Annotated in this window: 61 protein-coding genes (1 of these 61 only partly in view); 4 read left to right on the plus strand and 57 right to left on the minus strand. The window is 62.0% G+C overall.

All coding sequences use genetic code 11. From position 1 onward, the window contains the following. The 12 genes from Y707_RS23110 to Y707_RS23125 form a co-directional block, all read right to left on the minus strand. Positions 1–622: LacI family DNA-binding transcriptional regulator (locus Y707_RS23110; RefSeq protein WP_035780126.1), on the minus strand; the 622-nt coding region annotated here is incomplete at its 3' end. A 654-nt stretch (positions 623–1,276) separates the two neighbouring features. Beyond that, on the minus strand, positions 1,277–1,657 hold the full coding sequence (locus tag Y707_RS28755; RefSeq protein WP_155852659.1) for an Hpt domain-containing protein: 381 nt from the start codon (positions 1,655–1,657) through the stop codon (positions 1,277–1,279). Continuing rightward, positions 1,641–2,162: a signal peptidase I gene (locus Y707_RS0103255; protein ID WP_253905039.1), complete on the minus strand. Its 522-nt coding sequence runs from the start codon at positions 2,160–2,162 to the stop codon at positions 1,641–1,643. Before Y707_RS0103255 ends, Y707_RS28755 begins: the two co-directional genes overlap by 17 nt. A 77-nt stretch (positions 2,163–2,239) precedes the next feature. After that, on the minus strand, positions 2,240–2,821 hold the full coding sequence (locus Y707_RS0103260; protein ID WP_162150165.1) for a TasA family protein: 582 nt from the start codon (positions 2,819–2,821) through the stop codon (positions 2,240–2,242). A gap of 194 nt (positions 2,822–3,015) precedes the next feature. Further along, positions 3,016–3,960 carry a tRNA pseudouridine synthase A gene (locus tag Y707_RS0103265; RefSeq protein WP_026534016.1) on the minus strand — a complete coding sequence of 315 codons (945 nt, stop codon included), beginning with the start codon at positions 3,958–3,960 and terminating at the stop codon, positions 3,016–3,018. Positions 3,961–3,974: 14 nt separating this feature from the next. Continuing rightward, on the minus strand, positions 3,975–4,631 hold the full coding sequence (gene rplQ, locus Y707_RS0103270; RefSeq protein ID WP_026534017.1) for a 50S ribosomal protein L17: 657 nt from the start codon (positions 4,629–4,631) through the stop codon (positions 3,975–3,977). A 61-nt stretch (positions 4,632–4,692) separates the two neighbouring features. Next, entirely contained in the window at positions 4,693–5,706 is a 1,014-nt protein-coding gene (locus Y707_RS0103275) for a DNA-directed RNA polymerase subunit alpha (protein ID WP_026534018.1), read from the minus strand. 185 nt (positions 5,707–5,891) lie between these two features. Continuing rightward, complete coding sequence (gene rpsK, locus Y707_RS0103280; protein WP_026534019.1) at positions 5,892–6,293, minus strand: 30S ribosomal protein S11; 402 nt, start codon at positions 6,291–6,293, stop codon at positions 5,892–5,894. Positions 6,294–6,348: 55 nt separating this feature from the next. Further along, positions 6,349–6,717, minus strand: coding sequence for a 30S ribosomal protein S13 (gene rpsM / locus Y707_RS0103285; protein WP_026534020.1), 369 nt, complete (start codon positions 6,715–6,717; stop codon positions 6,349–6,351). A 170-nt stretch (positions 6,718–6,887) separates the two neighbouring features. Then, on the minus strand, positions 6,888–7,001 hold the full coding sequence (gene rpmJ, locus Y707_RS23120) for a 50S ribosomal protein L36 (RefSeq protein ID WP_035780128.1): 114 nt from the start codon (positions 6,999–7,001) through the stop codon (positions 6,888–6,890). Between the two features lie 41 nt (positions 7,002–7,042). Continuing rightward, positions 7,043–7,264, minus strand: a complete 222-nt coding sequence (gene infA / locus Y707_RS0103290) for a translation initiation factor IF-1 (RefSeq protein ID WP_026534021.1) — start codon at positions 7,262–7,264, stop codon at positions 7,043–7,045. Positions 7,265–7,487: 223 nt separating this feature from the next. After that, the gene (locus Y707_RS23125) at positions 7,488–8,429 is read right to left on the minus strand and encodes a P1 family peptidase (protein ID WP_051441601.1); all 942 of its coding nucleotides are present in this window, start codon (positions 8,427–8,429) and stop codon (positions 7,488–7,490) included. 161 nt (positions 8,430–8,590) lie between these two features. Between Y707_RS23125 and Y707_RS0103300 the strand changes: the two genes are divergently transcribed. Together Y707_RS0103300 and Y707_RS0103305 are read left to right on the plus strand one after the other, a co-directional pair. Continuing rightward, a complete protein-coding gene (locus Y707_RS0103300) occupies positions 8,591–8,827 on the plus strand; it encodes a hypothetical protein (RefSeq protein ID WP_026534022.1) in 237 nt (78 codons plus the stop codon). Beyond that, complete coding sequence (locus tag Y707_RS0103305; protein WP_026534023.1) at positions 8,824–9,153, plus strand: type II toxin-antitoxin system PemK/MazF family toxin; 330 nt, start codon at positions 8,824–8,826, stop codon at positions 9,151–9,153. The genes Y707_RS0103300 and Y707_RS0103305 overlap by 4 nt, the downstream gene beginning before the upstream one ends. Positions 9,154–9,230: 77 nt before the next feature. On the opposite strand, the gene Y707_RS30440 is transcribed toward Y707_RS0103305, so the two are convergent. The 33 genes from Y707_RS30440 to Y707_RS0103470 all read right to left on the minus strand — a co-directional run bounded on the left by Y707_RS30440 (position 9,231) and on the right by Y707_RS0103470 (position 34,068). Further along, positions 9,231–9,374 (minus strand): hypothetical protein, encoded by a 144-nt coding sequence (locus Y707_RS30440; RefSeq protein WP_155852660.1) that lies wholly within the window; start codon positions 9,372–9,374, stop codon positions 9,231–9,233. Continuing rightward, positions 9,368–9,823, minus strand: a complete 456-nt coding sequence (locus Y707_RS0103315; protein ID WP_155852663.1) for a hypothetical protein — start codon at positions 9,821–9,823, stop codon at positions 9,368–9,370. Before Y707_RS0103315 ends, Y707_RS30440 begins: the two co-directional genes overlap by 7 nt. Positions 9,824–9,836: 13 nt before the next feature. Next, a complete protein-coding gene (locus Y707_RS0103320; protein ID WP_026534025.1) occupies positions 9,837–10,430 on the minus strand; it encodes an RNA polymerase sigma factor in 594 nt (197 codons plus the stop codon). Further along, a complete protein-coding gene (locus tag Y707_RS0103325; RefSeq protein ID WP_026534026.1) occupies positions 10,430–11,026 on the minus strand; it encodes a beta/gamma crystallin family protein in 597 nt (198 codons plus the stop codon). Before Y707_RS0103325 ends, Y707_RS0103320 begins: the two co-directional genes overlap by 1 nt. A gap of 361 nt (positions 11,027–11,387) precedes the next feature. After that, entirely contained in the window at positions 11,388–12,212 is an 825-nt protein-coding gene (map, locus tag Y707_RS0103330) for a type I methionyl aminopeptidase (protein ID WP_026534027.1), read from the minus strand. Positions 12,213–12,278: 66 nt separating this feature from the next. Next, on the minus strand, positions 12,279–12,851 hold the full coding sequence (locus Y707_RS0103335) for an adenylate kinase (protein WP_026534028.1): 573 nt from the start codon (positions 12,849–12,851) through the stop codon (positions 12,279–12,281). Further along, entirely contained in the window at positions 12,848–14,161 is a 1,314-nt protein-coding gene (secY, locus tag Y707_RS0103340) for a preprotein translocase subunit SecY (protein WP_026534029.1), read from the minus strand. The genes Y707_RS0103335 and secY overlap by 4 nt, the downstream gene beginning before the upstream one ends. A 178-nt stretch (positions 14,162–14,339) precedes the next feature. Continuing rightward, entirely contained in the window at positions 14,340–14,801 is a 462-nt protein-coding gene (rplO, locus tag Y707_RS0103345; RefSeq protein ID WP_026534030.1) for a 50S ribosomal protein L15, read from the minus strand. Positions 14,802–14,803: 2 nt separating this feature from the next. Beyond that, positions 14,804–14,998, minus strand: coding sequence for a 50S ribosomal protein L30 (gene rpmD, locus Y707_RS0103350; protein WP_026534031.1), 195 nt, complete (start codon positions 14,996–14,998; stop codon positions 14,804–14,806). After that, positions 14,998–15,756 (minus strand): 30S ribosomal protein S5, encoded by a 759-nt coding sequence (rpsE, locus tag Y707_RS0103355; RefSeq protein ID WP_051441602.1) that lies wholly within the window; start codon positions 15,754–15,756, stop codon positions 14,998–15,000. Before rpsE ends, rpmD begins: the two co-directional genes overlap by 1 nt. Positions 15,757–15,785: 29 nt before the next feature. Further along, on the minus strand, positions 15,786–16,157 hold the full coding sequence (gene rplR / locus Y707_RS0103360; protein WP_026534033.1) for a 50S ribosomal protein L18: 372 nt from the start codon (positions 16,155–16,157) through the stop codon (positions 15,786–15,788). A gap of 2 nt (positions 16,158–16,159) precedes the next feature. Beyond that, on the minus strand, positions 16,160–16,696 hold the full coding sequence (rplF, locus tag Y707_RS0103365; protein WP_026534034.1) for a 50S ribosomal protein L6: 537 nt from the start codon (positions 16,694–16,696) through the stop codon (positions 16,160–16,162). 18 nt (positions 16,697–16,714) lie between these two features. Next, positions 16,715–17,113: a 30S ribosomal protein S8 gene (rpsH, locus tag Y707_RS0103370; protein ID WP_026534035.1), complete on the minus strand. Its 399-nt coding sequence runs from the start codon at positions 17,111–17,113 to the stop codon at positions 16,715–16,717. A gap of 71 nt (positions 17,114–17,184) precedes the next feature. Next, a complete protein-coding gene (gene rplE / locus Y707_RS0103375; RefSeq protein WP_035780132.1) occupies positions 17,185–17,760 on the minus strand; it encodes a 50S ribosomal protein L5 in 576 nt (191 codons plus the stop codon). Beyond that, positions 17,760–18,119, minus strand: a complete 360-nt coding sequence (gene rplX / locus Y707_RS0103380) for a 50S ribosomal protein L24 (protein WP_026534037.1) — start codon at positions 18,117–18,119, stop codon at positions 17,760–17,762. Before rplX ends, rplE begins: the two co-directional genes overlap by 1 nt. A 3-nt stretch (positions 18,120–18,122) precedes the next feature. Then, positions 18,123–18,491 carry a 50S ribosomal protein L14 gene (gene rplN, locus Y707_RS0103385; RefSeq protein ID WP_026534038.1) on the minus strand — a complete coding sequence of 123 codons (369 nt, stop codon included), beginning with the start codon at positions 18,489–18,491 and terminating at the stop codon, positions 18,123–18,125. 127 nt (positions 18,492–18,618) lie between these two features. Beyond that, positions 18,619–18,924 carry a 30S ribosomal protein S17 gene (gene rpsQ, locus Y707_RS0103390; RefSeq protein ID WP_035780135.1) on the minus strand — a complete coding sequence of 102 codons (306 nt, stop codon included), beginning with the start codon at positions 18,922–18,924 and terminating at the stop codon, positions 18,619–18,621. After that, a complete protein-coding gene (gene rpmC, locus Y707_RS0103395) occupies positions 18,921–19,283 on the minus strand; it encodes a 50S ribosomal protein L29 (RefSeq protein ID WP_026534040.1) in 363 nt (120 codons plus the stop codon). Before rpmC ends, rpsQ begins: the two co-directional genes overlap by 4 nt. Before the next feature lie 2 nt (positions 19,284–19,285). After that, positions 19,286–19,702, minus strand: coding sequence for a 50S ribosomal protein L16 (gene rplP / locus Y707_RS0103400; RefSeq protein ID WP_026534041.1), 417 nt, complete (start codon positions 19,700–19,702; stop codon positions 19,286–19,288). Then, a complete protein-coding gene (rpsC, locus tag Y707_RS0103405; protein WP_026534042.1) occupies positions 19,703–20,590 on the minus strand; it encodes a 30S ribosomal protein S3 in 888 nt (295 codons plus the stop codon). Next, positions 20,590–20,991 (minus strand): 50S ribosomal protein L22, encoded by a 402-nt coding sequence (gene rplV, locus Y707_RS0103410; protein WP_026534043.1) that lies wholly within the window; start codon positions 20,989–20,991, stop codon positions 20,590–20,592. The genes rpsC and rplV overlap by 1 nt, the downstream gene beginning before the upstream one ends. A gap of 56 nt (positions 20,992–21,047) precedes the next feature. Further along, positions 21,048–21,335: a 30S ribosomal protein S19 gene (gene rpsS / locus Y707_RS0103415; RefSeq protein ID WP_026534044.1), complete on the minus strand. Its 288-nt coding sequence runs from the start codon at positions 21,333–21,335 to the stop codon at positions 21,048–21,050. Positions 21,336–21,347: 12 nt separating this feature from the next. Further along, positions 21,348–22,187, minus strand: coding sequence for a 50S ribosomal protein L2 (rplB, locus tag Y707_RS0103420; protein ID WP_026534045.1), 840 nt, complete (start codon positions 22,185–22,187; stop codon positions 21,348–21,350). Between the two features lie 31 nt (positions 22,188–22,218). Continuing rightward, entirely contained in the window at positions 22,219–22,524 is a 306-nt protein-coding gene (gene rplW / locus Y707_RS0103425) for a 50S ribosomal protein L23 (RefSeq protein ID WP_026534046.1), read from the minus strand. Next, complete coding sequence (gene rplD, locus Y707_RS0103430; protein ID WP_026534047.1) at positions 22,521–23,189, minus strand: 50S ribosomal protein L4; 669 nt, start codon at positions 23,187–23,189, stop codon at positions 22,521–22,523. Before rplD ends, rplW begins: the two co-directional genes overlap by 4 nt. A 4-nt stretch (positions 23,190–23,193) precedes the next feature. Beyond that, the gene (gene rplC / locus Y707_RS0103435; RefSeq protein ID WP_026534048.1) at positions 23,194–23,850 is read right to left on the minus strand and encodes a 50S ribosomal protein L3; all 657 of its coding nucleotides are present in this window, start codon (positions 23,848–23,850) and stop codon (positions 23,194–23,196) included. 15 nt (positions 23,851–23,865) lie between these two features. Next, on the minus strand, positions 23,866–24,174 hold the full coding sequence (gene rpsJ, locus Y707_RS0103440) for a 30S ribosomal protein S10 (RefSeq protein WP_024366135.1): 309 nt from the start codon (positions 24,172–24,174) through the stop codon (positions 23,866–23,868). A gap of 426 nt (positions 24,175–24,600) precedes the next feature. Further along, positions 24,601–28,542: a hypothetical protein gene (locus tag Y707_RS0103445; protein WP_026534049.1), complete on the minus strand. Its 3,942-nt coding sequence runs from the start codon at positions 28,540–28,542 to the stop codon at positions 24,601–24,603. A gap of 236 nt (positions 28,543–28,778) precedes the next feature. After that, complete coding sequence (gene tuf, locus Y707_RS0103450; protein WP_026534050.1) at positions 28,779–29,969, minus strand: elongation factor Tu; 1,191 nt, start codon at positions 29,967–29,969, stop codon at positions 28,779–28,781. A gap of 191 nt (positions 29,970–30,160) precedes the next feature. Then, entirely contained in the window at positions 30,161–32,275 is a 2,115-nt protein-coding gene (gene fusA, locus Y707_RS0103455) for an elongation factor G (protein WP_026534051.1), read from the minus strand. Between the two features lie 99 nt (positions 32,276–32,374). After that, positions 32,375–32,845: a 30S ribosomal protein S7 gene (gene rpsG, locus Y707_RS0103460; protein ID WP_026534052.1), complete on the minus strand. Its 471-nt coding sequence runs from the start codon at positions 32,843–32,845 to the stop codon at positions 32,375–32,377. Further along, positions 32,845–33,219, minus strand: coding sequence for a 30S ribosomal protein S12 (rpsL, locus tag Y707_RS0103465; RefSeq protein ID WP_026534053.1), 375 nt, complete (start codon positions 33,217–33,219; stop codon positions 32,845–32,847). Before rpsL ends, rpsG begins: the two co-directional genes overlap by 1 nt. A 414-nt stretch (positions 33,220–33,633) precedes the next feature. Further along, a complete protein-coding gene (locus Y707_RS0103470; RefSeq protein ID WP_026534054.1) occupies positions 33,634–34,068 on the minus strand; it encodes a DoxX family protein in 435 nt (144 codons plus the stop codon). Between the two features lie 171 nt (positions 34,069–34,239). Here Y707_RS0103470 and Y707_RS23130 point away from each other — a divergent pair, with 171 nt between their 5' ends. Continuing rightward, on the plus strand, positions 34,240–35,709 hold the full coding sequence (locus Y707_RS23130) for an AAA family ATPase (protein WP_081744582.1): 1,470 nt from the start codon (positions 34,240–34,242) through the stop codon (positions 35,707–35,709). Between the two features lie 40 nt (positions 35,710–35,749). Here Y707_RS23130 and Y707_RS0103480 read toward each other — a convergent pair whose 3' ends face one another. The 9 genes from Y707_RS0103480 to rpoB all read right to left on the minus strand — a co-directional run bounded on the left by Y707_RS0103480 (position 35,750) and on the right by rpoB (position 51,435). Beyond that, a complete protein-coding gene (locus Y707_RS0103480) occupies positions 35,750–37,255 on the minus strand; it encodes a tripartite tricarboxylate transporter permease (RefSeq protein WP_051441603.1) in 1,506 nt (501 codons plus the stop codon). Then, the gene (locus Y707_RS0103485) at positions 37,252–37,707 is read right to left on the minus strand and encodes a tripartite tricarboxylate transporter TctB family protein (protein WP_026534056.1); all 456 of its coding nucleotides are present in this window, start codon (positions 37,705–37,707) and stop codon (positions 37,252–37,254) included. The genes Y707_RS0103480 and Y707_RS0103485 overlap by 4 nt, the downstream gene beginning before the upstream one ends. Positions 37,708–37,713: 6 nt before the next feature. Further along, a complete protein-coding gene (locus Y707_RS0103490) occupies positions 37,714–38,754 on the minus strand; it encodes a tripartite tricarboxylate transporter substrate binding protein (RefSeq protein ID WP_051441604.1) in 1,041 nt (346 codons plus the stop codon). Positions 38,755–38,998: 244 nt separating this feature from the next. Next, on the minus strand, positions 38,999–40,762 hold the full coding sequence (locus tag Y707_RS0103495; protein WP_035780161.1) for an FAD-dependent oxidoreductase: 1,764 nt from the start codon (positions 40,760–40,762) through the stop codon (positions 38,999–39,001). Next, positions 40,759–41,616 (minus strand): sugar phosphate isomerase/epimerase family protein, encoded by an 858-nt coding sequence (locus tag Y707_RS0103500; protein ID WP_026534059.1) that lies wholly within the window; start codon positions 41,614–41,616, stop codon positions 40,759–40,761. Before Y707_RS0103500 ends, Y707_RS0103495 begins: the two co-directional genes overlap by 4 nt. Then, positions 41,609–42,676 carry a Gfo/Idh/MocA family protein gene (locus tag Y707_RS23135; protein WP_051441605.1) on the minus strand — a complete coding sequence of 356 codons (1,068 nt, stop codon included), beginning with the start codon at positions 42,674–42,676 and terminating at the stop codon, positions 41,609–41,611. Before Y707_RS23135 ends, Y707_RS0103500 begins: the two co-directional genes overlap by 8 nt. Before the next feature lie 306 nt (positions 42,677–42,982). Further along, positions 42,983–43,801 carry a LysR family transcriptional regulator gene (locus Y707_RS23140; RefSeq protein ID WP_253905040.1) on the minus strand — a complete coding sequence of 273 codons (819 nt, stop codon included), beginning with the start codon at positions 43,799–43,801 and terminating at the stop codon, positions 42,983–42,985. Between the two features lie 152 nt (positions 43,802–43,953). Next, a complete protein-coding gene (locus Y707_RS0103515) occupies positions 43,954–47,853 on the minus strand; it encodes a DNA-directed RNA polymerase subunit beta' (protein WP_026534060.1) in 3,900 nt (1,299 codons plus the stop codon). A gap of 60 nt (positions 47,854–47,913) precedes the next feature. Next, entirely contained in the window at positions 47,914–51,435 is a 3,522-nt protein-coding gene (gene rpoB / locus Y707_RS0103520) for a DNA-directed RNA polymerase subunit beta (RefSeq protein ID WP_026534061.1), read from the minus strand. A gap of 440 nt (positions 51,436–51,875) precedes the next feature. On the opposite strand from rpoB, the gene Y707_RS0103525 reads away from it, so the two are divergent. Beyond that, complete coding sequence (locus tag Y707_RS0103525) at positions 51,876–53,069, plus strand: acetyl-CoA C-acetyltransferase (RefSeq protein WP_035780138.1); 1,194 nt, start codon at positions 51,876–51,878, stop codon at positions 53,067–53,069. Positions 53,070–53,362: 293 nt separating this feature from the next. Here Y707_RS0103525 and rplL read toward each other — a convergent pair whose 3' ends face one another. The 3 genes from rplL to Y707_RS0103540 all read right to left on the minus strand — a co-directional run. Then, positions 53,363–53,737 (minus strand): 50S ribosomal protein L7/L12, encoded by a 375-nt coding sequence (gene rplL, locus Y707_RS0103530; RefSeq protein ID WP_026534063.1) that lies wholly within the window; start codon positions 53,735–53,737, stop codon positions 53,363–53,365. Between the two features lie 93 nt (positions 53,738–53,830). Then, positions 53,831–54,460, minus strand: coding sequence for a 50S ribosomal protein L10 (rplJ, locus tag Y707_RS0103535; protein ID WP_026534064.1), 630 nt, complete (start codon positions 54,458–54,460; stop codon positions 53,831–53,833). Between the two features lie 348 nt (positions 54,461–54,808). Beyond that, positions 54,809–55,763, minus strand: partial view of a GNAT family N-acetyltransferase gene (locus tag Y707_RS0103540; protein ID WP_026534065.1) — the 3' portion only. Its footprint extends 209 nt past the window's final position; 955 of the gene's 1,164 nt are visible here — the last part of the coding sequence; its start codon lies off the right edge, out of view; it ends in the stop codon at positions 54,809–54,811.

Consider the following 55,763-nt stretch of genomic DNA (forward strand, 5'->3'; position numbering starts at 1 on the left):
GGCCCGCCTGCTCCAGCCCCTGCCGGTAACCTTCGGTCCGGACCTGGGCTGACGCCGAGTTACGGTGGTCCGTGGTACCGAGAACCGCGATCCGGCGCCTTCCGTCAGCGGCCAAGGTGAGGGTCATGTCCCGCGCCGCGGCCAGGTTGTCGACCCATACTCGGTCCGTGATGTGCTGGTTGACTTCGCCCAGCAGGACCACAGGAGGCAGGGCCACGCCCAACTTAACCGCGCTCTCGTCCAGCACAACAGGATTGAGAATCAAGCCGTCGATGATGTTGGTGCGGGCTTTGGACATCAGCTCAAATTCGCGCTGCGGATCGAAGCCGGTTTCTTCGATCTGTACTCCCCAGCCGCGTTCGTGCGCGACTTCGACCACGTGGTGGGCAAGCTCCGCCGAGTATGGGGTGCTGAGATCCGGCAGCGCCAACCCGATCAGGCCCGAACGGCCATTTCGCAGACTCCGGGCCGAGTGGTTCGGCACGTAATTGAGTTCCTGCAGCGCTTTTTCCACCCTGGCGCGCGTACCGGGGCTGACCGTGATGATCCCCGTGACCACATTGGATACTGTCTTCGGAGAAACTCCCGCTCGCTGGGCCACGTCCTTGACCGTTGGTCGCACTTGCCCACCCTCCCCTCAAGCGTCAGCGTTGGCTGCACCCGCTCTTCTGTCCAGTCAACCTGTATGTAATGCTACAAGAGTCAACCAGCTGAGCCCGCGTCCGGGCGTCCCTGAAGGTGGAACTGGAGACCGAATCCGAGTAGAAGTTTCTTTGTCAGGCGCAAGTGACCGTCCGGCTGAGGGACGACCCATTCCACACATTGTTTGACCCGGGGACCGCGTAAGAACCATGAATTCCATATGTCCACGTTCCGGTCATTAAACGCGAATTCATGCGGACTACATGCTGCGTCTGACCGGTTCCTGCAAGAACCTTGGTTGGGGCAGGTGTGCCCGCCGGAGAGATGGCTGTTATTACGTGTCTGTTAGCGCCGGGAACCTTTGCATGTGAGTCGACGGTAATCGTCAGCACGGACTCACCCTGGGTGCTTCTCTCGCAGGTTGCAGACCATACAGTTTGTGTGGCATTGGGCGCTGTGAGCCGGGCCGTGGTGGCCGACATGGCCTGGCTGGTTGAGCCGGAGAAAACGGCCTCCGCAACGGTGGGAGTCAGAAGCATGGATATCAGCACAATTACACCCATGGCAGAGCGCCACGCTCCGCTCTTAATCCTCCCCCGCCGCCTCGTGTAGGGAACGGGACAGGGCTTCCGCTTCAACACAGCTGGTCGTCGGGTTGGGAATCGGGCGGCACGAATCCGAAGGACCTAGTGGCATTGGTTAGTTCGGCTGCTGCCTGACTCTTGTCGACCGGGTTACCGTTCTTGATGGCTGCTTCCAGTCGCACACACACGTCTGCCATGGTGTGCGCACCGGCCATGACCGAAGTTACCTTCAGGCTCAGTACAGCCTCCATGGCCCCCAGGTCGTTATTGCTCCGAATCGCTTGGAGGATCCGTGCGACCCGCCGAGGCAATAGTTCCAAAAATGTCGATATGAAATGCACGGCACCGGAGATGTTGTCCAAATCATCGGCCAACCTGCAGAAGGTTGCCGGAGAGAGGGCTCCCAGAGCCACATTAGGTGGCGGAAACATTGGCTGCCCTCGCCGCTTGCGTGCCGTCGCCGTCAGTCGTCTCAGGACTCTTGCGCCAGATAGCCGTAAGCATGCCGGCAACCAATATCGTCGGTGCGCCATATAACAGAGTCTTCATCAAGACAGGCTGCTGGAAGGTCCGGATTGCTGTCCCCAGGTAGGGAATTGTCAGTGCATGCCGGTCGACCTGGTCGCCCTCGAGAACCGCCGTCCAAGGATCCGCGCTATCGTTCGCATCGCCCTTGGTCCGTACGGCCGTCGAACCATCAGGTTTCTCGATGACCTCGACGATGCGGTGGGTCTCGACCCGGTGATCGTCAATAGGGATGTGGTAAGTGATGATGTCTCCAACTTCAACGTCTCTGACGTCGGTTGGGACGCTTACGACGACGTCGCCGGAGTTGATCAGCGGCGCCATCGAACCGGTAAGCATGGTGTAGGTCTGATACCCGAATACCCTCGGCCCGATGGCCAGGAGCAGGAATGCGAGGACCGCTAAGGTCAAGAGGCCCCATCCGAGGAAAGTGGCTGAGTATCGCAACACTGTCCGCATGATTCCGTCCCTCCCCCGGCCGGCCGTGCTTACTTGGTCTTCGCTGCCCGCTGGACCGCGTCGAACGTGAATGCTAGGTTGCTCTTGGCGCCCTGGTACTCGTTGCCTGCGTCCTTGGAGAGGGTGGCGGCAATTCTCAATTGGTCGGATTTGCCGGAATCAACGGCGGTCAGTTTGGTGAGCGCCTGCTTGGTGACGGCGAGCGTCGGACTGGTCAACACGGGTGTAATGGTTCCGCTGCAGGAATCCGCAGCGCCCGTGACGGGTGCCCAGGTTCCGGAGCAGGAGTCGATGGCGAAGCTGACAACGCTGCTGAGATCCAGTCCGGTCGCGGCTGTGCTGGTCGTGGTGAGGCTGATGGATGCCAGGTCGGAGCCGCCCTCATTGGATAGGGTAACCAGACGCTCGATCGTGTCACCGGGGAGCACATCTGCAAAAGCGACGCTTACACCCTCGTCGGCCCCCAAAGTGATGTCTACAGTCCCAGTGGAAACCTCGGCGTTTGCAGCCGTAGTGTCAGTGAAGGTTCCGTAGGTTCCAAGTCCTGCTACGGCCGCGGCGGTGCCGAGAAGTGCTGCCGATGCAAGGAGCTTGCCGGATGTGGTCTTCATGCTGATGCCCATTAGAGTCTCGTTTCAGTAAGCGGTTCCACCCCATCCCCCAACGGGGTGGAACCGGGAACCGATTCTCTTCAGCCTCTTTAGCTGACATCTGCAACATTGCCTGAGGATGCTCAAGGAACGTTTGTTTACAGATAAAGAAGCGCTCAGGATTCAGGAAATTTCATCCAAAGCTCAAGATTCCATCAAGGCAGGAAGCGGCGGGCACGAGTGGACTCCGCACGGGACAGCATCTCCTGTTCGCCCGGGTAGCCGACTTCTTCGAAGACCAGGGGATGCGCCGGGGACATTTTCGCCTGGGCGTCACGTTTCCTGGCGAGCAGACGTTCGGTCAGCCATTCGGCCGACCTATCGCCGGAACCGACAAGCAGGGCTGCACCGACCAGACAGCGCACCATGTTGTGGCAGAAGGCGTCGGCCTGGACCGTTGCGACGATAACGCCGTCGTCGTTCCGGACAAATTCGAAGCGCTGCAGTTCCCGTATGGTCGTACGGCCCTCGCGCGGTTTACAGAAAGCCTTGAAGTCCTGCAGCCCCAGCAACGCCTTGGCGGCCTCGTTCATCCCATCGACGCCGAGAGCGCCCTTGTGCCAGAGCGTCAGGTGGCGGGTCAGCGGATCCCAGCTGCCGGCGTCGTCGGCAATGCGGTAGCTGTAGCGGCGCCAGAGCGCGGAGAACCTGGCGTCGAAGCCCTCCGGTGCCAGAACGGCGTCGTGTACTTGGATGGCATTGACGCTGCTGTTGGCCCCGTGCCTATCGGTTCGGACAGCGGCGCCGGAGAAACCGATATGCAGGATCTTGTTCATGACACCGCGGAGCCGGCGCTGTAGCGCCTCCCCCGGTTCGAGGTCCTTGCCGCGGCTGAGTCCGTACCACTCATCGGGCGACAGATCGAAATGGACCACCTGGCCGCGGGCGTGGACTCCGGCGTCGGTCCGGCCGGCGACGGTGGCCCGGACGGGTCGGCGGATCAACGTGGCGAGCCCCTCTTCCAGGACGCCCTGCACTGTGATGCGGCCGGGCTGGATTGCCCAACCGGAGAAGGGACCGCCGTCGTACGCTACCCGCATTTTGACACGCAAAAGCCCGCTGTCCCCGGCATGGGGTACAGCGGGCTCTGGCGTTGTCATATCAACAGGTGAAGCTAAGCCTTCTTTTCCGGCTCATCTTCTTCGTTGCCTTTTTCGACGTCGACGGCGGGTGCTTCCGCGGCCGGAGCGTCGGCGTCCACGGCAGGAGCCTCGGCGGGTGCTTCCGCGGCTGCCGTCTCGTCCTTGGCCGGTGCCTCGTCAGCCGAATCGGCGGACGTTGCGCTGTCTGCGGATTCCGGGGAATCAGCGGACTCGGCTGAATCGCCGCTGTCTGCGGACTCGGCAACGGGGGCCGGGGCTGCGGACTTGGTGGCGGTCTCGGCTTCAGCAACAGTTGCCTGCTTGGCGCTGACCGGGTCCAGAATCAGTTCGATGACGGCCATGGGGGCGTTGTCGCCCTTGCGGTTGCCGATCTTGGTGATCCGGGTGTAACCGCCGTCGCGGCCTTCAACTGCGGACGCGATGTCGGTGAACAGCTCGTGCACAATCGACTTGTCGCGGATCTGGGCCAGCACGCGGCGGCGGCTGGTCAGGTCCCCGCGCTTGGCGAAGGTCACCATGCGCTCAGCGAAAGGACGCAGGCGCTTGGCTTTGGTAACTGTGGTGGTGATGCGCTTGTGCTCGAACAGAGCAGCGGAGAGGTTCGCGAGCATCAAACGCTCGTGTGAGGCTCCGCCTCCCAGGCGCTTACCCTTTGTGGGCGTAGGCATTGTAGTTTCTCCTCAAATGGTGCTCTGCGAGGGAATATTCTCTCAGAGCGTCTGTCGCGATTTAGAGTTGGTCGTCTTCGTCGCTGTAGTCGGCCTCGTCGTCTTTTTCTTCGGCGGCGCGTGCCAGGTCGAACCCTGGGGGCGAATCCTTGAGCGAAAGCCCAAGCTCGACCAGCTTTGCCTTGACCTCATCGATGGACTTCGCACCGAAGTTACGGATATCCATGAGGTCTGCCTCGGAGCGGGCAACGAGCTCACCCACGGAGTGGATGCCCTCGCGCTTGAGGCAGTTGTAGGAACGGACGGTGAGGTCCAGATCCTCGATCGGCAGTGCCATGTCCGCTGCCAGTGCGGCGTCGGTCGGCGACGGACCAATCTCAATACCCTCGGCCGTGGTGTTCAGCTCACGGGCAAGACCAAACAACTCAACCAAGGTGGTGCCGGCGGAGGCGACGGCGTCGCGCGGTGCCATGGCTTCCTTGGTTTCGACGTCGACCACCAGGCGGTCGAAGTCGGTGCGCTGCTCAACACGGGTGGCTTCCACGCGGAAGGTCACCTTCAGGACCGGGGAGTAGATGGAGTCAACCGGAATACGGCCGATCTCTGCATCCGCGGACTTGTTCTGAGCAGCCGAAACGTAGCCGCGGCCGCGCTCGATGGTCAGCTCGACCTCGAACTTGCCGTTCTCGTTCAACGTGGCGATGTGCTGTTCCGGGTTGTGGAACTCCACACCGGCCGGCGGAGCGATGTCGGCGGCCGTAACGACGCCGGGTCCCTGCTTGCGCAGGTAGGCGACCACGGGCTCGTCGTGCTCGGAGGACACAGCCAGGTTTTTGATGTTCAGGATGATCTCGGTGACATCTTCCTTCACACCTGGAACGGTGGTGAACTCATGCAGTACGCCATCGATCCGGATGCTGGTGACAGCAGCTCCGGGGATGGAGGACAGCAGGGTTCGGCGAAGCGAGTTTCCCAGCGTGTAGCCGAAGCCGGGCTCCAGTGGTTCGATAACGAACCTGGACCGGTTATCTGCGACTACTTCTTCGGATAGGGTGGGGCGCTGTGCAATGAGCACTTAGGTTTCCTTTCGGCGAGCATCCGCTATATGACGCAACACAGGGTTTGAAACAATCGTCTGGACTGACCGGCCAATAGCCCGGCCGTTAGCCAGCGCAGGCCGCCTGATCGGTACGGTGGTTCACGCTCATCTTTCGACGGCGGAACCGGCCCGTCATCAGGCGGCTGCGGCGGTTAGGTCAGTTAGACGCGACGGCGCTTGGGAGGACGGCAACCGTTGTGGGCACTGGGGGTAACATCCGAAATGGATCCCACCTCGATACCAGTGGCCTGCAGCGAACGGATTGCGGTCTCGCGTCCCGACCCCGGACCCTTCACAAAAACGTCAACCTTCTTGACGCCATGCTCCTGGGCACGCTTGGCAGCAGCCTCGGCGGCCATCTGCGCAGCATACGGGGTGGACTTGCGTGAGCCCTTGAACCCAACCTCACCGGCCGAAGCCCATGCGATGACAGCACCGGACGGGTCCGTGATGGACACGATGGTGTTGTTAAAGGTGCTCTTAATGTGGGCCTGTCCGACCGCTACATTCTTTTTATCCTTGCGACGCGGCTTACGAACCGCTCCACGAGTCTTTGGGGGCATTACATCTCCTACAAAAGGTCATCGGATCCCGTTGGGAATAACGGGTTCACGGGATCTACTTCTTCCGGCCAGCGACCGTACGCTTGGGGCCCTTGCGGGTGCGGGCATTGGTTTTGGTGCGCTGACCACGTACCGGCAGTCCGCGGCGGTGGCGGATACCCTGGTAGCTGCCAATTTCCACCTTGCGGCGGATATCGGCTGCCACCTCGCGGCGGAGGTCACCCTCAACCTGGAAGGTAGCTTCAATGTAGTCACGCAGCTGAACGAGCTGATCGTCAGAGAGATCCTTGACGCGGACGTCGGCGCTGATGCCGGTGTCTGCAAGAGTCTTCAGTGCACGGGTTTTGCCCACGCCGTAAATGTATGTAAGCGCTACTTCCAACCGCTTTTCGCGGGGAAGGTCTACGCCAGCGAGACGAGCCATTATGGCCTCACTCCTTGGATAAACCGGAGGTCGTAAGCAATCACATCCCTGCGTTCAGCAGGGCCCCGGCCTCCGACCGGGGGTTTCCAACTCTGGTCCTTGCGGGCCGGCTGGTGCGTTGCCTTCTATTTAGTTACTACTGCACAAACTGTGCGTGGGCTAAGAAAAAATCAGCCCTGGCGTTGTTTGTGACGCACGTTGTCGCAGATCACCATGACGCGCCCGTTGCGGCGAATCACCTTGCACTTTTCGCAGATCGGCTTAACGCTCGGCTGTACCTTCATGGGGTTCCTTTGCGTTCTTGCAGGTGTGCTTGGTTAGAGCATTACTTGTAGCGGTATACGATCCGGCCACGGGTCAGGTCGTACGGGCTCAACTCGACAACCACCCGGTCCTCGGGAAGGATTCGGATGTAGTGTTGCCGCATCTTGCCTGAGATATGAGCGAGCACAATGTGTCCGTTGCTCAGCTCAACACGAAACATCGCATTGGGCAGCGCCTCGTTGACCGTGCCTTCAATCTCGATGACCCCGTCTTTCTTGGCCATATCCTCCGCTAACTTTTTGTTGCCTCCGCTGACGCGAAGAGCGTATTTACTACTGATTTGGTGTAATACTTGCCTGTTTCGCGCCGCCAGAATGGGCGCAAGAGCATAGACAACCAACAGACAACTCTACGTTAAGCACCGGGATAAGTGAAATCGGTGTACACTGGCGGACCTTCCAATCCGCTGCGCCCCCGCTGCCGCGGCGGGTCACACGGCTGCAACGTTATCCCGGCCACCGCGGCAAATCGATCACGCCATTATTGACAGCCTCGGCATGTTCGACGGCGTCACGCACCGCTAGTTCGACGGCGTCGGCGGCCGCCGCCTGCAGCTGCATGACTGATTGCACGACGGCGGCACCGTCGCCTGACAGCGCCCGCTCCCCTGTCGCGAGAGTGAAGATGGTGTCCCCATCGGCAAGCGTATGGACGGGGTTGAGCGATCTGGCCAGGCCGGCGTGTGCGGCCGTGGCTGTGCGTTTGCACTGGGCAGGATCCAGGACGGCGTTGGTGGCCACGACGACCAGGGTGGTGTTGAGCGACCCGCCGGTTCCGGCGCCATCCGCTTCCAGCGGGCTGCTACCGATTGGGGAACCGACGGCATTGACGACCGCGATGGCTCCGATGACTATCCCGGTGTTATTGCCGTCGAGGCGAACGGATGCCGTTCCGGTTCCGCCCTTGTACTTACCCTGCGCCAGTACCGCGCCGGTGCCGCCGCCCACATTGCCGCGGTCGACGTCGTGTCTGTCCTTTTCGGCAGCCGCCGCGACCACAGCCGCATAGCCCATACCGGCGTCGGGCCTGTTTCCAAACTCCCCGCCGCGGCCCAGGTCGAAGATGGCCGCGGCTGGAACAATCGGCACGACGCCGCCGGGAACCGGAAAACCCTTGCCTTGTTCTTCGCACCAGCGCTGGACGCCCTGAGCGGTGGCGAGCCCGTAGGCACTGCCGCCGGTGAGTACGACGGCGTCGACGGTCGGGACGAGGGTGGTGGGATCGAGGGCGTCGGTCTCATGCGTTCCGGGGCCTCCCCCGCGCACGTCCACGGAGCCGACCGTTCCCGGTGGCGGCAGCACGACGGTCACGCCAGTAAGCCAGCCTGGATCAGTTCGTTGGGCGTGGCCGACGCGGATGCCTGGGACGTCGGTGATTGAGGAGACCATCCTCCGATTGTCCTCCTACCCCATGCCGTCGGATCGAAATGACCCAGTATGCTTCCCGTCTTTTCTATCAGGCATTTGCCGCGTGTACGGAGCCTGTCAGGGAGCCATGCAAGGACGTAAGTTCATTGCCAGCGTTGTGACAGGGGTGGCATGATTGTGGCATGGCTCGCACACGGCTCAGCACGACCGTAGACACGGAGCTCCTTGAAGGGGCGCGGCGCATAAGTTCAGGTATTACCGACGCCGCTCTCATCGATGCAGCCCTCGAAGCATTGCTGGTCCGCCATCGCGCAGCGGAAGTGGACGCGAGCTACGCCGCCTACGACGAGCACCCGCTCGGTGAGCCGGATGAGTGGGGCGACCTGGCCTCGTTTCGACAAGCCGCCGCAGCATCGTGAGCGCGCTGCCGGCTCGGGGAGAGCTGTGGTGGTGTGAGCTGGCCGGGGTCGGCCGGCGCCCCGTCGTCGTTTTGTCCCGTGACGTGGCGATCCCCAGACTTGGACGGACACTTGTCGCTCCGTGCACGACGACGATACGAGGGCTTCCCATTGAAGTCGTTCTTGAACCTGGAGACGACCCGGTGCCACGCCGCTCAGCCGTGAACCTCGACTCCGTCGAGAGCGTCTCGGTCTCCGTGCTCGTCATGAGGCTCGGTCGGCTGGCTGATTCCCGCATGCGCGAGATTTGCGCTGCTCTCGGGATCGCGGTCGACTGTCGAGGTTGACGATGTGAGCGCGCTTCAGGCGGTCCCCGTCATATCGAGGTCATGCCGCTCACCGCAGACGCCGCTTTTCCAACTGCTTACTGGCGCTCCAGGAGCTCCGCGACGTCGATCGTATTGGGCCGCATGTCGACGGTGGGGCAGAATTCCCTGCTGCTGACCGGTTCATCGCCCGGGGCGCGGAAGATAGCGTAGCGCCAGTCGTCCCGGATGCAGGTCACCATTGGCGGGGCCGGATTGACCGGAGGCAGGTCACCATTGGCGGGGCCGGATTGACCGGAGGCAGGAACTCGCCCGGATTGGTTGGATCGTCAAAACCGGCTTCCCAGACGGTTGCACAGCGCTCCTGCGGGTCGATGGAGTCAATGGCTCCGGAGTCGTCGAGAACCGGATTGCCCTGGTCGTCCCGGCCCGTCATTTCGCCCTCGTGCAGGACGTAAACCTCTGCCTGCGGGGCGTCGGGAGTGGAGCCGGCGTAGCAAATGGCCGAGAAGTTTGCCTGTTCCTCGGTCATATTCAGCAGCGCGAATCCGGCTGTAGCAGTGACGGCCGCCAGGGGCGCGGCCACAAACACACCAAGTTGCTTGCGGCGCTTCCGCCGTCGTTTGTCTTCGCCGATGCGGGTCCGCAGCCGGTTCCGCACGCGGTCCTTGGCGGAAGAAATCTCGTCCATGTCCATCACCCCCTCAGCTGGTCGTCATATCGGTAAAAGTAGATTGAAGTTTCGCCCTCAGGCGGAAGATGCGGCTCTTGGCCGCGGACCGGCTGATGCCCAAGTCCTTGGCAATCCGGGCATGCGAAGCACCTTCGATGAAGTGGATGACGAAGATGTGGTGGTCCTCGGCGGGCATCGTCCGGACTGTTTCAAGTACGCGCTGGACGGCGTCCCTGGACGCCACCGTTTCCTCCACATGGCTGTGCGAAAGGTAGCGCTCGACGTCGTGCTCATGGATGTCGAGCATTGCCTGATTGCCCATCTTGCGATTGTGGTTGTAGATCAGGAACTTTGCCGTGGTGAACAACCAGGGCCAAGCCGTTCCGTCCGCAATCGTGACCTTTTTGGCCTTCGACCATAGAGTGAAGAATGCTTCCTGCGCGATGTCTTCGGCCGCCGACATATCTCCGGACATTCGGCGGCAGACCCGGAGCAGGTTGCCCGCGTACCGTTCGTACAGGACGTCGAACGCGGCGTCGTCACGTTTCGCGCACCGATGGAGCAACTCCTCGTCGGTCCTCGGGTCGGCCCCGGCACCATCCGTCCGGCGGCCGTCCTCCGGCATCAGCCAGCGATGAACCGGGCCGACGATGCCCGGTCATTGAGGTTTCCGACGTAACTCGAGCTCCGGAAGTGTCCGTAGAAGGATCCGCTGAGGTCCGAGTCGTCATAGAGCCCGATGCGGCATCCCGATCCTGCTATGAATGACGAGACGGTGTCATTCCAGCCTGGGTAACCGCTCAGGTCCGCAATATGTGTTCCGCTGCTGCAACCTCCGCTGCGCGAAATGATCAGGTATCCGCCTTCGTACCCGGCGTCGCGGTAAAAACGGCCGACGACCCGCTGGTCTGAAGTGGCACTTCCCGTCTGCAGTTGTGGTGTGGGTTCCGACCCGGAGCCTGCGGCTTTGAGCTGCGGTTCCTGCGTGGCCTCCAGTGCAGGTTGCTGCATCGCGGTGTTCATTTCCGCTTCCGAGGTGAAGCACTGCATGGAGCCGGAATCGCCATTGAGCCAGCAGTACTCCTGACCTGCACTTGGCTGGTCTCCCGGAGTCGGCTGGGCCCCGGGCGCCGGCACTGCGCCGGCAGTCAGCACCGCCGAAAGCATCAGGGCGGAGGCGAATGTACTTCCCAGCTTCCATGTTCTGAAATTACGCACCATTCCTCCACCATAACCAACTCCTTATCCAACAGAAGAAAAAAGACGTGCAACGCGGCGGCCTGCAAGGCGATTGACCGCGACCGGCCAGTATCCAGTCAGCGACGCCTTGCAGCCCACCCCATCCGGGTCGGGGGACCGCCCGGCGGCCAGCCGAACCTGCAGCTCCCAACAAACCTTGGTTCAGCAGCGTTGACGATGGCCGGCCACGCAATACTTTTGTGGAAGCGGAAGCCGTTCGCTCCCCCGCTTTCACCATTGCCGCGGTGGCCATCTACTTGGTTAATGTCGCCGGATGCGGAAAGGTTGCGCCGGTTTTCAAAGTTTTTTCGACTTTTTTAGATTCAGCCGGAAATCGCCGTTCTCAGCCGGCGATTGGAGCGGGGGTAATGCCTAAGGGAGCCAGTTCGGCTGCGCCGCCGTCGGGGGCAGTCAGTACCCAGATTCCGCCGCTGTGCACGGCTACGGAATGTTCCCAGTGTGCCGCGCGGGCGCCGTCGGCCGTGACAACGGTCCAGTCGTCGTCGAGCACCTCTGTTTCGAGGCGTCCGCGCACGAGCATCGGCTCGATCGCCAGGCACATGCCGGGCTTGACCTTGGGGCCGAGGTTGCGGCTGCGGAAGTTGACCACGTCCGGTGCCTGATGCATCTCTGATCCGATGCCGTGGCCGACGTATTCCTCGAGGATGCCGTACTTGTGCCCAACGGTGGTGTTCACATAGTCGTCGATGGCGCAGCCGATCTCGCCGACGCGGCTGGCCTTGGCCAACGCGGCGATGCCATGCCACAGCGAGGCGCGGGTGACGTCGGACAGCGCTTGGTCCTCCGGGTCCGCCTCCCCGACGATGACGGTGCGGGCCGAGTCGCCATGCCAGCCGTTGACGATGGCGCCACCGTCGATCGAGACCATGTCGCCGTCCTTGAGGACGTAGCTGCCCGGGATGCCGTGCACGACCTGCTCGTTCACCGAGGTGCAGATCGTCGCGGGGAAACCGTAATAGCCGAGGAAGTTCGAGGTTGCTCCGGCTTCCTTGAGGACACTGGCTGCAGCGTCGTTCAGGTCAGCCGTGGTGGCACCGCCGCCGGCGGCCGCGACGGCAGCGTCGAGCGCATCGCTGGTGACCTTGCCGGCGTCGACCATATGGCGCATCTGCGCTGCCGATTTGTACTCGATGGAGCGACCAAACATGTTCAAACCTTCCAAAATACGAATGGCCCTCCTGCTATGGGTGCAGGAGGGCCATTCGGTAAGTAATTACTGCACGTCTTTGAGAGCGGTCATGACGCGGTCGGTGACTTCGTCGATTCCGCCGATGCCGTCCACCTTCGCCACAATCCCGCGGTCAGCGTACTTGGACACCACCTCTTCGGTTTTCTCGTGATAGAGGTCCAACCGGTGCCGGACGACCTCTTCGGTGTCATCCGTGCGGCCATCCTGCGCCGCCCGGCCGAGCAGCCGCTTGACGAGTTCCTCGTCGTCGGCCGTCAACTGCAGGACTGCGTCGAGCTGCTGATCAATGCTGGCCAGGATGTCATCCAGCTCATCGACCTGGGCCGTGGTCCGCGGGTAGCCATCAAGCAGGAAGCCGTCCTCGACGTCCGCCTCCTTGAGCCGGTCGCGCACCATCTTGTTGGTGACGCTGTCTTGAACATAGTCGCCGGCGTCCATGTAGCTCTTGGCCTCAACGCCCAGCGGAGTCATTTCCTTGACGTTGGCACGGAAGATGTCGCCAGTGGAGATCGCCACGATGCCGAGACGGTCCGAGATGCGTGCCGCCTGGGTACCTTTTCCGGATCCCGGAGGACCAATGATCAGCATTCTCGTCATCGCAATAACCCTTCGTAGTGCCGTTGTTGTAGCTGAGCGTCGATCTGCTTGACGGTCTCAAGACCGACACCCACGATAATCAGTATCGCCGCACCTCCGAAGGGGAAGTTGGCGTTGGCGCCGATCAGCACCAGCGCAATGAGCGGAATCAGTGCGATCAGACCCAGGTAGAGGGCACCGGCGGCCGTGATCCGGCTGATGACGTACTGCAGGTACTCCGCCGTCGGACGCCCGGCACGGATGCCCGGGATGAATCCGCCGTACTTCTTCATGTTCTCCGATACCTCGTCGGGGTTGAACGTGATCGAAACGTAGAAATACGTGAAGAAGATGATCAAAAGGAAGTACATCAACATGTAGAGCGGGGAGTCACCGCTGACCAGGTTGTTCTGGATCCACTGCGCCCATTCCGGCGGCGGGGTGGTGCCGTCCGTGGGGGTATTGAACTGCACCAGCAGACCCGGCAGGTAGAGCATGGAGGACGCAAAGATCACAGGGATCACGCCGGCCATGTTGACCTTGATGGGGATATAGGTGGTGGTGCCGCCCATGGTGCGGCGGCCGACCATACGCTTCGCGTACTGGACCGGAATGCGGCGCTGGGACTGCTCCACGAAGACCACCAGGGCCACGATGACGAGGCCGATGGCGAGCACACTGAGGAATACCGTCCAGCCCTGAGTGTTCAGGATTGCGCCCAGGGAGGTGGGGAAGCCCGCTGCGATGGAGATGAAGATCAGCAGCGACATGCCGTTGCCGACGCCCTTTTCGGTGATCAGCTCGCCCATCCACATGATCAGGCCGGTACCGGCCGTCATAGTGAGAATGATCAGAATGATCGTGACCAGGGTGTCGTTCGGGATGATCGGAACGGGACACTGGCCCAGCAGGCTGCCAGAGCGGGCCAATGACACCAGCGTCGTTGCCTGCAGCAAGCCGAGGGCAATCGTGAGGTAACGCGTGTACTGCGTCAGCTTCGCCTGCCCCTGCTGCCCTTCCTTGTGCAGTTCCTCAAACCGGGGAATGACCACCCGGAGAAGTTGGGTAATAATGCTGGCCGTAATGTACGGCATGATTCCGAGGGCGAAAATCGACACCTGGAGCAAGGCTCCGCCGCTGAAAAGGTTCACCAGGTCATAAACGCCGCCCTGGGTGTTGCCCAAGGCGAGACACTGCTGCACGTTTCCGTAATCGACGCCCGGGGAAGGAATGAACGTCCCGAGACGGTAGATGATGATAATTCCCAGCGTGAACAACAACTTGCGTCGTAGATCAGGCGTGCGGAAGGCCCGGCCAAATGCGCTAAGCAATTGTCCTCCTGAAGGTCCTGAGTCGATGATGGGCACCGACGATTCTCAACAACCGAGTCTAGCTGGTCACTATGCCAGGTTTGGACCGTTGACGTGCCCCGAGTCTTAACTGAATGAAACTCTTGGTGGGCCGGAAGCTTTCCGACCCACCAAGAGTTCAATCATTTCCTGCGAAAAATCACAGTGCAGTGGCGCTTCCGCCTGCTGCTGCGATCTTTTCTGCGGCACTGGCCGAGAAGGCATCTACCTTGACATCAACCTTGACGGCGATGTCGCCACTGCCAAGGACCTTCACGGGCTGGTTCTTGCGAACCGCGCCCTTGGCCACCAGGGATTCCACGGTGACTTCGCCGCCGTCGGGGTACAGCTCGGAGAGCTTGTCCAGGTTCACGACCTGGAACTCCACCCGGAACGGGTTCTTGAAGCCGCGGAGCTTCGGCAGGCGCATATGCAGTGGCAGCTGGCCACCGGCAAATCCTGCCGACACCTGGTACCGGGCCTTTGTTCCCTTGGTACCGCGGCCTGCAGTCTTACCCTTGGATGCCTCGCCTCGACCTACGCGGGTCTTGGCAGTCTTGGCACCAGGGGCAGGACGCAGGTGGTGAACCTTGAGCGCGTGCTCTTTTTTCTCTTCCGCCATGATTACTTCGCCTCCTCAACCTTCACGAGGTGAGAAACAGTGTTGATCATCCCGCGGGTGGAGTCTGTCGCATCCCGGACCACGGTGTGGCCGATCCGCTTCAAACCCAGTGACCGCAGGGTGTCTCGCTGGTTCTGCTTGCCGCCAATGGCGGACTTCGTCTGAGTGATCTTCAACTGCGTCGTGGTCTCAGCCATTACGCACCTGCCTTCTGCATGTTGCGCAGCAGTGCCGGCGGAACAACTTCATCCAACGGCAGACCACGGCGGGCCGCTACTGCTGCCGGCTCTTCCAGCCTGCGCAGAGCGTCAACGGTGGCGTGCACGATGTTGATGGCGTTGGCCGACCCGAGCGATTTGGACAGTACGTCGTGAACGCCGGCGCAGTCGAGTACGGCGCGGACCGGGCCACCGGCGATAACACCGGTACCGGGGGAAGCCGGACGCAGCAGGACAACGCCTGCTGCCGCCTCACCCTGGACCTGGTGCGGAATGGTGCCCTGGACCCGCGGGACCTTGAAGAAGGACTTCTTGGCCTCCTCGACGCCCTTGGAGATGGCCGAGGGAACTTCCTTGGCCTTTCCGTAACCGACGCCGACCATGCCGTTGCCGTCGCCGACAACCACCAGTGCGGTGAAGCTGAAGCGGCGGCCGCCCTTGACGACCTTCGCTACGCGGTTAATAGCAACCACGCGCTCAACGAACTTTTCCTTCTCAGCGTCACGGCCGCCGTCGCGTCCGCCACGGCCACCGCCACGGCCACTATCGCGGCCACCGCGTTCTCCACGGCCACCACCACGCTCGCCACGGCCACCGCCGCGCTCGCCCCGACGACCGGCGTTGCGGTCCTCGGTGCTGCCGGTTGCAGTCTCGGTGCTCTTGTCGGCGTCAGAGGCGGTCCCGGTTGCTTCAGCAGCGCTACCTTCGGCCGCAGTCTGTTCAGGCTCCTGCTTCAAATCAGCTTCCTTTGCATTATTAGCTTCAGTCACAGCGACAACCCACCTTCACGAGCGCCGTCTGCGATCGCTGCGACGCGGCCGTGGTACTTGTTACCACCGCGGTCGAAGACAACCGACTCGATGCCGGCAGCCTTGGCACGCTCTGCAACGAGCTCGCCAACGCGCTTTGATTTAGCCGTCTTGTCGCCGTCGAACGCGCGCAGGTCCGCTTCCATGGTCGAAGCCGACGCCACGGTCTTACCCTGGCTGTCATCGACGACCTGAACGAACACGTGGCGCGCCGAGCGGTTGACCACCAGACGCGGACGGACCGCGGAACCGGTGATGCGCTTGCGTACACGGAGGTGACGGCGTCCGCGCGAAGCGGACTTGCTCTTACCCTTGATTGCGAGAGCCATAATTACTTACCAGCCTTTCCGACCTTGCGGCGGAGCTGCTCGCCTGCATAGCGGATACCCTTGCCCTTATAGGGATCGGGACGACGCAGCTTGCGGATGTTGGCAGCAACCTCACCTACACGCTGCTTGGAGATACCTGAGACCGTGACCTTGGTAGGGCTTTCCACAGTCAAGGTGATGCCGTCCGGCGCCGCGACGGGCACTGGATGGCTGTAGCCGAGAGCGAACTCGAGGTCCGCGCCCTTGGCCACCACGCGGTAACCGGTACCGACGATTTCCAGGTCCTTCTTGTAGCCCTCGGTCACACCGGTGATCAGGTTGGAGATCAGGGTGCGGCTCAGACCGTGCAATGACCGTGATTCGCGCTCGTCGTTGGGACGGGCGACGGTGATGACACCGTCGTCGAGCGTGGCGGTAATCGGACTGGGAACGGTAAGGCTCAATTCGCCCTTGGGGCCCTTGACGGAGACATCGGCTCCATCAATGTTGACCTCAACGCCGGAAGGTACCGAGATAGGATGACGTCCAATACGTGACATGTCTTCTCTTCCTTCCTTCTACCAGACGTAGGCGAGGACTTCCCCACCCACGCCTTTCTTTGCGGCTTGGCGGTCGGTCAGCAGACCTGACGACGTCGACAAGATGGCGATGCCCAAACCACCCAGCACATGCGGCAGGTTGGTCGACTTGGCGTAAACGCGCAGTCCGGGCTTGGAGATACGACGGACGCCGGCGATGGAACGCTCGCGGTTCGGACCGAATTTCAGCTCAATCATCAGCTTTTTGCTGACACCTTCGTCTTCAGCCTTCCAGGAGGCGATGTACCCCTCGGCTTTCAGGATGTCGGCGATGTGTGCCTTGAGCTTGCTGTAAGGCATGCCCACGGATTCGTGGTATGCCGAGTTTGCATTGCGCAGACGCGTAAGCATGTCTGCGACAGGGTCTGTCATTGTCATTGGGCTTCAGCCCCTCCTCGTAACGGTTTCCGCGGCCGCATTTGATGCGGTCCGGACCTGCAACGTAGTAATTAGTCGGTCTTGAACGGGAAGCCGAGCGCCTTGAGCAGCGCGCGTCCCTCGTCGTCGGTCTTGGCTGTGGTCACTACCGTGATGTCCATACCGCGGACGCGGTCGATCTTGTCCTGATCGATTTCATGGAACATCGACTGCTCGGTCAGACCGAACGTGTAGTTGCCATTGCCATCGAACTGGCGGGGGCTGAGCCCACGGAAGTCACGGATACGCGGCAGTGCCAGGGAGACCAGGCGGTCCACGAATTCCCACATCCGGTTGTTACGCAGCGTGGTGTGCGCACCAATCGGCATACCTTCACGCAGCTTGAACTGAGCGATGGATTTGCGTGCCTTGGTCACCTGCGGCTTCTGCCCGGTGATCAGGGTCAGATCCTTGACGGCGCCGTCGATGAGCTTGGAGTCCTTGGCGGCATCTCCAACACCCATGTTCACAACAACCTTGACCAGGCCGGGGACCTGGTTCACGTTAGTGTAATTGAATTCGCTCTGCAGCGAGGACTTGATCTCCTCGTTGTAACGGGTCTTCAGGCGCGGAGCGATCTTGGCTGAGGTTTCTACTGTTTCAGTCATTAGATGTCCTTCCCGGAGCCCTTGGCGATGCGGACGCGAACGTTGCGCTCACGGCCATCGCGCTCGACAGTCTCCGTGCGGTAGCCGACGCGGGTCGGCTTTTTGGTCTCAGGGTCGACGACGGCGATGTTGCTGATGTGTATCGAGGCCTCAATGGTCTCGATACCACCTGTCTTCGCGCCGCTCTGCGACTGGCCCGCCCGGGTATGCTTGGTCACCCGGTTGATGCCCTCAACCAACACGCGGTCGGACTCGGGGAAGACCCGCAGAACTTTGCCCTGCTTGCCGCGGTCTCCGCCGCGGTCCTGCGTGGCGCCGGTGATGACCTGAACGAGGTCACCCTTCTTAATCTTTGCCATGGGCTACAGCACCTCCGGAGCCAGCGAGATGATCTTCATGAACTTCTTGTCACGAAGTTCGCGGCCGACGGGGCCGAAGATACGGGTACCGCGGGGGTCGCCGTCGGTCTTCAAGATCACCGCTGCGTTCTCGTCGAACTTAATGTAGGAACCGTCTGAACGACGGCGTTCCTTCTTCGTGCGGACGATGACGGCTTTAACGACGTCGCCCTTCTTGACGTTGCCGCCGGGGATTGCATCCTTGACGGTGGCAACAATGGTGTCGCCGATGCCTGCGTAGCGACGGCCAGAGCCACCGAGAACACGAATGGTGAGAATTTCCTTCGCACCCGTGTTGTCGGCGATCTTCAGTCGCGACTCCTGCTGAATCACTTATTTCTCCTGTCGTCGCGCCGGTTCTCCTGGTGGAGCCTTGCGGAACGGATATGGTGGGCCCGTTGTCCAGGCGGCTGAGGTGGATAGTCTCCCCCGCCCGGACGGGCATGATATTGAACAGGCCTTACTTGGCCTTCTCCAAAATTTCGACCAGACGCCACCGCTTGGTAGCGGACAGCGGGCGGGTCTCACTAATGACGACCAGGTCGCCGATACCGGCGCTGTTCTGCTCATCGTGGACCTTCACGCGGGATGAACGGCGCAGCACCTTGCCGTAGAGCGCGTGCTTGACGCGGTCCTCGACCTTGACCACTACGGTCTTGTCCATCTTGTCCGAGACGACGTAGCCGCGCCGCGTCTTGCGGTAGTGGCGGGCGTCCTCGGCACTGGTATCTGAACTCACAGTTTCTTCCTTGATGTTTTCGCTCATTTGGCATCATCCTCAGAAACTTCCGATTTTTCCGTTTCGGCCTTGTCGGCGTCGCCGGAATCATTTTTGGCAGTCTTCTTCTTGGACTTCTTCGTGTCCGCCTTGGCGCCCTTGGCCTCTTCAACCGGAGCAACGACGTCGGGACGGATGCCCAGCTCGCGCTCACGAAGGACCGTGTAAATACGGGCGATGTCACGCTTGACGGACTTCAGCCGTCCATGGCTCTCCAGCTGCCCGGTGGCGGACTGGAAACGGAGGTTGAACAGTTCCTCCTTGGCCTTGCGCAGCTCTTCGACCAGACGGTCCTTATCGAACCCGTCCAGCTGGCTGGAAGTCAGTTCTTTAGATCCAACAGCCATCTCTATTCACCACCTTCGCGTCGCACAATGCGAGCCTTCAACGGGAGCTTGTGGACAGCCAGGCGGAGCGCTTCTTTCGCGATCTCGTCGGAGACACCGGACAGTTCGAAGAGAACGCGTCCGGGCTTGACGTTGGCTACCCACCACTCGGGGGAACCCTTACCGGAACCCATACGGGTTTCAGCGGGCTTTTTGGTCAACGGGCGGTCCGGGTAAATGTTGATCCAGACCTTACCGCCACGCTTGATGTGGCGGGTCATGGCGATACGTGCAGCCTCAATCTGACGGTTGGTCACGTATGCCGGAGTCAGCGCCTGGATTCCCCATTCACCGAAGCTGACCGTGGTGCCGCCTGTTGCCTGCCCCGAACGCTTCGGGTGGTGCTGCTTGCGGAACTTAACTCGACGTGGGATAAGCATCTACTTGTCTCCACCTTCTGCTGAAGCACCAGTTGCTGCCGCGGGCGTTGCGTCTGCGGCCGGAGCCTCAGGTGCGGTCTGAGCTGCATTGCCCCTCGGAGCTGCAGCGCGGTCATTACGACGACGGTCTCCGCCGCCAGCGCCGCCGCGTCCTCCGCGGTCGCCACCGGCTCCACCGGGGCCTCGGCCCGGGCGGTCGGAACCACGTCCACGGGACGGAGCAGCTGCCTGTGCCGCTGCCAGTTCCTTGGAGGTCACATCGCCCTTGTAGATCCAGACCTTCACGCCGATGCGGCCGAAGGTGGTCTTGGCTTCGAAGAAGCCATAGTCGATGTTCGCACGGAGGGTGTGCAGGGGCACACGGCCTTCGCGGTAGAACTCCGAGCGGCTCATTTCGGCGCCACCCAGGCGGCCGGAGCACTGGATACGGATACCCTTGGCTCCCCCGCGCTGTGCGGACTGCATGGCCTTCTTCATCGCACGGCGGAACGCCACGCGGGAAGTCAGCTGCTCTGCAACACCCTGGGCAACCAGCTGCGCTTCGATCTCCGGGTTCTTGACCTCGAGAATGTTCAGCTGCACCTGCTTGTTGGTGAGCTTCTCGAGCTCGCCACGGATGCGGTCCGCTTCGGCTCCACGGCGTCCGATCACAATGCCGGGACGGGCGGTGTGGATGTCAACGCGTACACGGTCACGGGTGCGCTCGATCTCAACCTTGGCAATACCGGCGCGGTCCATGCCCGTGGACATGAGCTGACGGATCTTGATGTCCTCGCGGACGAAGTCCCGGTAGCGCTGTCCGGCCTTGTTGCCATCCGCAAACCAGTGCGAGATGTGGTCGGTGGTGATGCCGAGTCGGAACCCGTGCGGGTTAATCTTCTGTCCCACTATCGGTTCCCGCCTTTCTTGTTAGCCGAAGCGCCCGCGAGAGCTGCTTCTTCCTCGGGGGTGGCGAGCACAACCGTGATGTGGCTGGTCCGCTTGAGAATACGGTACGCGCGGCCTTGGGCACGCGGCTGGAACCGTTTCATTGTCGGGCCTTGATCCACGAATGCTTCGCTGATGAACAGGTCGTCCTCGTCAAAGGCGACACCGTCGCGGTCCGCCAGTACGCGGGCATTTGCCATAGCGGACTGAACTACCTTGAATACCGGCTCCGAAGCTGCCTGGGGGGCAAACTTCAGAATTGCCAGAGCCTCATTCGCCTGCTTGCCACGAATCAGGTTGACGACGCGCCGGGCCTTCATAGGCGTTACGCGGACGTGGCGCGCAATTGCCTTGGCTTCCATTGCTTTCCTTCTCTCGTCTTCTATGCCGTAAGAACTTACGTCGTTGAGCCGGGGGCTCAGCGGCGCTTGCCCTTGCGGTCGTCCTTCACATGGCCGCGGAATGTCCGCGTGATGGCAAATTCGCCGAGCTTGTGCCCGACCATCGACTCGGTAATGAACACCGGGATGTGCTTGCGCCCGTCGTGTACGGCGATCGTGTGCCCGAGCATGTCGGGAATGATCATCGAACGGCGGGACCACGTCTTGATGACGCTCTTGTTCTTAGTGGCCTTCTCGTTTTCTTTAGCGACCTTCACAAAGAGGTGCTGGTCAACGAAAGGACCTTTCTTCAGGCTGCGTGGCATGTTTCCAGGCTCCTATCGCTTGTTCTTGCCAGAACGGCGGCGGCGCACAATGAGCGCGTCGCTCTCTTTGTTGGGACGACGGGTACGGCCCTCGGGCTTACCGTTCGGGTTGACCGGGTGGCGTCCACCGGAAGTCTTACCTTCACCACCACCGTGGGGGTGGTCGACCGGGTTCATGACCACACCGCGGACGGTGGGGCGGATGCCCCTCCAGCGGTTTCGGCCGGCCTTGCCCCAGTTGATGTTGGTCTGCTCGGCGTTTCCGACCTCACCGACGGTCGCGCGGCAGCGGACGTCAACGTTGCGGATTTCGCCGGAGGGCAGACGGATCTGGCCGAAGCGGCCTTCCTTGGCAACAAGCTGCACCGAAGCACCCGCGGAACGGGCCATCTTGGCGCCGCCGCCGGGCCGGAGCTCAACACCATGCAGGACAGTACCCACCGGGATGTTGCGCAGCGGCAGGTTGTTGCCGGGCTTGATGTCGGCACCCGGGCCGGACTCGACGACGTCGTTCTGCTTCAGCTTGTTGGGAGCCAGGATGTAGCGCTTGGTTCCATCAACGTAGTGCAGCAGCGCGATGCGTGCGGTGCGGTTCGGATCGTATTCGATCTCCGCAACGCGGGCGTCGACACCGTCCTTATCGTGCCGGCGGAAGTCGATCAGCCGGTACTGGCGCTTGTGTCCACCGCCCTTGTGCCGGGTGGTGATCTTTCCGGTGTTGTTGCGGCCGCCCTTCTTGGGCAGCGGACGCACCAACGACTTCTCCGGCGTCGACCGTGTGATTTCTGTGAAGTCGGCAACGCTCGAGCCGCGGCGGCCCGGTGTTGTCGGCTTGTATTTACGGATTCCCATAATTCATTTCCTCGTTAAAGTGGTCTCCGCCCTAGCTGAGCGGACCGCCGAAGATGTCGATTGTGCCTTCTTTGAGAGTCACGATGGCACGCTTGGTGTCCTTACGCTGACCCCAGCCAAAGCGGGTGCGCTTGCGCTTACCGGCACGGTTGATGGTGTTGATCGAGTCCACCTTGACCGAGAAGATTTTCTCGATCGCGAACTTGATCTCGGTCTTGTTCGAGCGGGGGTCAACCAGGAAGGTGTACTTACCCTCGTCGATCAAGCCATAGCTCTTCTCCGACACGACGGGTGAATACACTACGTCGCGGGGATCCTTGATAGCGGTCGCGCTCACTTGGCGGTCTCCTCTTCCTTCTCAGTAGCCGCAGCTGACGTCTCGCCGGACGTATTCGCTGCACCGGCTGACCGGGCTGCGACGAACGCCTCGTAGGCCGCATTGGTGAAGATCACGTCGTCGGAGACGAGCACGTCGTAGGTGTTCAGCTGATCCGCGTACAGAACGTGGATGTTGTCCAGGTTCCGCAGCGACAGGGCTGCAACATCGTTGGCGCGCTCGAGAACGACGAGCAGGTTCTTGCGCTCGGACACGTTGCGCAGTGCCGTCATGGCTTCCTTGGTGGAAGGCTTGGTGCCTGCAACCAGCTCGGAAACCACATGGATGCGGCCGTTGCGTGCCCGGTCAGAGAGGGCTCCACGCAGGGCGGCTGCCTTCATCTTCTTGGGCGTCCGCTGCGAGTAGTCACTCGGCGTCGGGCCGTGGACAATGCCACCACCGGTCATCTGAGGAGCGCGGATCGAACCCTGACGGGCGCGGCCGGTGCCCTTCTGCTTGAACGGCTTGCGGCCGGCTCCACTGACCTCGGCGCGGGTCTTGGTCTTGTGCGTGCCCTGGCGGGCGGCAGCGAGCTGCGCGACGACGACCTGGTGCAACAGCGGCACGTTGGTCTGTACGTCGAAGATCTCTGCAGGCAGGTCGACTTTTACGGTCTTGGTTGCCATGAGCTTATGCTCCCTTCACGGCGGTACGGACGAGAACGACCGAGTTGCGGGGACCAGGGACAGCGCCCTTGATCAGGAGCAGGCCCTTCTCAGCGTCAACGGCATGAACGGTCAGGTTCAGCGTGGTGTGGCGGACGCCACCCATACGACCGGACATCTTCATACCCTTGAAGACACGGCTCGGAGTGGATGCTCCACCGATCGAACCGGGCTTGCGGTGGTTCTTGTGGGCACCGTGGGAAGCGCCGACGCCGTGGAAGCCGTGACGCTTCATCACACCGGCGAAGCCCTTACCCTTGGTGGTCCCGACGACGTCGACCAGCTGGCCGGCCTCGAAGAGTTCCACTGAGAGTTCCTGGCCCAGCTCGTAGGTGTCGGCATCCGCGGTGCGGAGCTCGACAATATGGCGGCGGGGGGTGACGCCGGCCTTCTCGAAGTGACCAGCCAGCGGCTTGGTGACTTTCCGAGGGTCGATCGCACCGTAGCCGATCTGGACGGCAGAGTAGCCGTCGGTATCCTGTGCGCGCAGCTGGGTGATGACGTTGGAGTCTGCCTGGACGACGGTTACCGGTATGAAGCGGTTGTTCTCGTCCCAGACCTGGGTCATGCCGAGCTTCTTGCCCAGCAGGCCCTTCACCTGGCGCGTAGTTAAGGTAGACATTACGATGCGATCCTTCTACAGCTTGATTTCGATGTTCACGTCGGCGGGCAGGTCGAGTCGCATCAGCGAGTCAACAGCCTTGGGCGTGGGGTCGATGATGTCGATCAGACGCTTGTGAGTACGCATCTCGAAGTGCTCACGGCTGTCCTTGTACTTGTGCGGCGAGCGGATTACACAGTAAATGTTCTTCTCCGTCGGCAGCGGCACAGGGCCAACAACCGTAGCGCCTGCGCGCGTCACCGTCTCAACGATCTTCCGCGCTGAAGAATCAATGACCTCGTGGTCATATGACTTCAGCCGGATGCGGATTTTTTGTCCCGCCATGGCGTCGTGACTCTCTTTCTGAAGTACGGCTTCTCTATGGAAATACATCCCTTACGCGCGGCCCTGGGCGATTTCCCGCGTCCAGTCCGGCTCTTCTTCCAACAAGCTGAATCCGGAATATTCCGGGTTCCTCACCCTGCCGAAGCTCCGACCCCCGAAGTCGGGCGTGTCGTTTCGTCCAAGTGGACTCACACGCATATTCTCAAGGAGGTGGGTTATATATGGGCCTCGCCCCGGGACCCTGCACCAAGCATTATCTTGGTCGGGACACGGCGCATCGAAGCGCTTGAACAACTCCACTAGTCTGCCACGGCCGGCCTGCTGATAGCAAACCGGGATGAGCGGCCCAGCGCACATGTGAGCAGCACCACCAGCGCACCCTCCCTGTCCCGCGACGGGTGCACCAAAAAGCTCCTGCCAGGTGTCCTAGTCGCTTCGCGCGCGCAGCCGGGACAAGCGCCATACCGCCAGGGCGATGAGTCCTGCAGCCAAAGCTGCAAGCAGCAGGAATGTATATCCACGCAAGTACCACAGAACCGCCACACCAATTCCGGCTGCTCCCCACCATACGAATAGTCGACGATTGGCCTGCAAGCCGAAAACCAGCAGCACCGCATGGCCAGCCAACGTCCAAACGGTCTGCACGCTGTCTTGGAATAATGCGGGCACCAGTCCACTGAGCGAAAGCAATGCGGAACCTGCAATTGCGACATAGTCGCCGCGGCCGCTTCGTTGACGGAAGTATTCGAAGGACGCGAGCAGGGCCAGGATGACAACCCAGTATTGGGCCTGCCAAAACAAGTCGACGGACCCAGCGCTGAGCAGCCACACCCGATGAATGCAGCCTGCCACAACGATGGATGCCACTTCGGCCGCCAGCTCCCGCCAAGGTTGCGGCCATTCCAATACCGCGGCTGCAGCGGACACGGCGAGCGCCAAACATCCTGCGTATGCCAGCCAGTCGATGCCGCGGACGTTGGCCGACACTGCGGCGAATCCAAGAACGGCCAGCGAGCCACCCGACAGGACAGCGGCGTGTGCCCAGACCCATCCCGGCCCGGCATCCCCAAGGAGCATCTTCACTGCCACCTCTGAGTCCGGGCGCGGCGTAGTGAACCGTCGTCCAACAACCGCTGTGATGACATACAGCACCACGGCAGCCGCGGCCAGGGACACCGGAAATACCCACGCCTCCTGGGACAGTGATGGCACACCGGATAGGTCGAATAGCTCCGTTGCCGCCGCGTAGAAGGCACCCGGAACAGCAATCACACACCCGATGAGCAGGGCGGCGATACCTGTCGTCATGCTGAAGATGACAAACCCGCCCGCTGCGATCAACAAGATCAGCGCATGCCAGCCCATCTCATCAGCCGGAGCAACTGCGACTGCAGCCCCAATAAAGAGCGCACAGGAAACCGCGCGCGGGCCGCTGCCGGCCATGTTGACGGCCCGACGGGCCCATAGCCACGGGCCTTCGTTGCTGTTTCCCACAGATCTGCCGGCGAAGTATTCTGCAGCGATCACCATGGCGGATATGACCAGGAGGATCACAGCGGCTGCGGGACGGTTCCACAACGGCTCAGGCAGCCATCCACCGGTGCGCAACCCCATTACGCCAGATGGCACGGAGGCCAGGCCGACTACTGCGAAGGCGACCGGCAACGCCCGCCAACCATGGCCGGCGGCCCCGCCTGCGGAAGGAACGCCGGCACCACTCAGCCACCATGCCAAGCCATACACTGTCAGCATCGACAGTTGCACAAGCAGGGCTGCTTGGTCTGCACCGCTTGCATTCACCGACAGATTGAATAGGGTACCGCCGGCCACCATGGCATAACCAAACGGCAGCAGGACCAGGGCGGCCAATACCGCCCAGCCGGTGACCGACCGAAATGCAACTCCTTGCAAAGGCCGCCCGGATCGGTCCAGGTACAGCCGGGCAAGCTGACCAGCCGTCAGGGTGACCGCGAAGACGGCCGCTCCGGCGTGCCAGTCGGCGTCAAACAATTCAAGCATCTGCAATGCTCCGAGAACCAGACAGACCTGGGCGGCGACTGCATAACTGCCGCGCACGCTTCGGCTTCCATCGGATACTGCCCGCAGTCCGGTATAGATCACTCCAATTCCAAGCACCAACTCGGCTGCCCAGTCTGCCGAGTTCACCTCCACCAGCAGCGCTGCACCAGCGATGCCGAGCAGTCCGGCACTGTGCGCCCAAGGACGCACATTACCAATGCGCGCATTGAGGTGCCCGTGGATACTTGACTTGGCTCCATTCCGTCCCAGCACAAGGGTTGCTGATACGACTGCCACACCGAGTGTTGTCCAGGTCAGCAGTTCAGCCCAATCCGGCAGTACCCAGATGAACCCGGTTAGCCCTTCCGCGCCTCCACCCTCTGCTCCGCCAGTGGCTCGTTCCGTCCGGTCGAGAAGGAGAGCAGAGCCAAGGCCTATTGTCACACCGACCGGCAGAAGAAGTGCGCGCGCACCGGCACCTCGGGGATGAACGGCCCTCCGCCGCAGCGCCATGGCCGAGCCCGCCACATTGGCCAGCCACAGCAGTGCAAGGACTGCCACCCCCGCTTGTTCCGCTGCCAATGGATTACCAGCGGAGTCGCTGGGGAATGTCCCGGCGGCATCCGGGAAGTAACCGGAAGCCGCCCATGAGGCCACCGATCCACCGGCGAGCGGCAAGACCACAAGCACGCCCATCCTCAGGAACGCCCTGTTAAGTCTTGATTCGAAGCGCATAGCCACAGTGGTGGCGAGCACCGACAGTGACAGGAGGATTGCCTGGCGCCACGGCGCTGGTCCGGCCTGTTCAAACAGCGCACATAACCCTCCGGCCAGCACCAGCCATGCCATCTGACGGCGTTCCCGAAATGCTACGACGCCCATTGCTGCTATTACGAGGAGCAACGCCCAATTGAATGACGACCAGATATTCGCTTGATCCGACAGTCCCGGACTGTCAGGCTGGACCAGCCGCCCATTGCCAATCACGGCCAGGGCAAGCGCCGTCAGACCCACGCACCAAATTTCGGTCCGGATGAAGCTTTCGGCTGTCGTCCTTTTCCAGCCAGGCAGTTGTGGACCTGCCGGGCCTTCCAGCAGTCGACCGTAGGAAGCCTTGAGCATGCTGACCAAAACCGCTTGAAGTGCGAGCAACACACCGACAATGCCGATCGTTTCATCTACTCCCGCGCCGAGTTCGTACGCGCCGAAAGCCAGTGCCAATGTGGCCGTGACCCGGCCGGCAGTCAGGTCCAGGGGACGGTCGTCGGGCGACCCGGCCATAGTAGAGGCAGCGTAGTAGAGAGTGGCCGCTGTAAAGAGGACGAGGTAGTCGACCGAATCGAGTATTGGCGCTGCGACCACGGCCGCGGCCAAGGTTGCCGGAACCACAAAGCGATGTGCGGCCTGGAATGTCTTCAGGTAAATGTTCGCCAACCAGGCGGGGCGCCTGTACACGAGAAAGGTGGATACCGCGGCCAGCATCATTGTCATGATGAAATACCAGATGACCCCTTGGTTCACCATTGCGCCACCGGACCACGACGTCGAGACCAGGAACGTCAGCGCGAGCGCCGCCAACACCTTGCTCTGCAGCCTGCTCCCCGCATGGATGAATGCGGCGGTTCCAATCAATGAGGTAGCGAACCAAGCCAACGGGATGTCGTGCACGACGAGCAGATGCAGTGCCAGCCCCGTGACAGGTATCAGGGCGAGTCCCGTGCCGGTAAAGGCTGTGGCAGAGGGCCGCAACCTCTCACTCCGCGCATGGATGACCAGCCCACCGGTGTAGAAGAGGGCAGCGACGAGTACCAAACCGATAAATTTCACAGCGGCCGGGACCGCCAAACCGATGGAAAGCGATGCAGCAGATATCAATAGCAGCGCCGCCGCGTAGAGCGTTATGTTGATGTTGCGCAGGGTGCGCTGCTCGGCCGTTTTCTCCTTCGCTGCTGGATCCCGGGCAGGGCGCGATGGTTGTGCAGAGCCCGAACCCTGAATCTGTCGAAACCCGTCCGCCGGTGACCGCACGTGGGACGGTGCCTGCTCAGGGAACGGTGTCTTCGATGGCGTCGTTTTCGGACCTGTAACGGAAGCAATTTGTTCCGGCGCCACCGGCGCTTCCCGGGTCTTGGCAGGTGCCACCCGGGTTCTTCCCGTCCGGTTCCGTCCTGCCGTGAAGCCATCCCGCCATGCCTGGCCAGCCGCCACGGTGTGGGGGTGGCTGGTAATCAGCTGGGCGGCACGGCGGCTCTTGCTGCGCTGCCTTGCGCCACCGGCCCACCAGCCAAGGCTAAAGATCACGGCTGCGGGAATCGACAACATCAACAGGATGAACAACAGTAAGCCCAACTCATGATCCCCTCAGCCCGGATGAAATACCTCCATTAGCTTAGACAAGCAAGGGGGCCTTTGGAGTACAGACGGGCCGGCCTGTGGATAACCACTTCACCGCTCCCCCGCCCGGGCATGGGAAAAGCCCCGCTGCCGGAGCAACGGGGCCTTTCTCGAATGCGGTTCCGTCGGACAGATCTGCTGCCCCAGGCCGTGCCTGAGACGTCAGTCCGCGGAGCGCGTGTAGCCGAAGACTACTTGGTCACCGTGGTGACACGGCCTGAACCAACGGTGCGGCCACCCTCGCGGATGGCGAAGCCGAGGCCCTCTTCCATGGCGATGGGCTGAATCAGCTCAACGCTCATTTCCGTGTTGTCGCCGGGCATAACCATCTCGGTGCCTTCCGGCAGCGTGATGACGCCGGTGACGTCCGTGGTGCGGAAGTAGAACTGCGGCCGGTAGTTCGAGTAGAACGGGTTATGCCGTCCACCCTCATCCTTGGACAGGATGTAGACGTTGGCGTCGAAGTTGGTGTGCGGGGTGATGGAGCCCGGCTTCACAATAACCTGTCCACGCTCGACGTCTTCGCGCTTGATACCGCGCAGCAGCAGACCACAGTTCTCGCCGGCCCATGCCTCGTCGAGCTGCTTGTGGAACATCTCGATACCAGTGACCGTGGTCTTCTGGATCGGGCGGATGCCGACGATCTCGACCTCGGAGTTGATCGCGAGGGTTCCACGCTCGGCGCGGCCCGTCACGACGGTTCCACGGCCAGTGATCGTGAAGACATCCTCGATCGGCATCAGGAACGGCTTGTCCTTGTCGCGGATCGGGTCCGGGATGTTCTCATCCGCAGCATCCATGAGTTCCACGATTGACTCGGTCCACTTCGGGTCGCCTTCCAGTGCCTTGAGGCCGGAAACGCGGATAACCGGAGCGTTGTCGCCGTCGAACTCCTGCGAGCTGAGCAGTTCACGAACTTCCATCTCGACCAGGTCGAGGAGTTCTTCGTCGTCAACCATGTCGGACTTGTTCAGCGCGACCATCAGGTAGGGAACGCCAACCTGCTTGGCCAGCAGAACGTGCTCGCGGGTCTGGGCCATCGGACCGTCAGTGGCGGCAACCACGAGGATCGCACCGTCCATCTGAGCTGCACCAGTGATCATGTTCTTGATGTAGTCAGCGTGGCCGGGGGCGTCAACGTGTGCGTAGTGACGCTTCTCGGTCTGGTACTCAATGTGCGCGATGTTGATGGTGATGCCGCGCTGCTTCTCTTCCGGAGCCGCGTCAATCGAATCGAATGCCGACGCGTTGTTGATATCCGGGTACTTTTCAGCGAGCACCTTGGAAATGGCAGCCGTCAACGTCGTCTTTCCATGGTCAACGTGACCGATGGTGCCGATGTTGACGTGCGGCTTAGTCCGCTCGAACTTTGCCTTCGCCACTGGTTCCTCCTAGAACGTTTGGTAGTAAAACTTACATTCAGTGCCGCTTCTCGCCACTGAAACCCATGCAAGTCTACTGGGGGCTTCTAATTTGTTTAAATTTCTTCGATGGTTCGCCGCTTCCGGCACGGAGCCGGTTGCTGGCAGGTAGCGGTTGGCACCTGGAGTGCAGGTGCCAACCAATGGTGCTGCTACTCGCCGCGGACCTTCTGAATGATCTCCTCGGCCACCGCTTTGGGGACCTCGGAGTAGCTATCAAACTGCATGGAGTACACAGCGCGGCCCTGAGTCTTCGACCGAAGGTCACCGATGTATCCAAACATACCGGACAGTGGAACATGCGCGCGAATGACCTTCACACCGCTTGCATCCTCCATGGACTGCATCTGGCCGCGCCGGGAGTTCAGGTCACCGATAACTTCGCCCATGTATTCCTCAGGCGTGCGGACCTCAACATCCATCAGCGGTTCGAGCAGAACCGGCTTTGCCATCCGCGCAGCTTCCTTGAAAGCCATCCGGCCGGCAATCTTGAACGCCATCTCCGAGGAGTCGACGTCGTGGTAGGAACCATCAAGCAGAGTCGCCTTGATACCGACAACGGGGTAACCGGCGAGCACACCGTCGTTGAGGGCATCCTGGATGCCGGCGTCAACGCTGGGAATGTACTCACGGGGCACGCGGCCACCAGTAATCTTGTTGTCGAATTCGTACATCGCACCTTCGGCAGTATCCAGGGGTTCGATCTTGATCTGGATCTTCGCGAACTGGCCGGAGCCACCGGTCTGCTTCTTGTGCGTGTAGTCGTGCTTGGCAACGGTGCCCTTGATGGTTTCGCGGTACGCAACCTGGGGCTTGCCCACGTTGGCGTCAACCTTGAACTCGCGGCGCATCCGGTCCACCAGGATGTCCAGGTGCAACTCGCCCATACCGGCGATCACCGTCTGGCCAGTGTCCTCGTTGAGGGAGACCTGGAATGTCGGGTCTTCTTCGGCGAGCTTCTGGATGGCGATGGAAAGCTTTTCCTGGTCACCCTTGGTCTTGGGCTCGATCGCGACGTCGATCACCGGCGTCGGGAAGGTCATGGCCTCAAGGATGATCTGGTTCTGGGAGTCACACAGGGTGTCACCTGTAGTGGTGTCCTTCAGCCCGATCGCCGCATAGATGTGACCAGTGGTGATCTCATCAACGGGGTTTTCCTTGTTGGCATGCATCTGGAAGAGCTTTCCGATGCGCTCCTTCTTACCCTTGGTGGAGTTGACCACCTGGGCGCCCGAAGCTGCCTTGCCGGAGTAAACGCGGATGTAGGTCAAACGCCCGAAGAACGGGTGCGTGACGACCTTGAACGCCAGCGCCGAGAACGGTGCGGTCGAATTGGCCGGCCGGGTGATGGTCGCCTCGAGATCGTTGACCGGGTGGCCTTCGATATCCGGGACGTCCAGCGGGGACGGCAGGTAATCGACGACGGCGTCCAGCATCGGCTGGACTCCGCGGTTCTTGAATGCGGAACCACACAGTACCGGGTAGATCTCGGAGTTGATGGTGAGCTTGCGGATGCCCGCCTTGATCTCGTCGATCGTCAGCTCTTCACCCTCAAGGTACTTCTCCATCAGGGACTCGTCGGCCTCGGCAACTGCCTCGACCAGTGCAACGCGGTATTCTGCGGCGCGTTCCTTCAGGTCTTCCGGGATCTCTTCAATCTCGTACTTGGCTCCCATGGTGACGTCACCCTTGGAGTCGCCGCGCCAGGTGAGTGCACGCATATGGATCAGGTCGACAACACCCTCGAACTCGCTCTCGGAGCCGATCGGCAGCTGGAGAACCACCGGCTTGGCCTTGAGGCGGTTAATGATGGTGTCCACGGTGAAGTAGAAGTCGGCGCCGAGCTTGTCCATCTTGTTGACGAAGCAGATACGCGGAACGTCGTACTTGTCGGCCTGGCGCCAGACAGTCTCGGACTGCGGCTCAACGCCCTCTTTACCGTCGAAAACTGCGACGGCGCCATCGAGCACGCGCAGTGAACGCTCCACCTCAACGGTGAAGTCCACGTGGCCCGGGGTGTCGATGATGTTGATCTGGTTGTCGTCCCAGAAACAGGTGGTGGCGGCGGAGGTGATGGTGATACCACGCTCCTGCTCCTGTGCCATCCAGTCCATCGTCGAGGCACCGTCGTGGGTCTCGCCGATCTTGTGGTTGATACCGGTGTAGAACAGGATTCGCTCAGTAGTAGTGGTCTTACCGGCATCGATGTGGGCCATGATGCCGATATTGCGGACCTTGTTGAGGTCGGTAAGCACGTCAAGTGCCACGGTGTCTGCCTTTCAGGTTGGCCAAGTACGACGGCGGTTATTGCGGTTGTCCCGCTCCGGCAGGACCGGTGCGGGCCGCCGTCGTCGTACGTCGGTTTTCTACCAGCGGTAGTGGGCGAAGGCCTTGTTGGACTCGGCCATCTTGTGGGTGTCTTCGCGACGCTTCACAGCGGCACCGAGACCGTTCGAGGCGTCCAGAATCTCGTTCTGGAGACGCTCGGTCATGGTCTTCTCGCGGCGGGCCTTGGAGTAGCCAACCAACCAGCGCAGGGCCAGGGCGGTTGAACGGCCGGGCTTGACCTCGACGGGAACCTGGTAGGTGGCGCCACCGACACGGCGGGAGCGGACCTCAAGGGCCGGCTTCACGTTTTCCATGGCTTTCTTCAAAGCCGCAACGGGGTCGCCGCCGGACTTCGTCTGGACACCTTCGAGGGCACCGTAAACGATGCGCTCAGCGGTCGACTTCTTGCCGTCAACAAGGACCTTGTTGATCAGCTGCGTGACCAGCGGGGATCCGTGAACCGGATCAATAACTAGTGGGCGCTTGGGCGCCGGGCCTTTACGAGGCATTACTTCTTCTCCTTCTTCGCGCCGTACAGGCTGCGGGCCTGCTGGCGGTTCTTGACACCCTGGGTATCAAGCGCACCGCGCACGATCTTGTAACGGACACCGGGCAGGTCCTTCACGCGTCCGCCGCGCACCAGCACGATGGAGTGTTCCTGCAGGTTGTGTCCCACACCGGGGATGTAGGCGGTAACTTCAATGCCACCATTGAGGCGTACACGGGCAACCTTGCGCAGAGCCGAGTTCGGCTTCTTCGGGGTGGTGGTGTACACACGGGTGCAGACGCCACGGCGCATGGGGCTGCCCTGCAGCGCGGGGGCGTCCGTCTTGGAGGCCTTGGGGGTGCGGCCCTTACGGACCAGCTGGTTAATCGTAGGCACTTTCGTGTTCTCCGTATTTTCTCGAGATAATTCTCATTCACTCGGCCCCCGCGGCCCTGTCCCGTCCAAGTCGTATCGACCGGACAATGGCGGACTGCCGAAGCAAAGCACTGTTGACTCAATCTGCACACTTTGCGGTGGTCCATTCGCAGAAGGAGCCTAGGCACGCAAAAACGTGGCATTCGTTGCACAAGAACCCTGCAACCCGGAAACAGGCACCGGCTTCACTCTCAGATCAGAGATCCGGGTTGAAATCGGCCTTCATCCACTGCCACACAAACAATTGACTACTAGCCTAGCAGACTTTCCAATCCACCCGGAGGTCGGCAGCCCGCATCCCGCGCACGACATCGGCCGGCACCTCCACAATGGAGCCGCCAGCCGGTGCGTGCAGTTCAGGTATGGAACGCCGGGTTAGGCCAGCGCGTTCAGCTTCGAGCCCTTCCGGGCGAAGATCGCATTGTCCAGCGACAGGCGGCCCGGACCAACCAAGGCCACAGCCAGTGCTGCTGCACCGAGCATGAGGACCAGCTCGAAGCCGCCCGCTGTCACGAACACTCCTGCGGGGGCATGGACCAGGACGATGGCGCCGAGCATGTTCAGGGTAAGCAGGATGGCGAATGGCCGCGCCAGCAGACCAAGAATCAGTGCGATTCCGCCAACGAGCTCAAGAGTGGCTACAACCGGGGCCACGATGTCCGCTGCGGGAACGCCCATCTCGGCAAATGCCCCCTGGGTGCCCGCAATAGTGAACTCGTTGAATTTCTGCCAGCCGTGTGCGGCAAAAAGGAAGCCGGCAACGACGCGGAGGACAGTCCGGGCAGCAGCGGTCAGGGAAGAGTTGTTCATAGGTTTCGCCATTCGGTAGAAATTCAGTTGGTCACAGCGTGCGAATGTAGCCGCTTCGCGCCTAATTGGTTGACGCTTCAATATAAAGTGTTCCAGCCGAGAGTTGAACTGTCAACTAAGTGACCAAGTATTTCAGCCGAACAGCCACAAGAGCGCTGGTAATGTCATGCCATGACGGAGAATCTGGGGAAGTTCATGGACGATTTCGCCGAGTTGGTGCAGCTGGTACAGGCGAAGCAGCAGCGGTATCCCAGAGGTGAGCAGTTGCTTGCCACCCTCGCTGAGCACCTCGGCCATCCGGCGCATGAAATTCCGGTCGTGGTGGAGGAGATTCCGGCACACCGGTTCGTCGACGTTGACATCCTGCTGGCAGAGCTGACAGCTGAGGACCCGGACAAGCGGCTGGTCGGTATAGGCGGCGGTGATCAACGCCACCACTCCTCCTTGAGCGATATGCTCCAGCAGGCCCAGATTTTCCCGCAGTTTCCGCTCGCCCAACCGGACTATGCAAACCTGGCCATCGGCCCCAATGAACAGCGGCAGGCAGTAGCCCTCGGGATCTGGTTGTTCAGGTATGCGGGCGTACCGCTGGCCGTGCTGCAGCGGAAGGCAAGTCCCGGTTTCGACCGTCCGACGGCATTGCTGGAAGTGCTTTCACCCGATTCGGCCGTCGTCGCGGACTTCCTTGCGGTAGTGCGGACCAGGATGCAAACGCGAAGCGTGCTAAAGGGCCAGGTGGTGTCACTGACCGTGGACGAATATGGATCGATGGGTGCTGGGGTGACTTTCCACGCCAGGCCCGGCTTGACGCCGTCGGACGTTATTTTGCCCGAGGGGCTGCTGCAGAAGGTCGCGGACCACGCTGTTGGAATGGCGGAGCACCGGACGGCGCTCAAGTCCCTGGGCCAACATCTCAAACGCGGCATTTTGCTCTATGGACCGCCGGGAACCGGCAAAACGCACACCGTGCGCTACCTGTTGAGCCAAAGTCAGGGTACGACGGCGATTATCCTCTCCGGCGGTTCGCTCGCCTTCATTTCCGAGGCCGCGCGAATGGCCCGTGCATTGCAGCCATCCATGGTCATCCTCGAGGACTGCGACCTGATCGCAGAAGACCGCAGCTTTGGGCATGGACCGCAGCCGCTCCTCTTCGAGGTTCTCGATGCCATGGACGGTCTCGACGACGACGCGGACGTAGCCTTCATCCTCACCACCAACCGGGTGGACATGCTGGAACGGGCGCTCGCCCAGCGTCCGGGCAGGGTGGATCTGGCGGTCGAGATTCCCCTGCCGGAGACTGTGGAGCGGGCGGCCCTGCTGAAACTTTACGCGCGGCATATTGCTTTCAGTCCGGAGGCCATCACAGAGGCGGCGCAACGCACTGCCGGAACAACCGCATCCTTTGCCAAGGAACTGGTGCGCCGCTCCGTCGTTGCCGCGACCCTTGAAGGAACGGACATTGCTGAGAGGCACCTGTTCGCTGCAGTCGACGAGCTGATGGCTGACACCGCTGCCCTCAACCGGAGCCTGCTGGGCAGCGGTACCGGGAGCCTGGATGGTTTCGGTGGAGGCGATGACGACGATGAGGATTCCGGGCCGTATCCACTGCCCGGGACCGGACGGGGCTACCCCGGTCCCTGATCGTCTCGCGTAAGGGTCCGGGGTAGCCGTCTTGACAAATTTACTTCTGGTTCGTGTTTTCCACTTCTTCCGACAACTCCTTGCGGCCCTTCTTAGCCCGCCAGAGTGAGAAGAACAGCGATGCCGCGCCGAGTGCGAGCAGCACGAAGGGCAGTGGCTGGAGCATCCAGCTGTAACTGCCGCCGTACTGGATCATGGCCAGGCGGAAATTGTCTTCCGCCAGCGGCCCGACGATCACGCCAATAAGCAGTGGCGCAATCGGGAATCCACCCTTCATCATGAAGTAGCCCAGCACACCGGCCACCAACATCACGAGAACGTCGAACGGATTGGTCCGCACCGCGTACGCGCCCACGATGGACAGAATCAAAACAATTGGCCAAAGCAGTGCCGGTGGTATCCGGATGACCTGGGCCCATGCCCTGATACCGACAGCGCCGACAACCAGCAGAACCACGAAACCAACGAGGATCGCAATAAACGAACCGTAGACAAGGTCCGGATTCGATTCGAACAGCTGCGGACCTGGCCGTAAACCCTGGACCAGCAGGGCGCCGATCAAGACCGCTGCCGCTGTATTTCCGGGAATGCCGAGGGTCAGCGTCGGCACCAGACCGCCAACCTGGGCCGAGTTGTTGGCCGATTCCGCTGCCGCCACACCTCTCGGATCGCCCTGGCCGAACTGCTTTTTGTCGCCACGGGCGAACCGCCGCGTCTCGTTGTAGGCAACGTAGCCGCCGATATCGCCCCCGACTCCAGGAAGTGCTCCGATGAAGAAGCCCAGCACACCGCTGCCTATCGTCGTCGGTCCCATATACCGCAGCTGGGCCAGCTTTAGCCTGAAGCTTCCCATTGTGGACACGCGGTTTTCCTTGTGCATGTGTTCAATCTGGAACAATGCCTCCGCAGCGCCGAAGAGCCCCACCAGCAAGGCGATGAGTTCGATGCCGCCGCTGAGTTCCGTATTACCGAAAGTAAAGCGTTGAGCACCGGAAATCCCATCCAGTCCGACCATCGCGATCAGCACGCCAATCGCGGCGCTGATAACGCCTTTGGCCAGCGCACCCTCGCCCAGCGAGGCGATGATCGTCAGGGCAAGGACTGCCAACGCGAAGTACTCTGCGGGTCCGAACTGGAGCGCAACTTCGGCGACGGCGGGTGCCGAGACGATCAGCATCACCGTCGCCAGAATTCCACCAACAACGGACGCGACCAGTGACACACTGAGGGCGTAGCCCGCCTGCCCCTTGCGAGTCATCGGATACCCATCCAAAACCGTCGCCGCCGAGGCGGGCGTACCCGGTGTCCTCAGCAGGATGGCCGGAATGGAACCGGCATAACAGGCACCGTTGTAGATTCCCAGCAGCAGCACCAGGCCGGGCAGCGGATCCAGCGTGAAGGTGAAGGGGAGAAATACCGCGATGCCCACGGTTGCGGACAAGCCTGGCATCGCTCCAACGACGACGCCGAGCAGAATCCCCAGGACCGTCAGGATCAGTACCGACGGGTCCAGGACAGCTTCCATCCCTGCGAGCCAATTACTCATATCGGCAAACCTCCCAACCCACTGGTCGGCAACGCCACGCCGAGAAGCACCCGGAACAGGTAGAACAATCCCAGGCCGACTCCCAGCGGCATAACGATCAGCGTCACCGGCCGCCGGATTCCCAGCAACAACAGTTCCGCCAGGATGAACAGCACGGTGGTAATGACAAAACCGATGACGTCGAGAACCAGGGCATATCCGATCAGCAGCAACACCGTGCCGATGATGCGCCAGGCGTTGCCGTCGCGGGGCAGCGCTTCACCGGGCTGCGGACGCAACAGGGGAACCAGGGCGAGCAGCCCGATCACCACTGCCAGTGCCCGTGGAAATGCTGCCACTCCGGGATCCAGTTCCTGCACCGGATCAGGCAGCGTGAAGCTGTACACGAACACGAATACCGCCAGTGCCAGTAGCAGCACTCCCGCTATCCGGTCACCAAGATTGGTTGTCATAGAGGGTTACTCCGCGCCTATTCCGACTTCATCGATCACCTGGGAGTACTGCTCTGTGAGTCCCTGCAGGTAGTCTGAAAACTCCTTCGGGGGAAGGTAGTCGAGCGTCAGATTCTGCTCGGCCATGGACTGCTGGAAATCCTCGGACTGGATTGCTTCATGAAGACAGTCATCCAGTTTTTGGACAGTAGCGTCTTCGGTTTCCGCCGGCACTGCGAGCCCCAGGTGTGAAGCGGAAGTCCAGTCGATGCCGATTTCCGACAAGGTTGGAGTATCCGGAATGGCATCCAGGCGCTCTTCTCCCGCAACCGCGAGTGGACGCAACCTGCCGGATTCGACCTGGCCAATGGCTTCATTAAGCACCACAACGGTCAGATCCGCCTGGCCACCAATAGTTGCCTGCACAGCCGCAGCCCCGCCTTCGAACGGCAAATACCCGAAGGAGTCCTCCACGCCCGCTTCGACAGCGAGCCCAGCGGCAGCCAAGTGGTAGACGGAACCGGTTCCGCTGGTGGCCGCATTGATCGTTTCACCATCTTCAGCCGCCGCAATGAGCTCCTCCATCGTCTCGTATGGGGAGTCAGCGGGAACGAAGTAAACATGCGGATTGAGTGCATACCTCATGACGCCCTTGACGTCTTCGGGACTGACCTCTGTAGTGCCCAGTTTGTACAGATAGGCCAGCTCCGTGGCTGTGGCGCCAACGGTGTAACCGTCCGGCTCGGCATTCGCGGTTGCGGTGAACCCGACAGCTCCGGCGCTGCCCGTCTGGTTACTCGCAATAATGTTCGTGCCGCAAGTCTCCTCTGCAATGGCAGCCATCCCGCGGACGCTGACATCGGTACTGCCGCCGGCGGAATACGGAATAATCATTTCGATGGTCTCGGAAGGAAATTCACTTCCTCCTCCGCCGCCGCTGCCACAAGCAGTCAAGCCGAGCAGGCTCACGGCGGCAGCCGCAGTACCAGTCACGCGCAATGCGCGCTTTTTCAAGTTCGGTCCGTGGTTCGGCACTGATCCACCTTTTCCCTGCTTGAGCATTTGCATGGTCGGCTCCTTTGTCTCACACATTTCATTGTCGTTATGTCAGTCCGCCGACAGACGCCCCCACATCCCCCGCCCACATCTGCCGGCACGAAGGTCCGGCTCCAGCTCTTGAACGGTATGCGCACACATGTACGAATTGCGAACGTTTGTAGTTTAGCTCACAGACAGTGACGTGTGCAACAGATTTGCGGCGAGTCTTTGCTGATCCGGGTTCCAACCAGGCAGGAGCACCCAGGGAAATGGATTAGCCCAGTGCGGCGTCGTCATCCTCATAGGCCGTGGCACCTGCCAGGTGGCGGCCAGCGACATAGCCGAATGTCATGGCCGGGCCGATGTTGATGCCGCCAGAGGGGTAATGTCCGCCGAAGACGGATGCCTGGTCGGTCCCCACCGCGTAGAGTCCGGCGATGGGTTTGCCACCGTCGTCGACCACCCGCGCCTCGGCATCCGTTTCCAGCCCCATGAATGTGCCGAAGCTTCCCGGAACAACCTTCACCGCGTAGAAGGGCCCGGTTTCGATCGGCGCAAGGGACGGATTTGGCGTGACCGTGGGATCACCGGAATACCTGTTGAACTGCGTCTCACCGCGTTCAAAATCCGGATCGACGCCCTCACGCGCATGGACGTTGAACCGGGCAACCGTGGTGGCAAGGCCGACCGGATCGATTCCGCATTTGCGGGCTAGTTCTTCGATCGTCCGGCCCCTGGTCAGGTAGCCGTTCCGGACATAAAGGAATGTGGGGATGGGACGCGGCTTTGACATGCCCAATGGATAACGCCGCTGGAACGTATGGTCGGCGATGAGCCATGACTCGACGGGTTCGCCCTCCGGTACAGCGTTAACCATTCCGAGGACGTAATCGTGATACCCGTTGGCCTCGTTGACGAAACGCCGACCGTTGCGCAGCACCCCGATGATTCCGGGCTTTCCCCGGTCCGCGATATGCGGGAAAACGCCGGTCTTGCCGTTGGCGTACGGCACAAGCGATACAGGGCACCACGCCACGGGTGAGGCGAGGGAACGGTCGATGTGTCCTCCGGCCCGTTCGCCCAGCGTCAGCCCGTCGCCCTCGGTCGACGCTGGCGCAAGCGTATGGTGGTCCGCGCCGGTTTCGTGCGGGAAAAGCTCAATCCGGCGCGCCTTGTCGTTCGGGAAGCCTCCGGTTGCGAGCACGGTACCGCGGGCGGCATGAATCCTCACCGGCCCCTCCGGGGTGTCCACCGTCGCTCCCACGACCCGGCCGCCGTCGTCGTGGATTAATTCCCGCGCCGGGGCGTTGACCCGGATGTCAACGCCGAGGTCATCTGCCGATTTCATCAACCGGCCGATCAGTGCGGTGCCATTGACAAGCTGCGTCCCTGCCCTGTGGGTCAACAGGTCCCAGAGGTGGAAGCTCACGCGCCATGCTGCATGGAGGATGCCTTTGATATCCCCGCGGGAGGCCCGGAGGAACTTCTGCAGATCCGGACCGGCCATGATGCCCATTCCCAGGAACGATGTTTCGTAAAGTTGCTTGCGCATCTTGGCCTGCAGTTCCTTGCTGAAGCTGCGCTTGTTGATCGGTTTTGGTGCCACCGAGCGGTGTCCAGTGCCCGCGCCCGGTGCCTTGCCATGGATATCCGCGACCCATTTCCCGGGCGTGAATTGCAGCGATGTCTTGCTCTCGAAGAAGCCAACCATACGAGGAGCCGCCTCGAGCAGGGCATCGACCTTGTCGGCCCGGAAGTTCCCGTCGAGCTGGCTCTCGAGATAGGTCCGCGGTTCCTGGACGTCCTCGTTGACCCCGTCTGCGCGGGCCAGGGGGTTCCGCGGAGCCCACATCCACCCTCCGGACCAGGAAGTCGCCCCGCCACAAACAGGAGCCTTTTCGACGACGACGACGTTCAGCCCGTGATATGCGGCAGTCACCGCTGCCGAAAGGCCGCCGGCACCCGCACCGACGATAAGTACATCGCAGTTGATCTCGTGGGTGGAGCTTTTTTCAGGCGACGAAGCAATTGAGGTCATGGTTTCCATTCGATTCCGGTTTTCTCTTGCCGCTGCAGTCCGGCCGCGGCCAGGAGCACGTCGTCGGCCGCGGTCTTCAACTGGCGGGCAAATTCGCTTGGGCCGAGATCGGCCTTCAGCGAGTCGGCCGCAACCTCCACGCTGACGGGCAGCGAAGGGTCCAACGCCGCGGCCAAAGCTGCCAGCGGGAAATCGCCATCGCCGGGAATGCGACGGTTTGACCGGGATTCAAAGATCAGCGCCTCCCTGTCCGGCGGGGGCACGCCGGGCCCGTCGCACAACTGCAGCATCGGAATGTAACCGGCCGCGCTGCGCACCTGGTCGAGGGTGCCGCCGAACCGGGCGAAGTGCAGCGCGTCAAGCAGGACCGAACATCCTGCCTGTTCCGCCATGCCGGTTGCCGCGGGCAGGGAGGCGACCTGTTGGTAGGAGATTGGCTCAAGGGTTGGGATGATGCCGTGACAGGCCGCATCCTCCGTAAGCGCGGCCAGCGTGTCGAGCAACCGGTGGCGGTCCGGATCGGCGGCCGCGACGGTCATGTACCGCGCCCCGAGTTCGGCGCCCGCTTCCAGCATCGGTCCCCACTCCTGAGGACCGGCATACCCATCGAGCAGCAGGAATTCGATATCCATCACCTCGATCCCGGTATCGGCCATCCGCTGCCGGGTCTCGGCGAGCAGCGGTGACCCCGGTGCCAGATTGTAGGATCTCTCTCTGGTGGTGACGGGCCGTACCCGCACGCCAATGAAATCGAAACCCGCATCTGCGGCGGTTGCCACCAGTTCTGGCGGTGACGTGTCCAGCAGCGACAGCTGGGCCAGTCCAATCCGGCGCTTAGTGTGCGGATTATTCATCGCCTATCCTTACCGGCATGCCGCGGACCGCGGACTCATACACAGCCGTCACTATCTGCAGCGATTTCAAGGCTTCCCGTCCGGTGACGGCCGGCTCCCTGCCGGAACGGATGGCGTCGACAAAATCGGCGATTTGCAGGGCATGGAAGGGAGCCAGCCGGGCATTTATCTGCGACAGCGGCACATTAGGCTCCACGCCGTCGTCGTAAACGGGGGCATAATGGGCCTCCCCCGGCACCGCCCACAGATCATTGGCCCCCGGCTCGCCTTCCGGATACTCGGACACGCTCGCTGAGGCACCATTTCGGCCGGTGACCCGCACCTGAACACCTAGGTTTGGGGTCACCGCCGTGGAAGCCTGCACAGTAGCCAGCGCGCCGGATTCGAACAGCAGCGTGGCCACCGCCGAATCCTCCACCTCGATATGTTCGCCGTGCTTGAAGGTACCGACCCGGCCGGTCACCTCGGCCACTGGGCCCATGAACCACTGCAGCAGATCGATGTAATGGATCCCCTGGGTCATCAATACCCCTCCTCCATCGGTGGCCCACATTCCGCGCCAGGCGTCGGCCGAGTAGTACTCCGGCTCGCGGTGCAGCAGCACCGAACAGTGGCCGAGCACCGGGTCGCCGAGCGTGCCGTCGTCGATCGCGGCCCGGAGCCGCTGGGCTGCCGGCCAGAACCGGCGCTGGAACAAGACCCCGAGGACGACACCGGCATCCTCACAGGCGTCGATCATCCGCCGGGCGGAAGCGGAGTCGACGGCGATCGGCTTTTCGCACAACACATGCACTCCGCGTGACGCCGCGGCGACGACGACGGATTCATGAGTGGGATGCGGGGTGCAAACGCTGACCACGTCCAGCCCCAGGTCCAGCAACTCGTCCACGGTTTCCACTGCAGAGGAAATGCCGGCTGATGCGGCAAAGGACGTGGCACGGTCAGTATCCACGTCGCAACAGCCAACGACGACGGCACCTTCCGCGGCCAGGTAGGCTTCGGCGTGGTTGCCGGCAATCGCCCCACATCCGACGATTCCCACACGTAACTGTTCAGTCATGACTGGCCTCCTGCAAGACATTCTCCAATGGCAAAGGCGCGGGTCATCGCCGAACCGAGGGCTGTTCCGTTGCCGGAACGGGCATCGCGGAACATTGCCAGTGTGTCAACCGAATTATGGCTCGTCCAACACTAAATCAGTCATAAGTTATGTACCTTACGCACATAGTTGCTGAAGATCTGCTCAGTCGTCGCTTCCTGATGAATGGGAGAGCACTCCCCCGGCCAGTTGCGGTGGGGTGGGCAGCACTTCGGCAGCCACCTCCAATACCGCCTGGAGCGCCTCAGAGGAGTGCTCGGGATTCCATCAAATTCCACTTGCATGGCGTGGTGGATTCTCCCCTGACAACGGTACGAACACAGCACCGGCCGGAGCTATGGACTGCAGGCACTCCGGGACGAGACTGATCCCCACACCGGCAGCCACCAGGGAAAGGATCAGGAACGGGTCCACCACTTCCTGCACAATGCGGGGATGGAAGCCGGCGTTGGCGCCGGCCCGGCCCATCGTTTCGCGCAAGACCGACCCCGGATAGCGGGGCATCGCCACGAAATCGTCATCCGCCAGCTCGGCCAAGTCGACTTCGGCGTCCGCTGCAAGTGGATGGTCCAGCGGCAGCACCGCTTTGAGTGTCTCTATGGAGATGGCACGGTGCTGCACCACCGACGTCTCCATCGGCAGACCGACGAAGGCCAAATCGAGGCTTCCATGGGACAACTGCTGGACCGCCTCGTCCGTCATTACCCGGTCCACCAGTGAGAGTGCGATGTTGGGATGCTTTGTCCGCAGTGCCCGGGTCAGCGGCGGCAAAGTGAGGTGGTTCAGGGCTCCGGAGAAACCGATTGCTACGCGTCCGTAGACTTCGTGCTCGGTAGCACCTGCGGCCCGGCGGGCCAGATCCAGTTCGTCGACAATCCTGCGAGCATGAGGGAGGAACGAGTGGCCAGCCGCGGTCAGCGAGACCGTACGCGTATTGCGGTCGAAAAGCGGGCTTCCCAGCGACCGTTCCAGTTTCTTGATCGTTTGGCTCAGTGGCGATTGGGCCATCCGGAGCCGTTCCGCCGCCCTGCCGAAGTGAAGCTCTTCGGCCACTGCGATGAATGCCTCGATCCATCGAAGTTCCATTGTCGCTCCTCCACAGACCTGATACGGGAAAGCCTAGTATGGGCTTCCGGCAATGGCTAAAAGGAGACGACAGCAAGACCCTTCCCCACGCACACGAAAAGCCCCGCACCTTTCGGTACGGGGCTCTTCGTTGGGGTGAATCCGGTTAGTGGTTACCGGTATTCGGTGCCCATGTCGTAGTCATCGAGCGGGATGGCGTGGAACTCGGGGTTCACGTCTCCGCCGACTCCGGCGTAGTCGAAGTCGCTGAAGGCGCTCGGGCCGGTGTACAGATTCGCCTTCGCTTCCTCAGTCGGTTCGACCTTAACGTCGTTGTAGCGTGCCAGGCCGGTACCGGCCGGGATCAGCTTACCGATGATGACGTTTTCCTTCAGGCCGAGCAGCGGATCGGACTTGCCTTCCATGGCCGCCTGGGTCAGGACCCGGGTGGTTTCCTGGAAGGAAGCCGCGGACAGCCAGGAATCGGTCGCCAGCGAAGCCTTGGTGATACCCATCAGCTCCGGACGGCCCGATGCCGGGGTCTGACCCTCGGACACCACGCGCCGGTTCTCCTCTTCGAAACGGCCACGCTCGGCCAGCTCGCCGGGGAGCAGCTTGGAGTCGCCGGATTCGATGATGGTGATACGGCGCAGCATCTGGCGAACGATAACCTCGACGTGCTTGTCGTGGATACCAACGCCCTGGCTGCGGTACACGCCCTGAACCTGGTCAACCAGGTGCTTCTGGGCGGCACGCGGGCCAAGGATACGCAGAACCTGCTTCGGGTCCACGGCACCGACAACCATCTGCTGGCCGACGTCGACATGGTCGCCGTCCTCAACCAACAGGCGGGCACGGCGCAGAACCGGGTAGGCCTGCTCCTCGGATCCGTCATCGGGGGTGACGATGAGGCGCAGCTGGCGCTCGGTCTCCTCGATGGTGACCCGGCCCGCGGACTCTGCGATCGGCGCGACACCCTTGGGCGTACGTGCTTCGAACAGCTCCTGAATACGGGGCAGACCCTGGGTGATGTCGTCGCCGCGGGAAGCGGAAACAGCACCACCGGTGTGGAACGTACGCATCGTCAGCTGGGTACCCGGCTCACCGATGGACTGTGCGGCGATAATGCCGACGGCCTCGCCGATGTCCACGGTCTTACCCGTGGCCAGGGAGCGGCCGTAGCACTGCGCACAGGTTCCCACCCGTGATTCACAAGTCAGCACGGAGCGGATCTTGATCTCGGTGACCCCGGCCTTGAACAGCCGGTCGATGAGGACATCGCCGACGTCGGCGCCGCCTTCTGCAAGCACCTCACCATTGGCATCGACGACGTCGGTTGCCAAAGTACGGGCGTACACACTGGATGCAACATCCTCGTGCAGCGTCCGCTCGCCTCCAACTTCGAGGGCGATCGGCAACGTCAGGCCGCGCTCGGTGCCACAGTCGTCTTCGCGGACGATGACATCCTGCGACACGTCGACCAGACGACGGGTCAGGTAACCGGAGTTAGCGGTACGCAGAGCCGTATCGGCCAGACCCTTACGGGCACCGTGGGTGGCGATGAAGTATTCCAGCACCGACAGGCCCTCGCGGTAGGAGGACTTGATCGGACGCGGGATGATTTCACCCTTGGGGTTCGCCACCAGTCCACGGATACCGGCAATCTGACGGACCTGCATCCAGTTACCACGTGCACCGGAGGAGACCATGCGGTTAATCGTGTTCGACGCCGAAAGGTTCTTCTGCATCGCCTCCGCAACCTCATTGGTGGCCTTATTCCAGATGTCGATCAGTTCCTGGCGCCGCTCGTCGTCAGCAATCAGGCCCTTCTCGTACTGGCTTTCCACCTTGGCGGCCTGGCCCTCGTAGTTCTCGAGAATGGCGGGCTTCTCCGCCGGCTTGGCGATGTCCGAAATCGCAACGGTCACACCGGAACGGGTTGCCCAGTAGAAACCGGAGTCCTTCAGGTTGTCCAGCGTCTGCGCGACGATGACCTTCGGGTAGCGCTCGGCAAGGTCGTTGACGATTGTCGAGAGCTGGCCCTTGTCTGCCACGGCGTCGACCCACGGGTAGTCATCAGGCAGGGTCTCGTTGAAGAGCACCTGTCCCAGCGACGTCTCGACGGTAACCGGCTGACCCGGCTCCCAGCCTTCGGGCGCCTGCCATCCCTCGTTCGGGGTGAAGTCCGTCAGGCGGATCTTCACCGTCGAGTTCAGGTGCAGCGAGCCCTGATCGTGGGCCATGATCGCCTCGGCCAATGAACCGAACTGGCGGCCTTCGCCGGCGGAGCCGACGCGCTTGGTCGTCAGGTGGTACAGACCGATGATCATGTCCTGCGAAGGCAGGGTGACCGGACGTCCGTCGGACGGCTTCAGGATGTTGTTCGAGGACAGCATCAGGATGCGGGCCTCGGCCTGCGCCTCCGGGGAGAGCGGCAGGTGGACAGCCATCTGGTCGCCGTCGAAGTCAGCATTGAACGCGCCACAGACCAGCGGGTGCAGCTGGACAGCCTTACCCTCAACGAGCTGTGGTTCGAATGCCTGGATACCGAGACGGTGCAGGGTTGGCGCACGGTTGAGCAGCACCGGGTGTTCGGTGATGATCTCTTCGAGCACGTCCCAGACCTGCGGGCGGTAACGCTCGACCATCCGCTTGGCGCTCTTGATGTTCTGTGCGTGGTTGAGGTCAACCAGGCGCTTCATCACGAACGGCTTGAACAGCTCCAGCGCCATCTGCTTGGGCAGACCACACTGGTGCAGCTTCAGCTGCGGACCGACGACGATGACCGAACGGCCGGAGTAGTCAACACGCTTACCCAGCAGGTTCTGGCGGAACCGGCCCTGCTTACCCTTGAGCATGTCGGACAGCGACTTCAGCGGACGGTTGCCCGGTCCGGTGACAGGACGGCCGCGGCGGCCGTTGTCGAAGAGGCTGTCGACCGCTTCCTGGAGCATCCGCTTCTCGTTGTTCACGATGATCTCGGGTGCACCGAGATCAAGCAGGCGCTTCAGGCGGTTGTTGCGGTTGATCACGCGGCGGTACAGGTCGTTGAGGTCCGACGTCGCGAACCGGCCGCCGTCGAGCTGGACCATTGGGCGCAGTTCCGGCGGGATCACCGGGACAGCGTCCAGCACCATGCCCAGCGGGCTGTTGGTGGTGGTCAGGAACGCGTTGACAACCTTCAGGCGCTTCAGGGCACGCGTCTTGCGCTGGCCCTTGCCGTTCTGGATGATGTCGCGCAGGTGCTCGGCTTCGGCGTGCATGTCGAAGTTCTCAAGGCGGGCCTTGATCGCGTCGGCGCCCATGGCACCTTCGAAGAACAGGCCGTAGCGGTCGCGCAGTTCGCGGTACAGTCCCTCATCACCTTCAAGGTCGGCGACCTTGAGGTTCTTGAAGCGGTCCCAGACCTGCTCGAGGCGCTCGATCTCGGCGTCGGCACGCTTGCGCACGTTCGCCATCTGGCGGTCGGCGGCGTCGCGGGCCTTCTTCTTCTCCGCAGCCTTCGCGCCGTCGGCCTCCAACTTGCCGAGGTCATCCTCGAGCTGACGTGCGATCGCGGCGATGTCGGAGTCGCGGGTGTCGACCTTATTCTTCTTCTCGATGTCGTGCTCGGTCTGCAGGTTCGGCAGCTCGGCGTGACGTGCTTCGTCGTCGACACTGGTGATCATGTAGGCGGCGAAGTAGATGATCTTCTCAAGGTCCTTCGGCGCCAGGTCCAGCAGGTAGCCCAGGCGGGAAGGAACACCCTTGAAGTACCAGATGTGCGTGACCGGGGCGGCGAGCTCAATGTGGCCCATCCGCTCACGGCGCACCTTGGCACGGGTTACTTCAACGCCGCAACGCTCACAAATGATGCCCTTGAAACGGACACGCTTGTACTTGCCGCAGTAGCATTCCCAGTCGCGGGAAGGTCCGAAGATCTTCTCGCAGAACAGACCGTCCTTCTCAGGCTTGAGGGTACGGTAATTGATGGTTTCGGGCTTCTTGACTTCGCCATAGGACCAATCGCGGATCTGGTCCGCGGTGGCCAGGCCGATGCGCATGTGGCCGAAGGAAGATTCTTCGTTGGACATAGGGTCCCTGTTCTCTCTTTGTCTCTAAATCTAAAGTCGTTTCGGGTTACGGAAAGAGGATCAGACCTCTTCGACGGAGCTGGGTTCGGCCCTGGACAGGTCGATACCGAGTTCCTCCGCGGCCCGGAAGACTTCTTCATCCGAGTCACGCATATCAAGCGAGTTGCCGTCCTGCGACAGCACCTCGACGTTCAGGCAAAGGGACTGCATTTCCTTGATCAGCACCTTGAAGGATTCAGGGATGCCGGGCTCGGGAATGTTCTCACCCTTGACGATGGCCTCGTAAACCTTCACGCGGCCGTGGATGTCATCGGACTTGATCGTCAGCAGTTCCTGCAGCGTGTAGGCGGAGCCGTACGCTTCCAGGGCCCAGACTTCCATCTCACCGAAGCGCTGGCCACCGAACTGTGCCTTACCACCAAGCGGCTGCTGGGTGATCATGGAGTACGGACCGGTGGAGCGGGCGTGGATCTTGTCATCGACCAAGTGGTGCAGCTTCAGGATGTACATGTAGCCGACCGAGATCGGGTCCGGGAACGGCTCGCCGGAGCGGCCGTCGTAGACCAGGGCCTTGCCGGAGGAACCGATCAGGCGGTTGCCGTCGCGGGTGACGTTGGTCGAATCCAGCAGTCCGGTGATTTCCTCTTCGCGGGCACCGTCGAAGACCGGGGTGGCGACGTTGGTCGGACCGGTTTCGCGCGGCATGTTCGGCAGCGCCTGGACCCAGTCCGGGTCTCCCTCGATCTTCCAGCCCTGCTTGGCGACCCAGCCGAGGTGTGTTTCCAGCACCTGGCCGACGTTCATACGTCCGGGAACACCCAGCGGGTTGAGCACGATGTCGACCGGGGTGCCGTCTTCCAGGAACGGCATGTCCTCGATCGGCAGAATCTTGGAGATGACGCCCTTGTTACCGTGGCGGCCGGCAAGCTTGTCACCGTCCGTGATCTTGCGCTTGTTGGCCACGTAGACGCGAACCAGCTGGTTCACGCCCGGGGGCAGCTCGTCGTCGTTGTCGCGGTCGAAGACGCGGACGCCGATGACGGTGCCGGACTCGCCGTGCGGAACCTTCAGGGACGTGTCGCGGACCTCGCGGGACTTCTCGCCGAAGATTGCACGCAGCAGGCGCTCTTCCGGAGTCAGTTCGGTTTCACCCTTCGGGGTGACCTTTCCGACCAGGATGTCGCCGGCCTCAACCTCCGCACCGATGTGGATGATGCCGCGCTCGTCCAGTCCTGCCAGGATCTCCTCGGAGACGTTCGGGATGTCCCGGGTGATCTCCTCGGCACCGAGCTTGGTGTCGCGGGCATCGATCTCGTGCTCTTCGATGTGGATCGAGGACAGTACGTCATCGGAGACAACGCGCTGCGAGAGGATGATGGCGTCCTCGAAGTTGTGGCCTTCCCAGGACATGAATGCCACGAGCAGGTTCTTACCGAGGGCAAGTTCTCCGTGGTCGGTCGAAGGACCGTCCGCGATGATGCCGCCAACCTCGAGGCGCTGGCCTTCGGTGACCAGCACGCGCTGGTTGTAGGCCGTGCCCTGGTTGGAACGGTTGAACTTGGCGATGCGGTAGTTGGTCTCCGTGCCGTCGTCGTTCAGCATCACAACGACATCAGCGGAAACTTCGGAGACGACGCCCGCCTTGGCGGCAATAACGACGTCGCCGGCGTCAACAGCTGCCGAGCGCTCCATGCCGGTGCCGACGTACGGCGCTTCCGACTGAATCAGCGGGACAGCCTGACGCTGCATGTTCGCACCCATCAAGGCGCGGTTGGCGTCGTCGTGCTCGAGGAACGGGATCAGGGCCGTCGCGACCGACACCATCTGGCGCGGGGAAACGTCCATGAACTCGACCTCGGCGGCCGGGATCAGCACCGGCTCGCCGCCACCGCCGCGCTGGCGCACCAGGACCATGTCCTCGGCGAAGCGCTCGTCGTCGGTCAGCGGGGCATTCGCCTGGGCAATAACGACGTCGATCTCGTCATCGGCGGTCAGGTAAACAACCTCGTCGGTCACCTGGCCATCGTGCACCTTGCGGTACGGGGTCTCGATGAAGCCGAACGCGTTGATGCGGCCGTAGGATGCCAGCGAACCGATCAGGCCGATGTTCGGGCCTTCAGGCGTTTCGATGGGGCACATACGTCCGTAGTGCGAGGGGTGGACGTCACGGACTTCCATGCCGGCGCGGTCACGGGACAGACCACCCGGGCCCAGCGCGGAAAGACGACGCTTGTGCGTCAGACCGGCCAGCGGGTTGTTCTGGTCCATGAACTGCGAGAGCTGGGAGGTTCCGAAGAACTCCTTGATCGCGGCCACGACGGGACGGATGTTGATCAGCGTCTGCGGGGTGATTGCCTCGACGTCCTGGGTGGTCATCCGCTCGCGGACAACACGCTCCATACGGGACAGACCGGTGCGGACCTGGTTCTCGATCAGCTCGCCGACCGCACGGATGCGGCGGTTTCCGAAGTGGTCGATGTCGTCGACCTCGACGCGGATCTCGTGGTCCTGGCCGTCGCGCTTGCCGGAAACGGTCTTGCCGCCGGCGTGCAGGGTGACGAGGAACTTGATCATCGCGACGATGTCCTCGGTGTTCAGCACGGACGAGTTCGGCTGGCCCAGCGGGATCTCGGTGCCAAGCTTGCGGTTGACCTTGTAGCGGCCGACCTTGGCCAGGTCGTATCGCTTCGGGTTGAAGTACAGGTTGTCCAGCAGGGACTGCGCTGCTTCAACTGTCGGCGGCTCGCCCGGACGGAGCTTGCGGTAGATGTCCAGCAGGGCATCTTCCTTGGTTTCGGTGGTGTCCTTCTCCATGGTGGCGCGGATGGAGTCGAACTCGCCGAACTCTTCCAGGATCATGGATTCGGTCCAGCCAAGCGCCTTGAGCAGCACCGTGACGGACTGCTTGCGCTTGCGGTCCAGACGGACACCGACCTGGTCGCGCTTGTCGATCTCCAGCTCGAACCATGCACCGCGGGACGGGATGATCTTGGCGGTGAAGATGTCCTTGTCGCTGGTCTTGTCGGCGGCGCGCTCGAAGTAGGCGCCCGGCGAACGGACCAGCTGGGAGACGACGACGCGCTCGGTGCCGTTAATGACGAACGTGCCCTTTTCGGTCATCAACGGGAAGTCGCCCATGAACACGGTCTGCTGCTTGATTTCGCCCGTGTTGTTGTTCATGAACTCCGCCTTGACGTAAAGCGGGGCGGCGTAGGTGGCGTCGCGGTCCTTGCACTCCTCCATGGTGTACTTGGGATCGGCGAATTCCGGCTCCGAGAAGCTCAGGGACATGGTGCCCTGGAAGTCCTCAATCGGAGAGATCTCTTCGAAGATGTCGGAGAGTCCGGAAGTGACAGGCAGGTCCTGACGACCCTCGGCAAGAGCTTGTTCAATCCGCTCCTGCCAGCGCTCATTGCCGACCAGCCAGTCAAAGCTGTCGGTTTGCAGGCCGAGCAGATTCGGTACATCCAGCGGTTCGTGAATCTTCGCGAATGAAAGCCGGCGTGACGCTCCGTCCGTTGCCAGAGAATTGTCAGCCGCGCTGTTAGCGGTTTCGTTATTTGGGGTGCTCGAGGCGACCAAGAGGGATCCTTCCACAGACCTTCAGGCGTGTCCGCGCTTCCCGACGATACTGGGGTAGTCTCGTTGCACTACCTTGCCGGATCCGCTATATGATCCGCCGCCAGCGGCGAGGCGCTGCGGAAAAGCCCATTCAGGCTGGTCCAACAACGTGCCGCGGCGAAGCCCACCGCTATATGAAGGCTTAAAGGGTTTAAGAGGGAAGACGCAAATATCTACTGTACGCCAGAAGGCGTCCAGAGTCCAGCGCTCGACGCATTACCTTTACCGGCCTGCGGGGCCGGGAACCGAGGTAGCGGAGCATTTCCTGCAGTAACTGTACATCAAGCTTCCAGCCAAACCTGTTAGATTCGATACAAAAGCTGTAACTGTGCGGTTGCGGCCCTTTTCCGGCACGCCCCCGCGGCACCGGGAACTCATATCGAAAGAGGGATCTGATCAACATGAGTGCCAACCCAAATGATGTGGTCATCCTGTCGGCGGCGCGTACCCCGCAGGGCCGCCTGAACGGGCAGCTGGCCAGCTTTACCGCCGTCGAACTCGGCGCCAAGGCCGTTGCCGCCGCACTGGAGAAGTCCGGCGTCGGCGCTGACAGGGTCGACGCCGTCATCATGGGCCAGGTGGTCCAGGCCGGTGCCGGTCAAAACCCGGCGCGGCAGACCGCCATCGCGGCCGGAATTGGCTGGAACGTTCCGACCGTGACCATCAACAAGGTGTGCCTCTCCGGCCTCGCCGCCGTGTCCGACGCCGCCCGGCTGATCCGCGCCGGTGACGCCACCGTCGTCGTCGCAGGTGGCCAGGAATCGATGTCCCGCGGACCGCACCTGCTGCCCGGGGTCCGGCAGGGCTGGACCTACGGCAACATGGCCGCCGTCGACTCGGTCGCACGCGACGGGCTGACGGATGCGTTCGACGACGAGTCAATGGGCGCTTCCACCGAACGCAAAAACGGCGTGCTCGGTATCGACCGCACGTCCCAGGATGAGGTGGCCGCAGCCTCTCACGAGCGCGCCGCCAAGGCGGCCAAAGACGGCGTGTTCGACGACGAGATCACCCCGGTCTCGGTGCCGCAGCGCAAGGGCGACCCGATTGTGGTCAAAACCGACGAGGGCATCCGCCCGGACACATCCGTCGAATCGTTGAGCAAACTTCGTCCGGCCTTCGACAAGGAAGGCAGCATCACTGCAGGCAACTCCTCCCCGCTCAGCGACGGCGCTGCTGCCCTGGTGCTGACGAGCCGCGCAAACGCCGAGGCACTCGGGCTCGACTACCTCGCCGTCGTAGGAGCTCCCGGGCAGGTGGCCGGACCGGATAACTCACTGCATTCACAGCCGTCGAACGCCATCAAGGCCGCACTGGAGAAAGCCGGCTGGAGCAAGGACGATCTGGACTTCATCGAGATCAACGAAGCTTTCGGGTCCGTCGCCGTGCAGTCCCTGAAGGACCTGGACATCAGCCTGGACAAGTGCAACCTGCACGGCGGAGCGATCGCGCTGGGCCATCCGATCGGTGCTTCCGGCGCCCGGCTGGCCGGACATGCTGCGCACGAACTGAGCCGCCGCGGCACCGGCAAGGCCGCCGTCTCGCTGTGCGGCGGCGGCGGGCAGGGCGAAGCGCTCCTCCTCTACCGCGACTGACCCAATTCATCCCCAACCACTACGGCCCCCACTACGCCGAGTCGCTGACTCACCCCAACCACTACGCCGAGTCAGCCCCTTACCCGCCAGTCAGGTAGCTGCAGTGGGCTGACTCACGGCCAAGGGGCTGACTGGGCGGCCGGAACCGCGGCCAAGGGGCTGACTCCCCAGGACAGTCGACACCCCTCGACATGCCGGAGCCGTCAATCGCTCCCCAGACGCAAAGAAGCCCGCGTGAATCATCACGCGGGCTTCTTGCTGCCACCGAACAGTGGCGGGTGTCTTGAGAAAGACTACTTCAGGGTCACCGTGGCGCCGGCGCCCTCGAGGGACTCCTTGGCCTTCTCGGCGGCGTCCTTGGAGGCGCCTTCCAGAACAGCCTTCGGTGCACCGTCGACCAGGTCCTTGGCTTCCTTGAGGCCGAGGGAGGTCAGCGAGCGCACCTCCTTGATGACCTGGATCTTCTTGTCGCCGGCAGCTTCGAGAATAACGTCGAATTCGGTCTGCTCTTCGGCTTCTTCAACAGCGGCGCCGCCGCCTGCAGCAGCAACCGGAGCAGCAGCGGTGACGTCGAAGGTCTCCTCGAACTGCTTGACGAACTCAGAGAGCTCGACGATGGTCAATTCCTTGAAAGCTTCGATGAGCTCGTCGTTGGTGAGCTTAGCCATGAGTGGCGCTCCTTTTCTTTGTGGTGGCCGCATATAACGGCCGGGATCGTCAGTCCTGCTCCCGTCGGAAGTCAGGGATGGTGCTGTGAGGAACTAGTCCTTCGTGGTCTCAGCATCCGCTTCGGGTGCGGCATCGGCGGCCGGGGCCTCCGTGCTTTCCGTCTCGGCGGGGACTTCGGCTGCGGGAGTCTCCTCGGCGGGAGCGTCCTCAGCGGCGGCGGGAGCCTCTGAAGCAGGGGCTCCTTCTTCGCGCTTGAGCCGCAGTGCTTCAACCGTGCGGACCAGCTGACCCATCGGGGCCTTCAGGACGCCCGCGACGCGTGCAAGCTGGTGCTCGCGCGACTCGAGGGCGGCCAGTGCGTTAACTCCGTCGGCGTCCATGGACTTGCCTTCGAAGTAACCGGTCTTGATAACGAGCTGTGGGTTGGCCTTCGCGAAGTCCGTCAAACCCTTGGCAGCCTTGACTGCGTCACCCTTGATGAAGGCAACCGCGGTGGGTCCGGCAAGCTGGCCGTCGAATGCATCGACACCGGCTTCCTTCGCCGCGAGTGCAGTCAGGGTGTTCTTCACGACCGAGTAACTTGTGTCCTCGCCCAGTGATCGACGCAGCTCCTGGAGCTGTGCAACGGTAAGCCCACGGTATTCGGTTAGGACTGCCGCGTTCGACGTACGGAAGTTTTCCGTAAGCTCTTCAACTGCGGACACCTTGATTGGCGTTGCCATAACCCTCCTTCCGGGAATAATGCCGGTCGTTTCGGGTCCGTACCCGCGATGCGGGTTGGCACAAAAAACGCCCCGCACAGATGTACGGGGCTTCGCCTCTACAGTGACGGCCATGTTGGACACGGCTGCACATTGGAGGAAATGCTTCGTTCACCTGCGCAGGCCGCCCCTGGTGCGGGGACTTTCGACCAGGTTTTATCCACTCAACTGAATGGGAACCTGATGACCGACGGTCTTTGGTTCTCCAAGCTTACGGGATCGCCGGTGAACACAACAAATCGCCTATGTCGCGGGGCCGGCTGCCTGGTATACCGTCGAGGCTCCGGTCGACCGCGCTACCGCCCGCCCTCAGGCGTCGAACTGCTTCCGCCACTCCCCCGTATAGCCCGCCGTGGTGAAACCGAGGGCATCATTGACCACGGCCATATAGTCTTTCTCGGCGGCGTTCCAAGCGTAGAGCCGCCGCGCCGCGGGCTGCTCGAGGGCGAGCCGTTCCAGATTGCAGACCCGGATCAGCATGCCGAGTTTCCGGCCGCGGTGTTCCTGCAGCACCAGAGTATCGTCCTGGAAAACGACGTCGTCACGGTGGCCCAGGATGCTGATGGCGGTGAATCCGACCAGCCGGCCGGTGGGGCGGTGCTCGACGGCGCACACCATGGTCTGCCGGCCGCTGCCACTGGCCAGTGTCTCCGCCTCGCGGACACGGGCGTCATCACCACGGGTGTCGTCGCCGCGGACATCATCACCACCGACGTCACTGATCCGTGCGTCCTCAGCCTGCCCGCCGCCATCGCCGGAACCGTACGCGCTGAATGACTCCTCGCCGCCCATCAGGTCCTCGAGAACGGCCATATCGTGGACCCACTCCGCGGGGCAGGTGTTCGTCCACGTATGGATAGCATAGTCCGGCCCGGAAACCTCCACCGCCTGCTGTTTCAACTGCTGCAGCAGAGCCGCATCGAGCGGCAGCGCACAGGAGCTGAACCGCTCGACCTGCTGCAGCTCGTAGCCGGTCCTCCGCGCGAAGGCCACTTCCCTGCTGGCCAACGGAAGGACGCCGTCGCCGTGGGCCGCTGCCACTACGCGTCCGTCAGTGTCTTCCAGCATCGCGCCCGGGTGATGCGTCTCGACCAGGACGGTCCGCCGCATCTCTCCACGGGCGAAGTGTTCGGCCGCATCCAACAGTTCCCGCCCGACGCCGCCACCCTGGTAACGGGGCAGAATCTCCAGCGAGACGATCGCCATTTCGGTATTTTCGGCCAACGGCATGGAGATACCGGCGCGGCCGACGATGTTTGGACCG

The organism is Arthrobacter sp. H14 (assembly GCF_000520495.1).
Lineage (GTDB): Bacteria > Actinomycetota > Actinomycetes > Actinomycetales > Micrococcaceae > Arthrobacter_C.

What these genes read in the sequence shown, in the direction of transcription:
- Y707_RS23125 (WP_051441601.1), bottom strand. Translation starts at nt 8,429, where the DNA reads ATGGTCTCCTCAATCACCGACGTCCCAGGCATCCGCGTCGGCCACGCC.
- Y707_RS0103490 (WP_051441604.1), bottom strand. Translation starts at nt 38,754, where the DNA reads ATGCAAATGCTCAAGCAGGGAAAAGGTGGATCAGTGCCGAACCACGGA.
- rplL (WP_026534063.1), bottom strand. Translation starts at nt 53,737, where the DNA reads ATGGCTAAGCTCACCAACGACGAGCTCATCGAAGCTTTCAAGGAATTG.
- Y707_RS0103500 (WP_026534059.1), bottom strand. Translation starts at nt 41,616, where the DNA reads ATGAATAATCCGCACACTAAGCGCCGGATTGGACTGGCCCAGCTGTCG.
- Y707_RS0103320 (WP_026534025.1), bottom strand. Translation starts at nt 10,430, where the DNA reads ATGCCGGAGGACGGCCGCCGGACGGATGGTGCCGGGGCCGACCCGAGG.
- Y707_RS0103300 (WP_026534022.1), top strand. Translation starts at nt 8,591, where the DNA reads ATGGCTCGCACACGGCTCAGCACGACCGTAGACACGGAGCTCCTTGAA.
- Y707_RS0103315 (WP_155852663.1), bottom strand. Translation starts at nt 9,823, where the DNA reads ATGGACGAGATTTCTTCCGCCAAGGACCGCGTGCGGAACCGGCTGCGG.
- rpmJ (WP_035780128.1), bottom strand. Translation starts at nt 7,001, where the DNA reads ATGAAGGTACAGCCGAGCGTTAAGCCGATCTGCGAAAAGTGCAAGGTG.
- rpmC (WP_026534040.1), bottom strand. Translation starts at nt 19,283, where the DNA reads ATGGCTGTTGGATCTAAAGAACTGACTTCCAGCCAGCTGGACGGGTTC.
- rplV (WP_026534043.1), bottom strand. Translation starts at nt 20,991, where the DNA reads ATGGAAGCCAAGGCAATTGCGCGCCACGTCCGCGTAACGCCTATGAAG.
- rplB (WP_026534045.1), bottom strand. Translation starts at nt 22,187, where the DNA reads ATGGGAATCCGTAAATACAAGCCGACAACACCGGGCCGCCGCGGCTCG.
- Y707_RS0103470 (WP_026534054.1), bottom strand. Translation starts at nt 34,068, where the DNA reads ATGAACAACTCTTCCCTGACCGCTGCTGCCCGGACTGTCCTCCGCGTC.
- rplD (WP_026534047.1), bottom strand. Translation starts at nt 23,189, where the DNA reads ATGGCAACCAAGACCGTAAAAGTCGACCTGCCTGCAGAGATCTTCGAC.
- Y707_RS0103515 (WP_026534060.1), bottom strand. Translation starts at nt 47,853, where the DNA reads ATGTCCAACGAAGAATCTTCCTTCGGCCACATGCGCATCGGCCTGGCC.
- rpsH (WP_026534035.1), bottom strand. Translation starts at nt 17,113, where the DNA reads ATGACAATGACAGACCCTGTCGCAGACATGCTTACGCGTCTGCGCAAT.
- rpsS (WP_026534044.1), bottom strand. Translation starts at nt 21,335, where the DNA reads ATGCCACGCAGCCTGAAGAAAGGTCCTTTCGTTGACCAGCACCTCTTT.
- rpsM (WP_026534020.1), bottom strand. Translation starts at nt 6,717, where the DNA reads ATGGCTCGTCTCGCTGGCGTAGACCTTCCCCGCGAAAAGCGGTTGGAA.
- rpsJ (WP_024366135.1), bottom strand. Translation starts at nt 24,174, where the DNA reads ATGGCGGGACAAAAAATCCGCATCCGGCTGAAGTCATATGACCACGAG.
- Y707_RS0103260 (WP_162150165.1), bottom strand. Translation starts at nt 2,821, where the DNA reads ATGAAGACCACATCCGGCAAGCTCCTTGCATCGGCAGCACTTCTCGGC.
- rplP (WP_026534041.1), bottom strand. Translation starts at nt 19,702, where the DNA reads ATGCTTATCCCACGTCGAGTTAAGTTCCGCAAGCAGCACCACCCGAAG.
- map (WP_026534027.1), bottom strand. Translation starts at nt 12,212, where the DNA reads ATGTTTGGTCGCTCCATCGAGTACAAATCGGCAGCGCAGATGCGCCAT.
- rpmD (WP_026534031.1), bottom strand. Translation starts at nt 14,998, where the DNA reads ATGGCTGAGACCACGACGCAGTTGAAGATCACTCAGACGAAGTCCGCC.
- rpsK (WP_026534019.1), bottom strand. Translation starts at nt 6,293, where the DNA reads ATGCCCCCAAAGACTCGTGGAGCGGTTCGTAAGCCGCGTCGCAAGGAT.
- infA (WP_026534021.1), bottom strand. Translation starts at nt 7,264, where the DNA reads ATGGCCAAGAAAGACGGGGTCATCGAGATTGAAGGCACGGTCAACGAG.
- rplE (WP_035780132.1), bottom strand. Translation starts at nt 17,760, where the DNA reads ATGACTGAAACAGTAGAAACCTCAGCCAAGATCGCTCCGCGCCTGAAG.
- Y707_RS23135 (WP_051441605.1), bottom strand. Translation starts at nt 42,676, where the DNA reads ATGACTGAACAGTTACGTGTGGGAATCGTCGGATGTGGGGCGATTGCC.
- Y707_RS0103335 (WP_026534028.1), bottom strand. Translation starts at nt 12,851, where the DNA reads ATGACGAGAATGCTGATCATTGGTCCTCCGGGATCCGGAAAAGGTACC.
- Y707_RS0103480 (WP_051441603.1), bottom strand. Translation starts at nt 37,255, where the DNA reads ATGAGTAATTGGCTCGCAGGGATGGAAGCTGTCCTGGACCCGTCGGTA.
- Y707_RS0103525 (WP_035780138.1), top strand. Translation starts at nt 51,876, where the DNA reads ATGAGTGCCAACCCAAATGATGTGGTCATCCTGTCGGCGGCGCGTACC.
- rplX (WP_026534037.1), bottom strand. Translation starts at nt 18,119, where the DNA reads ATGGCAAAGATTAAGAAGGGTGACCTCGTTCAGGTCATCACCGGCGCC.
- rplR (WP_026534033.1), bottom strand. Translation starts at nt 16,157, where the DNA reads ATGGCTCTCGCAATCAAGGGTAAGAGCAAGTCCGCTTCGCGCGGACGC.
- Y707_RS23130 (WP_081744582.1), top strand. Translation starts at nt 34,240, where the DNA reads ATGACGGAGAATCTGGGGAAGTTCATGGACGATTTCGCCGAGTTGGTG.
- Y707_RS30440 (WP_155852660.1), bottom strand. Translation starts at nt 9,374, where the DNA reads ATGGTGACCTGCATCCGGGACGACTGGCGCTACGCTATCTTCCGCGCC.
- rplJ (WP_026534064.1), bottom strand. Translation starts at nt 54,460, where the DNA reads ATGGCAACGCCAATCAAGGTGTCCGCAGTTGAAGAGCTTACGGAAAAC.
- Y707_RS28755 (WP_155852659.1), bottom strand. Translation starts at nt 1,657, where the DNA reads ATGTTTCCGCCACCTAATGTGGCTCTGGGAGCCCTCTCTCCGGCAACC.
- Y707_RS0103325 (WP_026534026.1), bottom strand. Translation starts at nt 11,026, where the DNA reads ATGGTGCGTAATTTCAGAACATGGAAGCTGGGAAGTACATTCGCCTCC.
- Y707_RS23140 (WP_253905040.1), bottom strand. Translation starts at nt 43,801, where the DNA reads ATGGAACTTCGATGGATCGAGGCATTCATCGCAGTGGCCGAAGAGCTT.
- rplF (WP_026534034.1), bottom strand. Translation starts at nt 16,696, where the DNA reads ATGTCACGTATTGGACGTCATCCTATCTCGGTACCTTCCGGCGTTGAG.
- rplC (WP_026534048.1), bottom strand. Translation starts at nt 23,850, where the DNA reads ATGTCTACCTTAACTACGCGCCAGGTGAAGGGCCTGCTGGGCAAGAAG.
- rplO (WP_026534030.1), bottom strand. Translation starts at nt 14,801, where the DNA reads ATGGCGGAAGAGAAAAAAGAGCACGCGCTCAAGGTTCACCACCTGCGT.
- rplQ (WP_026534017.1), bottom strand. Translation starts at nt 4,631, where the DNA reads ATGCCTACGCCCACAAAGGGTAAGCGCCTGGGAGGCGGAGCCTCACAC.
- rpsQ (WP_035780135.1), bottom strand. Translation starts at nt 18,924, where the DNA reads ATGAGCGAAAACATCAAGGAAGAAACTGTGAGTTCAGATACCAGTGCC.
- Y707_RS0103495 (WP_035780161.1), bottom strand. Translation starts at nt 40,762, where the DNA reads ATGACCTCAATTGCTTCGTCGCCTGAAAAAAGCTCCACCCACGAGATC.
- rpsG (WP_026534052.1), bottom strand. Translation starts at nt 32,845, where the DNA reads ATGCCTCGTAAAGGCCCGGCGCCCAAGCGCCCACTAGTTATTGATCCG.
- Y707_RS0103265 (WP_026534016.1), bottom strand. Translation starts at nt 3,960, where the DNA reads ATGACAACGCCAGAGCCCGCTGTACCCCATGCCGGGGACAGCGGGCTT.
- Y707_RS0103485 (WP_026534056.1), bottom strand. Translation starts at nt 37,707, where the DNA reads ATGACAACCAATCTTGGTGACCGGATAGCGGGAGTGCTGCTACTGGCA.